The following is a 57,504-nucleotide window of genomic DNA, read 5'->3' on the forward strand; positions in this document are numbered from 1 at the left end:
TCCGATCGCCTGATCGAGCGTAACAACCGCGTTGCCGAAGGCGGTTCCGATCGCCTGATCGAGCGTAACAACCGCGTTGCCGAGGGTGGTTCCGATCGCCTGGTCGAACTCAGCCGCATGAGCTGATCGCCATGGCCAAGAACAATAACCCTTCCTGCGCTGGCTGTTCCCCTCCAAGCCCGGTCCATTGACCGGGCTTCGTTTTTTTATCTAGAGTGCCCAGCCGTATAGCCACAGAATCCGCCCCATGCTGCCGCGCGCTGAACAGAAGCTACAGACCCGCCAGGCCCTGCTGGATGCCGCCTGCCAGCTCATGGAGAGCGGCCGGGGCTTCGGCAGCATCAGCCTGCGCGAGGTGGCCAAGGCCGCCGGCATCGTGCCCACGGGCTTCTACCGCCACTTTCCCGACATGGACGCGCTGGGCCTGGCTCTGGTCGCCGAAGTCGATGCCACCTTCCGCCAGACCATCCGTCTGGTGCGGCACAACGAATTCGAGCTCGGTGGCATCACCGATGCCTCGGTGCGCATCTTCCTCGATGTGGTCGCCGCGCACCGCGCCCAGTTCCTGTTCCTGGCCCGCGAGCAGTACGGCGGCTCCCAGGCCGTGCGCCAGGCCATCGCCCGCCTGCGCCAGGACATCAGCGACGACCTGGCCACCGACCTTGCCCGCATGTCCCGCTGGCAGCACCTGGACAGCGCGGCCCTGGCGGTCATGGCCGACCTGGTGGTCAAGACCGTGTTCGCCACCTTGCCGGAACTGATCGATTGTCCCGACCCCGACAATCCGCAAACACTGACGCCCCAGGAAAAGATCACCCAGCAGCTGCGCTTCATCTTCGTCGGCGCACGACACTGGCAAGGGCTCGGCAACCCAGGCTGAACAGCGTCAGCCCAATCGCCGGCAAGCCGGCTCTCACAAGGGTCCGCAAAATCAAGTAGTTATGCGCTGTTCTATGGAAGCCAGCTTGCCGGCGATTGGGGCAGCGCAAGCAACCCGCAACCCCGTTCTGCTACCATGGCGCACTGCCCGATAGCGACGAGCGCCTTCATGCCCAACCCCTGCCAAACCCTGCCCGAACTGGCCCGCTTCAACCAGCATTTCGCCGAGCGCATCGTGCCGCTGTGGCAAGGCCCGGGCTGGAATGCCGAGCTGGCCCTGCCCTTCGAGGCGCTCGACAGTGCGCACCGGCCGATGCCGGTCCAACGCTACCGGGCCATGGCCTGCGCCCGCCAGCTGTACCTGTTCAGCAGCCGTATCGAGCAACCAGGTGCGGCCGAACGTGCTGCAGCGCTGTTCCGCTCCCTGCAACGGCATTTCCATGATGCCGAGCACGGCGGCTGGTTCTACAGCATCGACGCCGAAGGCCGGCCGCTGGACCGGCGCAAGGACCTCTACACCCATGCCTTCGTCGTTTTCGCCTGCGCCCATTACTGGGGCAAGGTGCGCGAAGGGTTGGTGGAATCGGCGCTGAACGCGGCCCTGGGCATCGTCGCCGAGCGCTTCGCCCGTGACGACGGGCTGTACGAGGCGAGCCTGGGCGAGGATTGGTCGGACCTGGGCAGCGGCCCGTTGCAGAACCCGCAAATGCACCTGGCCGAGGCCTTCCTGCAAACCTTGGCGGTACGCGACGATGACCCTACCCGCCAGGCCCTATTGCACCTGTGCGAGGCCCTGCAGGCCCACTTCATCGACCCGGTCCATGGCCTGATGCTGGAAAAACCCCGTGGGGCTGTGGATAACTGGTTCGAACCAGGCCACCAGTTCGAATGGTTCTATTTGCTCGATACTTCGCCGCTGTTGCGTGAAAGCGCGCTGCACGCCTCCATCACCCGGGCGTTCGACTATGCCGAGCGCCATGGGGTCAAGGATTCGGCGGTGCTGGCCATGCTGGATGTGGACGGCCGGGTGCTCGACCCGACCCAACGCATCTGGGCCCAGGCCGAATACCTGCGGGCACTGGCCCTGCGGCCGGGCAACGAGGGCAAGGTGCAGGCCCAGTTGCACGCGCTGGAAGAACGGTTCCTGCATGCAGGCGGCTGGCACGAATGCCGCGACGGCAACGGCGCGGTGAGCCGGCATGACATGCCCTCGACCACGCCCTACCACCTGGCGACCTGCCTGGAAGGCTTGCAGCGCCTGGCCTGAACGATTGCACGTTACCTGTGGGAGCACACCCCGAAGGGCTGGGTGATCTCCCACAGGTCTTGTGCCGGCCTACTGCTTGGCCGACCGATCGATCGAGAACCCTGCCCAGTCCTGGCTCACCGGCATCAACTCCAGGCTGTTGATATTGATGTGCGCCGGCTGGTTGAGGATCCAGAAGATGGTCTCGGCGATGTCCTGTGGCTGGATCGGCTCGGCACCCGCGTAGGTCGCGTCGTAGCGCGCCTGGTCCCCGCCGAAGCGCACCAGCGAAAACTCGCTTTCGCACAGCCCCGGCTCGATGTTGCTGACGCGCACGCCCGTGCCACGCAGGTCGCAGCGCAGGCTCAGGGAGAACTGCCCGACGAAGGCCTTGGTGCCGCCGTACACATGGCTGCCCGGATAGGGATAGTTACCCGCCACCGACCCCACATTGAGGATGCTCGCGCCACGGCCATGGGCGATCAGGCGCGGCAGCAATAGCCGGGTGGTGTACATCAGCCCCTTGATGTTGGTGTCGACCATGGTTTCCCAGTCGTCCAGGTCGCAGTTCTGTGCAGGCTCCGCGCCCAGGGCCAAGCCTGCGTTGTTGACCAGCCCGCGCAGCTTGTCGAACGCCGGCGGCAGGTTGCCGATGGCCTGCTCCATGGCCTTGCGGTCACGCACATCGAGCACCAGGCCATGCACTTCGGTCTGGGCCGACAGCTCGGCGCACAGGGCATCCAGGCGCTCCTTGCGCCGACCGGTGAGCACCAGCTTCCAGCCAGCCTCGGCGAAACGTCGGGCAGTGGCTTCACCGAACCCGGAAGTGGCGCCGGTAATGAATACGGTGGACGTCATGCTGATCTCCTTTCAGGTGGATAAGTTCGTAGGCAGGCTTGCAGCATGCCCGCCAGCGCGATTGCCAGCAAGCCAATCCAACAGCTGATCAAGAAATAGCCAGATCGCCGAAACCCTTGTGACAGAGGCCTCGAATACACCTATGCGCACGTTATCCACAAGGCTTTCCCCACGGATTGGGGGCAAGTTGTCCATGCAGCGGAACGTTTTTTCCCAGGCAGGCTGCCGAAAGCGCCTTGCCATGATGGCCCAAGGCTTTCAGCGGCGGCGCCTGCAGCGGTCTGTCCAAGGCTTTTGCACAGAGTTATCCACAGCTTTTCCCAGACAGCCGCACGTCGCCCCAGGTGCTTGAAAGCAAGGGGAAATCACCCACGGAATGCTTTTGGTCAAAAAACGTACAGATCACTACAACCCTTGATGCCAAAGGCTTTGCGCCACATGCCACCATGTTTTCCACAGCCGGTTCCACACGATCCGTGGACAAAGCGAAGCCTGTGGAAACAATGACTTGCGAAGCAGTTTTACGAAGCTTCAAGCAAGGTGTGCGACAAGTTGTCCACATACGAGAACCCAAGAGCCCAATCGCCGGCAAGCCGACTCCCACACGTGTAATGCTGCTCTACCCTGTGGGAGCCGGCTTGCCGGCATCAGGCCATTGGTCAGTGCCCGCCCAGGTAGGCGTTACGCACCTCCTCGTTGGCCAGCAGTTCCTTACCTGTCCCGCTCATGCGGATCTGCCCGTTGACCATCACATAGGCCCGGTCGGACAGCTTCAACGCATGGTTGGCGTTCTGCTCCACCAGGAAGATGGTCATCCCGCTCTGGGCCAGTTCGCGCAAGGTCGAGAAGATCTGCTTGACCACGATCGGCGCCAGCCCCAGCGATGGCTCGTCGAGCAGCAACAGCTTGGGCCGGCTCATCAACGCCCGGGCGATGGCGAGCATCTGCTGCTCGCCGCCGGACATGGTCATGGCCCGCTGATTGCGGCGTTCCTTTAACCGCGGAAACAGCTCGTACATGCGCTGCATGTCCGCATCGGCATGCTTGTCGCCGATGGGGATGGTCCCCATCATCAGGTTCTCCTCGACGGTCATGTCGGGGAACACCCGGCGCCCTTCCGGCGACTGGGCAATGCCGTTGGAGGCGATGTAGTGCGACGACTTGCGGGTGATATCGGTACCGCGGTAGACGATATGCCCCGACGCCGCCCGCGGCTGGCCGAAGATCGACATCAGCAGGGTCGACTTGCCGGCGCCATTGGCCCCGATCAGGCTCACCGTCTCGCCTTCGTTGATGTGCATGCTGACTTTCTTCAGGGCCTGGATCGGCCCGTAGAACACGTCCAGGTCCTTGAGCTCGAGAATGGGTGCACTCATACCAGTTCCTCTTCGTCGGCACCCAGGTAGGCGGCGATCACCGTCGGGTTGTTGCGGATGTCCTGCGGGGCGCCTTCGGCAATCACGTTGCCATGGTCGAGCACCACGATGTGGTCGGAAATGCTCATGACCATGCCCATGTCGTGCTCGATCAGCACCACGGTGATGTCATGCTCGTCGCGCAACACCCGGATCATGCGGCTGAGCGCCTCGGTTTCCTGGGGGTTGAGGCCAGCGGCCGGCTCGTCCAGGCAGATGATCTTCGGCCGGGTGCACATGGCCCGGGCGATTTCCAGACGGCGCTGCTGGCCGTAGGACAATTCGCCCGCCAAGCGGTTGGCACAATCGACCAGGTCGACCACTTCCAGCCAGTAGAACGCATGGTCCAGGGCATCGCTCTCGGCCTTGCGGTAGGCCTTGGTATTGAGCACACCGGCCAGCAGGTTGCGGTTGACCCACATGTGCTGGGCCACCAGCAGGTTTTCCACCACCGACATTTCCTTGAACAGCCGGATGTTCTGGAACGTGCGGGCCAACCCGGCGCGGTTGACCAGGTGGGTACCGCCGAACATCTTGTAGTACATGCGGTTGGCGAAACGCGCCGGCGACACGAAGTCGCCCGGCTGGAAGCGCTCGCCCAGCAGCTGGATGACGTTGGTCTTGCCGCCGCGCACATTCAGCTCGATGCGCCCGCCACTGGCCTTGTAGAAGCCGGTGAGGCAGTTGAACACAGTGGTCTTGCCGGCTCCGTTGGGGCCGATCAGGGCGAAGATCTGGTTGCGCCGGACCTTCAGGCTGACATCGCTGAGCGCCTTGATGCCGCCGAACTGCATCATCAGGTTGTCGACCGAGAGAATGATATCGTCGCTCATGGCGCCACTCCTTTACGCGGGACCACACCGGCGCGGCTGATACGGATCAACCCGCGAGGTCGCCAGATCATCATCAACACCATCAGTACGCCGAACAGCAGCACCCGGTATTCGGAGAAGCTGCGCAGAAGCTCCGGTGCCACGGTCAGCACGAACGCCGCGATCACCACGCCCACGGTCGAGCCCATGCCGCCCAGCACCACGATGGCCAGGATCAGCGCAGACTCGAAGAAGGTGAACGAGGACGGGTTGACGAAGCCTTGGTAGGTGGCGAAGAACACCCCGGCAAGGCCTGCGGTGGAGGCGCCGATGGTGAAAGCCGAGAGCTTGACCAGCACATGGTTCAGGCCCATGGAGCGGCAGGCGATCTCGTCTTCGCGCAAGGCTTCCCAGGCGCGGCCGACCGGCATGCGGGTCAGCCGGTGCTTGATGTACAACACCGCCAGCACCACCAGGAACAGCACCACGTAGATGAAGAGGAATTTCAGGTTGGGGTTGTAGTCGATGCCGAAGAACTCATGGAACGGCACCCCACCGTCCTTGGCCCGGCGCCCGAACTCCAGGCCCATGAAGGTCGGTGCAGGCGCCGGCATGCCGTTCGGGCCGCCGGTGAACGACAGCCAGTTGTTCAGCACCAGGCGGATGATCTCGCCGAAGCCCAGGGTCACGATCGCCAGGTAGTCGCCGTGCATGCGCAACACCGGGAAACCGAGGATACACCCTGCCAACGCTGCCGCGATCGCCGCCAGCGGCAGCACGCTCCAGAAGCCCAGGCCCAGGTACTGGTAGCCCAGGGCCAGGCCGTAGGCGCCGATGGCGTAGAACGCCACATAGCCCAGGTCGAGCAGGCCGGCCAGGCCCACCACGATGTTCAGGCCAAGGCCCAGCAGCACGTAGATCAAGCCGAGGATGACCACCGTGAGCAGGTACTTGTTGGCGAAGATCGGGAAGACCATGGCGATGACGATCAGCGCCGGGATGATGTAGCGCAGCCGCGACTTGTAGTCCGGCGCCAGCACATGCACCCCCGAGCCGCCGCTTTCGAAGCCCTGGAGCATGCGCTGCCCGCGGGCGGTCTGCAGGTACAGGCTGAGCAGGAAGCGCCCGAGCATCACGCCGCCGACCAGCCAAGCCACGCGGCGAGGCTCGGCGTTGAAGCTGTAGCCATCGAGCACCACGCCGACCACAGGGCCGAAGACGATCAGGGCGAGCAGGCCCGCGACGATGGTCTCCAGCAGGCTGCGCTTGATGTCGAAACCGGAAGAAACAGTATTGGGCGAAACAGGATTGGCAGCAGACATGTTCACACCTTAGCCACGAGCGGGCGACCCAGCAGGCCCTGGGGACGGAAGATCAGGATCATCACCAGCAGCGAGAAACTGAACACGTCCTTGTAGTCGGAGTTGATCAGGCCGGAGAACAGCGACTCGGAGATCCCCAGGATGATGCCGCCAAGCATGGCGCCGGGGAGCGAGCCGATCCCGCCGAGCACCGCGGCGGTGAACGCCTTGATGCCGATGATGAAGCCGGCATAGAAGTCGAAGGTGCCGTAGTTCATGGTGATCAGCACGCCAGCCAGGGCGGCCATCACCGCGCCGATGACGAACACGTAGGAGATCACCCGGTCGGTGTTGATCCCCAGGATCGAGGCCATCTTGCGGTCTTGCTGGGTGGCACGGCACATGCGGCCGAGCTTGGTGTACTTGATGACATAGGTGAGCAGGCCCATGCCGACGAAGGCCGCCACCAGGATGAAGATCTTGGTGTAGGTCAGCTGCACGAAACCGGTGCCCACTTCGACGCGTACAGCGCCTTCGAGCAGGGTCGGCACGCCTTGCTGGCGGGCGCCCTGGCTGATCTGCGCGTAGTTCTGCAGGATCAGCGAGATGCCGATGGCACTGATCAAGGGTGCCAGGCGGGTGGAGTTACGCAGGGGCTTGTAGGCGATGCGCTCGATGGTGAAGCCGTAGACGCCGGTCACGACGATGGTGAACAACAAGGTTCCCAACATCAGCAGCGGAAACGACTCGATACCGAAATAGGCCAGCAATGCCAGGCTGATCGCCGCGAGGTACGCGGAGATCATATACACCTCGCCGTGCGCGAAGTTGATCATGCCGATGATGCCATAGACCATTGTGTAGCCGATGGCGATCAGACCATAGACAGACCCGAGGGTCAGCCCATTGATCAGTTGCTGCAGGAAAATACCATCCATAACGCAATCTCACCTGATTGAGATTGCACGAGCGCCGACCACGGCGGACCACCGCTGAAGCGGCCCTCGCAGCGCAGAACTGTGCAGATCTACGGATAAAGACAGGTACCGCGGGGCTATGGCCCGGAGCACTGCGCATCCGGGCCGGTCGCCATTTTTATTTTTGTTTTTCCAGCTGGTGGTACTTGCCGTTGGCGTCCCACTGGTAGACCACGTAGTCGGAGACGGTCAGGTCGCCCTTGCTGTCCCACTTCTTCTCGCCCATGACGGTCTTGACCGGGTTGGCCTTGAGCCATTCGGCGGCGTCTTCGCCCTTGTTCGACTTGGCGCCGTTGAATGCGGCGGCCAGGGCCTGCAAGGAGGCATAGGCGTACAGGGTGTAGCCTTCAGGCTCGGTGCCGGCCTTGCGGAACTCCTCCACCACCGCCTTGCTGTCGGGCAGCAGGCGCGGGTCGGCGCCGAAGGTCATGTACACGCCATTGACGTACTGGGCGCCACCGGCAGTGGCTACCAGTTCGTCGGTGACGATGCCGTCGTCGGACATGAACTTGACGTCCTTCAGGCCCTGCTCGCGCAGCTGGCGTACCAGCGGGCCGGCTTCCGGGTGCAGGCCGCCGAAATAGACGACATCGGCACCGGCGGCGCGGATCTTGGTGACCACGGCGCTGAAATCCTTCTCGCCACGAGTCAGGCCTTCGTACAGCACCGGCTTCACGCCGCGTTTCTCGAGCTGTGCCTTGGTGGCGTCGGCCAGGCCCTGGCCATAGGTGTCCTTGTCATGCAGGACCACGACCTTCTTGCCCTTGAGCACATCGACGATGTAGTCGCCGGCGACGATGCCCTGCTGGTCGTCACGGCCGCACATGCGGAACATGGCGCTCAGGCCACGCTCGGTGACCTGCGGGTTGGTGGAGCCTGGGGTGATGGCGATCACGCCGGCTTCGTCGTAGACCTCGGAAGCGGGAATGGTGTTGGAGGAGCAGAAGTGGCCGACCACGCCGATCACCTTGTCCTGGTCGACCAGGCGGTTGGCCACGGCCACGGCCTGCTTCGGCTCGCAAGCATCGTCCCCTTTGACCAGGACGATCTTCTCGCCGTTCACCCCGCCGGCGGCGTTGATCTTGTCGGCGGCCGCCTGGGCACCTTTCATGTACTGTTCGCCAAACGCTGCGTTGGCTCCGGTCATCGGGCCCGCGACACCGATCTTGACGTCGGCTTGAACAAACGAAGAGACACCCAGTGCCGAAGCGACGGCGAGCGCCAGGAAACCTTTCTTGTAGAACGTCTGCGACATGAGGTGGTGCTCCTTAGAGTTTTTTTGGTTGGCACTACAACTTTCAGCATCAAGCTCAGAGCAAGCGGCGTGCCAGAGGTTTTGTCCTTGCGCAAAACGCACCCATGCGGCAGGCCAGAGGCGACCGACGGCCTTTTCTTTATTGAGCGTGCAACCGTCTGCCACAGGCACGGCGCCACCCTCTTCCCTAGACAAGGCGCAACCATGCAGCGCCATCATTGCAACCAGGGCAAGTGTTTACGTGCAACCACCCTGTAACAGCGAACGTCACCGAACTGCACACTGATAGTGCGCGACTGCTACAGGCGGCACCGTTTCAAGGCTGGGAAATGGGTCGATGTGTGCCGTGCCCTTTGTAGCAGGCTGGGCCCGCGATCGAGGGCCAAGCCCTTGCCATTAATCGTGATCGCAGGACCGGCCAATCGCGGGACACGTCGGACCGCCGCACCTCCTACAAGGCCGCCGACACAATGACAGCCAAAAGACTGGCACAATGGCCCGCATTCAGCGCGCTCGCCTTCATTACGCGAGCGCCGCCACCTGGAGCCTTTCAATGAGCGAGAGCGCATTTGCCGAGCGCATCGTGCACAACCTGCTCGACACCGACTTCTACAAGCTGACCATGATGCAGGCCGTCCTGCACAACTACCCGGATGCCGACGTGGAATGGGAATTCCGCTGCCGCAACGGCGAGGACCTGCGCCCCTACCTGGGCGAGATCCGCAATCAGATCGAACTGCTCAGCGACCTCACCCTCGACGATGGCCAGCTGGAGTTCCTCGAACGCATCAGCTTCCTCAAGCCTGATTTCCTGCGCTTTCTGCGCCTGTTCCGCTTCAACCTGCGCTACGTGCGCATCGGCATCGAGCACGACCAGCTGTGCTTACGCCTGCGCGGCCCCTGGCTGCATGTGATCCTCTTCGAAGTGCCCCTGCTGGCGATCGTCAGCGAAGTGCGCAACCGCCATCTGCACCCGCGCATGCGTCTGGCCGAAGCGCGCGACCAGCTCTATCGCAAGTTCGACTGGCTACGTGCCCATGCCACCGACGAGGAGCTGGCCGCACTGCAGGTCGCCGACTTCGGCACCCGCCGGCGTTTCTCCAGCCGCGTACAGGAAGAAGTGGTGAAGGTGCTGCGCGATGACTTCCCGGCGCGCTTCGTGGGCACCAGCAATGTCGACCTGGCCTGGAAATTGGACGTAAAACCCCTGGGCACCATGGCCCACGAATGGATCATGGCCCACCAGCAGCTCGGCCCGCGGCTGATCGACAGCCAGATCGCCGCCCTGGACTGCTGGGTACGCGAATACCGCGGGCTGTTGGGTATCGCCCTGACCGACTGCATCACCATGGATGCCTTCCTGAATGATTTCGACCTGTATTTCGCCAAGCTCTTCGACGGCCTGCGCCACGATTCCGGCGAGCCGGTGGCCTGGGCGGAAAAAGCCATTGCCCACTACCAGAAACTGGGCATCGACCCGATGACCAAGACCTTGGTGTTCTCCGACGGGCTGAACCTGACCCGCTCGCTGGAAATCTTCCGCGCCCTGCGCGGTCGCATCAATGTGAGTTTCGGCATCGGCACCAACCTGACATGCGACATCCCTGGGGTGGCGCCCATGAGCATCGTGCTTAAAATGACCGACTGCAATGGCTCGCCGGTGGCCAAGATTTCCGACGAAGCCGCCAAGACCCAATGCCGAGACGCAAACTTCGTCGCCTACCTGCGTCACGTATTCAAAGTCCCCAGCAAGGAGTAACCCATGCAAGCCGTTCAGCGAGAGATTGCCCAGCAGCTCAAGGTGCAGCCGCCGTTCGCCGATGCCGCTGCGCTCGAGGCCGAAGTCGCCCGGCGCGTGGCCTTCATCAAGCAGTGCCTGGCCAATGCCCGGCTCAAGACGCTGGTTCTGGGCATCAGCGGCGGGGTCGACTCGCTGACCGCCGCCCTGCTCGCCCAGCGCGCCATCAACGAGCTGCGTGCCGAGACCGGCGACGAGACCTACCGCTTCATCGCCGTGCGCCTGCCGTATCAGGTGCAGCACGACGAGCACGATGCCCAGGCCTGCCTGGAGGTCATCAAGGCCGACGAAGTCCACACCGTCGACATCGCCCCGGCGGTGCGCGCCCTGACAAACGAAACCAAGGCCCTGGAAGGCGGCTCGCCAACGTTGGTGGATTTCGTGGTGGGCAACGTCAAGGCACGCATGCGCATGGTGGCCCAGTACGCCATCGCCGGCGCCCGCGCAGGGCTGGTGATTGGTACCGACCACGCGGCTGAAGCGGTGATGGGCTTCTTTACCAAGTTTGGTGATGGTGCCTGCGACCTGGCGCCGCTGAGCGGGCTGGTGAAGAACCAGGTTCGCGATATCGCCCGCAGTTTCGGCGCACCCGAGGCGCTGGTGGAGAAGGTGCCGACCGCAGACCTGGAGGACCTTGCGCCGGGCAAGCCGGACGAAGCCTCCCACGGTGTGACCTATCAGGAAATCGATGCGTTCCTGCACGGCGAGCCGGTGCGCCAGGAAGCGTTCGACATCATCGTCGCCACCTACCGCAAGACCCAGCACAAGCGCGAGCTGCCGTTCGCGCCGTAATAAACGGTAGAACGAACGGTGGGAGCGGGTTTACCCGCGAATGCGATGATGAATCCACCGTCGCATTCGCGGGCAAGCCCGCCCCCACACGAGGCACTGCGTCAGGTTTTGCTTACTTGACGATGACCTTGCCCTTCATCATCGAGATGTGGCCCGGGAAGGTGCAGAAGAAGCTGTAGTCACCACCGGCTTCCAGCTTGGAAGTGTCGAACTTCACCTCGGTTTCCTTCTCCGGCGCGCCGATCATCTTGGTGTGGGCGATGATGTTGGCGTTATCGGCCTTCAGGTAGTCCTTGTCCAGGCCCTGGGACATGCCTTCGGTGGCGATGGCCTGCATGTCGGCAGTCTTGCTGATCACCAGGTTGTGGCCCATGACGTTCTTCGGCAGGTTGCCCGAGTGGGTCAGCTTGACGGTGAACTCCTTGCAGCTCTTGTCTACGGTGAATTCCTTGGTGGTGTAGGACATCTGGTCGGTGGACTCGACAGTCACCGAGCACTCGGCTGCGAAGACAGAGGCGCTGGCGAGGGTCAGCAGGGATACCGCTACAGCTTTCGCAAACATCGTGAATCTCCTTGGCAGGGTTTTATCAATTGCGAGACTGCCTGAAACCTGTTTCCCCCTCGCTGACGTGCGTCAAGGAGGATCGAGGGGCCAGCCAGTAGATTTGTTCAATGGATTGTATACAACCAATCTAAGTGCACATCATGCCCTCTTGAAGGACGATGGGACAACCTCTCATTACAGGAGCCATGACAATGTTTATTTCGAATTTCATGAACAGCCTGCTCGCCGCCTATGCCCACGGGGCCACCGGCGCGCTGTGCGAGTTCTCCCGCCCGGAGTGAGTCCGGCCTTGGGAGCGGATGGGATTGGAGATGAGCGGGTCGACAAGATGCCTGATTGATCTTGGGATTCGAGACCGCTTTGCGGTCCGTTCGCGGCACAAGGCCGCTCCTACAGGACAGCGCATACCCCTGTAGGAGCGGCCTTGTGCCGCGATGGGCTGCAAAGCAGCCCCAGAAATGGACCCGTCAGCGCGGAATGACTGGCTGGCGCGGCTTCTTCTTGCCCTTGCCACCCTTGGCCGCTTCCTTGCGCTCCTTGGCCGCCTGCTGGTTGCGGGCGAATGCCTCGGCCTTGGCCTTCTCGCGCTTGTCCCAGGGCTTGCTGCCATCGCTGGCCCGCGGCGGCAGGCCGGTGTGCTGGGTGAGGACTTTCTGGTCCTTGCCCACCTTGTGGCTGCCGGCCGGGGTCGAGTTCTTGCGCCGCGCGCTTTGGTAGCTGTCGGTCTGCGGCTGGTGCAATGGAATCAGCTGGTGCTTGCCCGGGCCAATCAGGTCGGCGCGGCCCATGCGCTGCAGGGCCTCACGCAGCATCGGCCAGCCCTTCGGGTCGTGGTAGCGCAGGAACGCCTTGTGCAGGCGGCGTTGCTCCTCGCTCTTGACGATCTCCACCCCCTCGCTCTTGTAGGTGACCTTACGCAGCGGGTTCTTGCCCGAGTGGTACATGGCCGTGGCCGAGGCCATGGGCGATGGGTAGAACGCCTGCACCTGGTCAGCGCGGAAGCCGTTGCCCTTGAGCCACAGGGCGAGGTTCATCATGTCCTCATCGGTGGTGCCGGGGTGGGCGGCGATGAAGTACGGGATCAGGTACTGCTCCTTGCCCGCCTCCTTCGAAAACTTCTCGAACATGCGCTTGAAGCGGTCATAGGTACCGATGCCCGGCTTCATCATCTTGTCCAGCGGGCCACGCTCGGTGTGCTCCGGAGCGATCTTCAGGTAGCCGCCCACGTGGTGGGTCACCAGCTCCTTGACGTACTCCGGCGACTCCACCGCCAGGTCGTAGCGCAGGCCCGAGGCGATCAGGATCTTCTTCACCCCCGGCAAGGCACGGGCCTTGCGGTACAGCTCGATCAACGAGCTGTGATCGGTATTGAGGTTCTCGCAGATCCCCGGGAATACGCACGACGGCTTGCGGCAGTGCTTCTCGATATCGTGGCTCTTGCAGGCGATGCGGTACATGTTGGCGGTCGGGCCACCCAGGTCGGAGACCACGCCGGTGAAGCCCGGTACCTTGTCGCGCATCTCTTCGATTTCGTTCAGGATCGACTCGTGCGAGCGGTTCTGGATGATGCGGCCTTCGTGCTCGGTGATCGAGCAGAAGGTGCAGCCACCGAAGCAGCCACGCATGATGTTCACCGAGAAACGGATCATCTCGTAGGCCGGGATACGCTCCTTGCCATAGGCCGGGTGCGGCACGCGCGCGTAGGGCATGCCGAACACGTAGTCCATTTCCTCGGTGCTCATGGGAATGGGTGGCGGGTTGAACCACACATCCACCTCACCATGTTTCTGCACCAGAGCACGGGCGTTGCCCGGGTTGGTCTCCAGGTGCAGCACACGGTTGGCGTGGGCATAGAGCACTGGGTCGTTGCGCACCTTCTCGAACGACGGCAGGCGGATCACCGATTTCTCCCGGGTCATGCGCGGGCTGTCGAGTATCTGCACCACCTTGGCTTCGTTCGGGTCCTCGACCTCGCCCTTGGCCTGCTCGATGGCGCAGGCCTGGGTATCCTGGGTGTTCACGTACGGGTTGATGATCTTGTCGACCCGGCCCGGGCGGTCGATGCGGGTGGAGTCGATCTCGTACCAGCCTTCTGGCGTGTCACGGCGTACGAACGCGGTACCACGCACATCGGTGATGCTCTCGATCTTCTCGCCGCTGGCCAGGCGCTGGGCCACCTCGACCACCGCGCGCTCGGCGTTGCCGAACAGCAGGATGTCGGCGCTGGCGTCGATCAGGATGGAGTGGCGGACCTTGTCCTGCCAGTAGTCGTAATGCGCGATACGGCGCAGGGAGGCTTCGATGCCGCCGAGCACGATCGGTACGTGCTTGTAGGCTTCCTTGCAGCGTTGGCTGTAGACCAGGCTGGCGCGGTCCGGACGCTTGCCGGCCATGCCACCTGGGGTATAGGCGTCGTCGGAGCGGATCTTCTTGTCCGCGGTGTAGCGGTTGATCATCGAGTCCATGTTGCCGGCCGCGACACCGAAGAACAGGTTCGGCTCGCCGAGCTTCATGAAGTCGTCCTTCGACTGCCAGTTCGGCTGGGCGATGATGCCAACACGGAAGCCCTGAGCCTCCAGCAGACGGCCAATGATGGCCATGCCGAACGACGGATGGTCGACGTACGCATCACCGGTCACGATGATGATGTCGCAGGAGTCCCAGCCGAGCAGATCCATCTCCTCCCTGCTCATCGGCAGGAAAGGCGCTGGCCCGAAGCATTCGGCCCAGTACTTGGGATAGTCGTAGAGTGGCTTGGCTGCTTGCATGTCAATGACCGGTGTGATGTGCAGGGAAATCGCGGGCGCGGAATATAGCACAAATTTTGATCAAATCCGACGACAAAGGTCGGATTCATCGAAAGCGAGGGACGGCTGGAATGCTGTAGGAGCGGCCTTGTGCCGCTCCTACAAGGGTCTATTCGTCGTCGTCGAAGTTGTACATGCCCGGTGCGAGGTTCTCGAAACGGGTGTACTTGCCGATGAACGCCAGACGGATGAAGCCGATGGGGCCGTTACGCTGCTTGCCGATAATGATCTCGGCTATGCCCTTGTGCTCGGTCTCGGGGTGATACACCTCGTCGCGGTAGACGAACATGATCACGTCGGCATCCTGCTCGATCGCACCGGATTCACGCAGGTCGGAGTTCACCGGGCGTTTGTTCGGGCGCTGCTCCAGGGAACGGTTGAGCTGGGACAGGGCGATGACCGGGCAGTTGAATTCCTTGGCCAGGGCCTTGAGGGAACGGGAGATCTCGGAAATCTCGTTGGTCCGGTTGTCACCACTGGAACCTGGGATCTGCATCAGCTGCAGGTAGTCGACCATGATCATGGCGATGTCGCCGTGCTCGCGCACCAGGCGACGGGTACGGGCACGCATCTCCGACGGGCTGATACCGGCGGTATCGTCGATGAACAGCTTGCGGTCGTTGAGCAGGTTGACCGCCGAGGTCAGGCGCGGCCAGTCATCGTCGTCCAGCTGGCCGGAACGCACCTTGGTCTGGTCGATACGCCCCAGCGACGAAAGCATACGCATGATCAGTGCATCGCCGGGCATCTCCAGGGAGAACACCAGCACGGCCTTGTCGCTGCGCAGCACAGCATTCTCCACCAGGTTCATGGCGAAGGTGGTCTTGCCCATCGATGGACGGCCCGCGACGATGATCAGGTCGGCTGGCTGCAGGCCGCTGGTCTTTTCGTCGAGGTCGGTATAGCCGGTGGACAGGCCCGTGATGTCGCTGTCGGAGTTGAACAGCGTGTCGATGCGATCGATGGCCTTGGTCAGCAGTTCGTTGACGCCCACCGGGCCACCCGTCTTGGGGCGGGCCTCGGCGATCTGGAAGATCTGCCGCTCGGCATCGTCGAGGATCTGCGCAGCGTTTCGGCCTTGGGGGTTGAAGGCGTTGTCGGCGATGTCGGTGCTGATGCTGATCAGCTGGCGTAGGGTGGCGCGCTCGCGAATGATCGCCGCATAGGCCTTGATGTTGGCTACCGAGGGGGTGTTCTTGGCCAGCTCGGCCAGGTAAGCCAGGCCGCCGATCTGCGACGACAGGCCTTCCTTGTCCAACTGCTCGTGCAGGGTGACTACGTCGAACGGCTGGTTCTGATCCACCAGCTTGTGAATGGCGCGGAAGATCAGGCGGTGGTCATGCCGGTAGAAATCCCCGTCCGACACCTGGTCCAGCACACGTTCCCAGGCGTTGTTGTCCAGCATCAGGCCACCGAGCACGGCCTGTTCGGCCTCGATGGAATGCGGCGGCACCTTGAGGGCGGCGGTCTGCAGGTCTAGCTGTTCGGGGTTGCTGATCTCGTTCATGTCCACGCGAAGAATCTGGGTGATGAAAAAGACAAAGGGCACGACCTGCTGGAAGCAGGACCGTGCCCGATGTTACCGGCTGGCCCGCAAGGAGCCAACCGATCGCTGCAGCTTAGGCTGCGACGACAACCACGCGTACGGTGGCTTCGACGTCGCTGTGCAGGTGCACGGCTACGTCGTATTCGCCAACCTGGCGGATGGTACCGTTCGGCAGACGAACTTCAGCCTTGGCCACTTCAACGCCGGAGGCGGTCAGGGCGTCAGCGATGTCGTGGGTGCCGATCGAACCGAACAGCTTGCCTTCGTCACCGGCGGTGGCAGTGATGGTCACTTCCAGCTCGGCCAGTTGGGCAGCACGGCTTTCAGCCGAAGCTTTACGGTCAGCAGCGGCCTTTTCCAGCTCGGCGCGACGCTCTTCGAACGCAGCCAGGTTGACGGCGTTGGCAACGACAGCCTTGCCGAAAGGCAGCAGGAAGTTACGGCCGTAACCACCTTTAACTTTTACTTTGTCGCCCAGGTTGCCCAGGTTGGCGACTTTTTCCAGCAGGATCAGTTCCATTTGGTAAAACCTCTTAACTTTTAACCTTCACCGTTCGCGGAGTCGTCACCCTGGTGAGGGGACTTGCGACCGCGAAAATCAATCAGGCTATCGACAATGGCCAGGACCACGAGCAACGGATAGGTCAGCTGCATGAACAGCACCAGCGTCACGTACAACCCCACCAGCCAGAACCTGGCCAGGCGTTTCTGGGCCACCAACCCATGCAGCAGGGCAATGCCCGCGAACATGAGCGGTACGCTGCACAGTGGCGTCAGCAATGCCAGCCCGGAACCGAGGTTCGGGCCGAACAGCATGCAGACCAACAGCACCAGCATCGGCACCAGGGGAATCCGCACCGCTTGAAACTCGCGGCCGAAACCTCCCGGGTTGTACAACACGGCTTGCCAGTAGCGCCCCAACATCAGGGCCAGCACACTGACAACTTGCAACAGGGCCGCGATCAGGCCGCCGAGCACCGGTACGATGAGGCTTCCAAGGTGTGCCTGTTCCTCTACCGATAACTGCTGGTAGAGGCCGTCGAGCATCTGCGGCAGGGCTTTTTCAAGCGCTCGCGCCAGAGCTTCGATCGGTTCGCGGAACACCGAACCAAGCACAACACCGTACAACAGGCCCAGAGCGATGCTGGACAACAGCACCCGGTTCCAGGAATGCCCGGCGCGCAACAGCGCAGCCAGCCCCAGCGTCCCCAGCAGCACCATCAAGGTGCGTGGCTCGCCGAAGACCCACCAGGCCAACGCCGGCAAGATGCCCCAGACGATGACCGAGGAAGCGTCCTTGAAACCGCGCCGCAGGAACACCAAGCTCCCGGCGGCGGCACTCAACCAGAACAACAGCGGCAATGCCGCACAACCGGCCACCACGATGGAGGCCTGCACACGACCGCGCATGATGAAATCAGCCAACGCTCGCATGCTTATCCCTTGCTACTTGTCGACGACCCGGTCTCAGCGGCCGTGGCTGTCGGTGTAGGGCAGCAGGGCCAGGAAGCGGGCGCGCTTGATAGCGGTAGCCAGCTGACGCTGATAACGAGCTTTGGTACCGGTGATACGGCTTGGAACGATTTTGCCGGTTTCGGATACGTAAGCTTTCAGGGTGTTGAGATCTTTGTAGTCGATCTCTTTCACGTCTTCGGCAGTGAAGCGGCAGAATTTACGACGACGGAAGAAACGTGCCATGTAATAGGCTCCTCAAAAAGGTCCGTGGATTACTCGTCAGCGTTATCGCTGTTGTCGCTGTCGTTGCTGTCGTCGCCTTCGGCGCCATCAGCAGCTTCAGGACGCTCACGACGCTCACGGCGCTCGCTGCGGTTCTCTTCGGCCTTCAGCATCTCGGACGGGCCGGTGACGGCTTCGTCGCGACGGATGATCAGGTTACGGATCACGGCATCGTTGTAGCGGAAGTTGTCTTCCAGCTCGGCCAGGGCCTTGCCGGTGCACTCAACGTTCAGCATCACGTAGTGAGCCTTGTGAACGTTGTTGATGGCGTAGGCCAGCTGACGACGGCCCCAGTCTTCCAGGCGGTGGATCTTGCCGCCGTCTTCTTCGATCAGCTTGGTGTAACGCTCAACCATGCCGCCGACTTGCTCGCTCTGGTCCGGGTGAACCAGGAAGATGATTTCGTAATGACGCATGAATGCTCCTTACGGGTTAGTAGTCTGCCAGCACCCTGGTCAGACAAGGAGTGAATGACACTGTATGTCTTGCCTTGAAAAGAAGGCACATGCGCGCCTGCCTGCTTGGCAAGGGGCGCAATTGTAGAGAAGGCGGGGGGCACAAGCAAGGCTGTTGGCGATTATTTGAACAGTCTGAAACCATTCCGGCTGCGATACCGCTATCGCCGGCAAGCGGGCTCCCATAGAACCACGCATAACTATTTGATTTTGCGAGGCCTTATGGGAGCAGGTGGGCTGGGTGATCTCCTATAGGGATCTCTGTGGGAGCCGGCCTGCCGGCGATGGGGCCCTCACACTCAGCGCTTGCCCTGACGCTGGCGCACGGCCTCGAACAAGCACACGCCGGTGGCCACCGACACGTTCAGGCTGCTCACGCTACCGGCCATCGGCAGCTTGACCAGGAAATCGCAATGCTCGCGGGTGAGACGGCGCATGCCCTTGCCTTCAGCCCCCATGACGATGGCGATCGGCCCGGTCAGGTCCTGCTGGTACAGCTCCTGCTCGGCCTCGCCGGCGGTGCCGACGATCCACAGGCCTCGCTGCTGGAGTTTTTCCAGGGTACGGGCGAGGTTGGTCACGGCCACCAGCGGGATCACCTCGGCGGCGCCGCAGGCAACCTTACGCACCACGGCGGTCAAGGTCGCCGACTTGTCCTTGGGGATGACTACCGCAGTCGCGCCGGCGGCATCCGCGGTACGTAGGCAGGCACCGAGGTTGTGCGGGTCGGTGACGCCATCGAGCACCAGGATCAGCGGCGGCTGCTCGGCGCGCTCGAGCATCTCGTCGAGCATGGCCTCGCCCCAGACCTGACTGGGGCTGACCTCGGCGACCACGCCCTGGTGCACGCCCTCGACCCAGGCGTCCAGCTCACGGCGTTCGGCCTGGCCGACCGGCACGCGGTTTTCCGCGGCCAGCTCCAGCAGGGCCTGGACACGCGGCTCGCTGCGCCCTTCCGACAACCAGATCTGCTTGACCCGCTTGGGATGATGCTGCAGCAGCCCTTGCACGGCATGTACGCCGTAGATTTTTTCCAGCTGGCTCATGACTTCTTGCCTTTACGCGGCGCGCCGGACTTCGACGGCCCCTTGCGATGCTTGGTCGGCTTGCCAGACGCCTTGGCGCCCTTCTCCGACTTGCCGCTGGCGTGACTGTGGCGGGCCTCGCTCATCAGCGCCTTCTTCATTTCGCGGCTCTTGCGCACTTCGGCGTTGCGCTGCACGGCGTCCTTGGGGAAGTACGCCTCGGACGCCTCGCTCTTGCGGCTGCGCGGCTTGGGCGAAATCTTCGGCTCCGGGGCAGGCTCGACGGTGGCAGTAGCGGCTTGCGGGGCGGCAGCACGCGACTTGCGGCCGACCGGGGCGGCGACGGCCTGCTCGGACATTTCGAAGTCGATCTTGCGCTGCTCCAGGTCGACGCGCATGACCTTGACCTCGACCGTATCGCCCAGGCGGAAGCTGCGCCCGCTGCGTTCGCCGGACAGGCGGTGATGCACCGGGTCGAAGTGGTAGTAGTCGCCCGGCAGGGCGCTGACATGCACCAAGCCTTCGACATAGATGTCGGTCAGCTCGACGAACAGGCCAAAGCCGGTCACCGCGGTGATCACCCCTGGGAAGGTCTCGCCGACGCGGTCACGCATGTATTCGCACTTGAGCCAGTTGACCACGTCGCGGGTGGCCTCATCGGCGCGCCGCTCGGTCATCGAGCACTGCTCGCCCATCTGCTCGAGGGCATTCTCGTCGTACGGGTAGATCCGCGCCTTCGGGATGCTCATGGCGCCGGCACGCTTGACGTGCGGAGTGTCGACCTTCGAGCGGATGACGCTGCGGATGGCGCGGTGGACCAGCAAGTCCGGGTAACGGCGGATCGGCGAAGTGAAGTGGGTGTAGGCCTCGTAGTTCAGGCCGAAGTGGCCGTTGTTCTCGACGCTGTACACCGCCTGGCTCAGCGAGCGCAGCATGACGGTCTGGATCAGGTGGAAGTCCGGGCGCTCGGCGATGCTCGCCAGCAGGGCCTGGTAGTCCTTCGGCGAAGGCTCCTTGCCCTTGTGCAGTGACAGGCCCAGCTCGCCCAGGAAGGCGCGCAGTTTTTCCAGGCGCTCCGGCGGCGGACCGTCGTGCACGCGGTACAGGGCCGGGACGCCATGCTTTTGCAGGAATTCGGCAGTCGCGACGTTGGCCGCCAGCATGCATTCCTCGATCAGCTTGTGGGCGTCGTTGCGCACGGTCGGGCGGATTTCATCGATCTTGCGGTCTTCACCGAAGATGATGCGGGTTTCCTGGGTCTCGAAGTCGATGGCGCCACGGGTATGGCGAGCAGCCACCAGCGCCTTGTACAGCGCGTAGAGGTGCTTGAGGTCCGGCAGGACGGCGCTGTACTCCTCGCGCAGGGCCTTGCCTTCGCGGGTGCGGGCATGCTCGAGCATGCTGCTGACCTTGTTGTAGGTCAGGCGCGCATGGGAGTGGATGACGCCTTCATAGAACTGGTAGTCGACCATTTGGCCGGCCTTGTTGATGGTCATTTCACAGACCATGGCCAGGCGATCGACGTGCGGGTTCAGCGAGCACAGGCCGTTGGAAAGCTCCTCGGGCAGCATGGGCACGACGCGCTCGGGGAAGTACACCGAGTTGCCGCGCTGCTGCGCCTCGACGTCCAGGGCCGAACCCAGGCGCACGTAGCTTGAGACATCGGCGATCGCCACGTACAGGCGCCAGCCACCGGAGAACAGGCGCAGCTTGCCCAGCGGTTCGCAATAGACCGCATCGTCGAAGTCGCGGGCGTCCTCGCCGTCGATGGTGACGAACGGCAGGTGGCGCAGGTCGACACGCTTCTCCTTGTCCTTCTCCTCGACCTCGGAGCGGAACTTGCGCGCCTCCTTGATCACGTCCTTGGGCCAGACATGCGGGATGTCGTAGCTGCGCAGAGCGACATCGATCTCCATGCCCGGCGCCATGTAGTTGCCGATGACCTCGACCACGTCGCCCTGGGGCTGGAAGCGCGGCGTCGGCCAGTGGGTGATCTTGATCTCGACGAACTGGCCGATCTTGGCCCCCCCGTTACGCCCGGCGGTGACCAGCACTTCTTGCTGGATCTTCGGGTTGTCAGGGGTCACGTAGCCGATGCCGCCTTCCTCGAAGTATCGGCCGACCACGCTCTCGTGGGCGCGGGAGATGATTTCAACCAACACGCCTTCGCGGCGGCCACGGCGGTCGACCCCCGAGACGCGGGCAAGGCCGCGATCGCCGTCGAACACCAGGCGCATCTGCGCGGGGCTGAGGAACAGGTCCTCGCTGCCATCGTCGGGAATAAGGAAGCCGAAGCCGTCACGGTGGCCGGAGACGCGGCCGCAGATCAGGTCCAGCTTGTCCACCGGGGCATAGGTGCCGCGCCGGGTATAGATCAGCTGGCCGTCACGCTCCATGGCGCGCAGGCGACGGCGCAGGGCTTCGATCTGGTCTTCGTCGTGCAGGCCGAACTCTGCGGCCAGCTCTTCGCGGGCGGCGGGCTCGCCACGGTCGGCAAGGCGCTGCAGGATCAGCTCACGGCTGGGAATGGGATTCTCGTATTTTTCCGCTTCGCGAGCGGCCTCGGGATCGAGGGATTGCCAATCGGCCATCAGAAGGGGTTCACCTTGGGGTATATAGATAGGAATTCTGGCATAGGCGTATTGAAACCGGAAATGTCAGCCTTGGACAGCCCCAGCGGCATGCCCGGTGTGCGGGAATAGGCCTGCGGAATCAACAAGTTGAATTTTTTGAAATTTTTTTGAGCTGGGGGCTTTACAGCCCTCAGGAGCGTCCGTATAGTGCGCACCACAACGACGGACAACCCCGAAGTTGTAGTAGAGATGAGCGGCGCTGTAAAGCATCTTTTATCTCGAATGTGTGCCCAGGTGGCGGAATTGGTAGACGCGCTGGTTTCAGGTATCAGTGGCTTAACGGCCGTGGAAGTTCGAGTCTTCTCCTGGGCACCAATGATTTTCAAGTAACAGATGACCAAGGATCTGTTACTACTGTGTGAAAGCGAACGATTGTCGCCTCACCAGACGATGTAAAGCTTTGCCCAGGTGGCGGAATTGGTAGACGCGCTGGTTTCAGGTATCAGTGACTTAACGGTCGTGGAAGTTCGAGTCTTCTCCTGGGCACCATACAAAAACCCACTAGCTTGCTAGTGGGTTTTTTCTTGCATGCGTTTTTTACCTCCCCAGGTCCCCCTTGTAGAAGCGGCCAGGCCGCCCTCACCCTTTGGTCTGCCCCTGAATTTTCCTTCATACGGCCACTTGAGAAACGATTTCGTTTACCATTGTTTCCAAATATGTAGCCGTAAGCGAGGAAGTACCCGCATGACGATCCGCCCGCAATTGCTGATGCGCAGCCTGGCCACCGTTGTTCTCGGCCTGGTGATCGGCGCACCGGCCGCCCTGGCTGACGACCCGGTCACCTTGACCCTGTACAACGGCCAGCACAAGGAAATCGGTGAAGCCATCGCCAAGGCCTACGAGGCCAAGACCGGTATCCACATCAATATCCGCAAGGGCAGCAGCAACCAGCTGGCCAGCCAGATCATCGAGGAAGGCGACCGCTCCCCGGCCGACGTCATCTATACCGAGGAATCCCCGCCCCTGAACAACCTGGGCGAGCTGGGCCTGCTGGCCAAGATCGACGACGCCACCCTGAACATGCTGCCCAAGGAATATGTCGGCGCCAACGGCACCTGGATGGGCGTCACCGCACGCACCCGCGTGGTGGTGTACAACCCCAAGAAGGTCGACGAAAAAGACCTGCCGACCACCGTGATGGATTTTGCCAACCCCGAGTGGGACCGCCGGGTCGGCTACGTGCCCACCAGCGGCGCCTTCCAGGAGCAGGCCGTGGCCATCCTCAAGCTGCACGGCCGTGAAGCCACCGAGGAATGGCTGACCGGCCTCAAGGCCTTCGGCAAGACCTACACCAACAACATGGTTGCCCTCAAGGCCGTGGAGAAAGGTGAAGTCGATGCCGTGCTGGTGAACAACTACTACTGGTATGCCCTCAAGCGCGAGCGCGGCCAGCTGGACACCCGCCTGTACTACCTGGCCGATGGTGACGCCGGCAACCTGGTGACCATCTCCGGCGCAGGCGCGGTCAAGGCCAGCAAGCACCCCAAGGAAGCCCAGGCCCTGCTCAACTGGATGGCCAGCGAAGAAGGCCAGCGCGTGATCACCCAGACCACCGCCGAGTACCCGCTGCACAAGGGCATGGTTTCCGACCAGGGCCTGAAGCCGTTCGAGGACCTGCGCCCGCCGAAGATCACCCCGGCCGACCTGGGTAATGCCGAGGAAGCCCTGGAGCTCGAGCGCGAGGTCGGCCTGCTCTGATGACCGCCGCCCTGCCCCAAGCGGCCTTGCCGCGCTTCGTGCCACGCCGCAAACGCCCCTCCATCTGGGTCGTACTGCCGGTCCTGTTCCTGGTGGCGATGAGCGTGCTGCCATTGCTGTATGTCGGTACCAAGGCCTGGGAGGCCGGCTGGCATGAAGCCTTGCGCCTGCTCTGGCGGCCATTCGTCTGGGGCCTGCTGCGCAACACCCTGATGCTGATGGCCGGGGTGACAGCACTGTGCATGGTCGTCGGCCTGGCCCTGGCCTGGCTGCTCGAGCGCAGCGACCTGCCGGGTCGCCGTCTCTGGGGCGTGGTGCTGTGCCTGCCGTTCGCCGTGCCGTCGTTCGTCAGCAGCTTCACCTGGGTATCGCTGAGCTCGGACTTCGAAGGCCTGGGCGGGGCGATCCTGGTCATGGCGCTGTCCAAGTACCCACTGGTATTCCTGCCGGTGGCGGCGACCCTGCGTAACCTGGATACCTCCCTGGAAGAGTCGGCACGCACCCTGGGCTGCAGCCGCTGGGGGGTATTCCTGAAAGTCACCCTGCCGCTGTTGTGGCCTTCGATGCTGGGCGGCGCACTGCTGATCGCCCTCCACATGCTGGTGGAGTTCGGCGCACTGTCGATTCTCGGCCTACAGACCTTCACCACGGCGATCTACCAGCAGTTCGAACTCGAGTTCAGCAACGCCAACGCGGCCATGCTTTCGGCAGTGCTGCTGGCGCTGTGCCTGGCGATGCTCTGGCTCGAACTGCGGGTACGCGGCAAGGCGCGCCATGTGCGCATCGGCCAGGGCGTGGCACGCCGCGCCCAAGCGGTGAAACTGCGCGGCTGGATGCCGGCGGCCCAGCTGTTCTGCCTGGCCTTGGCGGTACTGGGCAGCGGCATTCCGTTGGCGATGCTTGGCTACTGGTTGAGCGTTGGCGCCTCGGCCGCCTTCCCGGTGGCCGAGATCGGCAGAGCATTGCTGACCTCGCTGTCGGTGTCCCTGGGTGGCGCCGGTTTCTGCGTCCTCTTGGCATTGCCGATCAGCTTCCTGGTGGTGCGCTACAAAGGCCGCCTGGCGATCTGGGCCGAACGCCTGCCCTACCTGTTGCATGCCCTGCCAGGCCTGGTTATCGCCCTGACCCTGGTGTTCTTCGCCCTGCACTACGTGCCGGCGCTGTACCAGACCACCGCGCTGCTGATCCTGGCCTATGCACTGTTGTTCCTGCCCCTGGCCCAGGCGCCAGTGCGCACGGCACTGAACAAGGCCTCGCCAACCCTGGAAGAAGCCGCCCGCACCTTGGGCTCGAGCAGCTTCGGCGCCTTCTGCCGGGTCACCCTGCCGATCATCTTCCCTGCCCTGGCGGCGGCCTTCGCCCTGGTATTCCTCGATGCCATGAAAGAGCTGACCGCGACGCTACTGCTGAGCCCAACTGGCATGACCACCCTGGCCACCGAGGTGTGGGCGCATACCGCCAACGTCGAGTTCGCGGCGGCGGCGCCTTATGCGGCGTTGCTGATTGTGGTGTCTGGGTTGCCGGTGTATCTGCTGACTACGCGGATGTATTTGAACAAGGCTTGAGAGCTTGCCCAGGCTGCCATGCGGCTTGGGTTTCACCATCACAGCTAACTTCTACCGCTCAAGACATTGTCCAAAGATGAGCAATCATACCGACAAGACAAGCTATATGCATAGTCAAATAGTGGCTTATCCAGAATACCCAGTGAACTTACGAAAAGTATCGAGAGCCGTTTACTTCAGCCTCGTATTTTCTCGATAGATTTTCAAGAACCGATAGATGAGATATAACATTAAAATAAAAACACAAAAATTTAGAGCAATAAAAACTGACTTTACACTCGCCTCATAGAAATAAATGAGAAGCCACGTTAGAAACAGCCCTACCCCATTAAGGCAGACCATTGTGGCAATGGTAGGGGCCCAAGAATCACCAAGACTTCGCAACGTCATCCTGAGCACAACGTACACAAACTCAAAAATCAGAAATGGCACTGAAATCTTTATATTATGGCCAATTAATTCCGCCACCGCCAAATCTGACGTGTAGAGCCTAGCCACATACCCAGACAGAAAGAAACAGACGATTAGGCATGGGATCATCAAGCACCCACCAAACTTAAGCCCTTCCAGCAGATTTTCTTTTGCCGCCAAACTATTTCTACCGGGAGCAACTCCCGCAACGCGTATGGCAACGGCATTCCCCACGCCAATTGATATCATATAAATCAAACTCAAAAAATGCAAAGATGCCTGATAGGCTGAAAGCCCAAGACTTCCTAGGCCGCTTGAGATTAATGACAATGCAAAATACAAAAAACTCTCACCGGCAAAACACAACGCTAGTGGAGCCCCCTTAACCATGAAGGGAATGACTTTCGTATTTCGAAAATAAAATAAAATTGACCTTTTGCTTCCTCTTCTCGCAGCGCTAGAAACATACACCAACAGTAAAAATACCATTATCCAGCGCATTAAAATATATATAAAAACAAACAAACTGAACGACACTGACAAATTAGCGTATGCGTAACCTAATCCAGCCAGCATGAATATAGCATTCGACAGCCAGACAAACTTAACCTCATATCCCGGACGACCGATTGCATTTAAATAGCTAAAGGCGACAATTTGGCAGTAGATTGCGGGAAGCGATAGCGACATTATCAAGAGCCCTAGATTTATAGGCGTTAACAATCCTGCCAACCCATGCCACATCATTGAAAAAACCAGAATACCTCCAAAGATAGAAAAGGCTACTGTTAAAGCTACCCTCAAGCCCGTTGCAAGCAAGATACTAGCTTGCTCTTTGGCATTTCCTTTAAGGCCCGCAGCATCAATCATAAGTGTAGAGAATAAACCAATTCCAACTACGGTAGAGAACGAAATGAACGCCCATGCGAAAGACGCTTGACTTAACGATTTAGGTAAGAAATGTCCCACGAATGACAAGAACAGAAATGAGGACGTCATGTCTCCCAGCCTTGATATTATAAGAGGGCCGGCCAATGTTGCGACTGTCATGATGACTGTATCTCTGAAAGTAAGTCTGCGTATACTTCTGCTTCCCAATCTGATATTCGGTTGAACCCAAGCACCCCCAAAAAGCTGGAAAATATTCGTCCAAATAGAAAATGCAAAGACAAATTTCTAGCGTCAAATGCGGCAAACTTGGACAAATTGATCGGCCGCCCCTTATTAATGATATTTATTGTCTTATTATTCCATTTTACTGTCTCGCGATCTCCAGATTCGAACAAGCCTCTGACGGATGACTCAAACTCATCATCGTATGATGTAACCACGGATATATATGAATTATCTTTTAGCGCCGCGAGCACCATCGGAGTAACTCCGTGTTGACCAGACATAGCAAAACAATAATCAAACTTATCAACAGTCGTGCTTAGCTGCGAGCGTGTAAATGCCTTAAACCCTTCTGTCGCTGCCATAAACAATCGGGCGTTGTCGATATCAACCACGCCTATATTCTTAACGCCTTTAGCGCGCAACCCGAAGCACAGCGAGCGTCCGATGCGTCCATACCCGACGACTAATATAGATCGATATGCAGACCAGTCGGGTATAAACGACCCCACATGCCCTACGGTAATGTTGGCGACCATGACATTTTCTGCCATTTTATAGGAGTCGTATGCTACAGACTTGAATCCCATTGACGTCAAATAGTAATTTGTATTTTTATACTTGATATGTCCATTGGCGGTATCTTCAAGAACCAGGCGAAGGCGACCACCCAACAACACTGACAGGTCATCTATATAGGGTGCAAAATAACCGCCTATATCAAACAAAATAACAGGAAGATCCGATTGAGATAAAATACCTTTAATCTCATCGACTGTATTCTTGAAATCCGACCTATCCCTAGCCCGCAATATACGTGTCGGATTCGCAACATGACGAAGCAACGCAGTATTTAAAGAAGACTTTTTCGGTATCAAATAAATGTTTTCAAAAATGGAAATCCAGTGGTTACAGATGCTCAAATTGACAGTAGAGGACAGATGCGAAAAACAAAAAATAACGCACTTACCTAACGCATCACCGCTTGTTGCATCATGTGAAGCCAGTATTCGGGCATAAAATAAACCAGCCATTTTATGCGCACTTAGATATGTCAACCGACTATCAACTTCCGCACTCTGCAAAATACGTTCTACATTACTCATTTGACATCCTGTCTCAATAATAAAATTTTAAAAATCTTTGAGCGCCAAATTAATAAGACAACCGTAGGCTTTGGAGAGAATGCGCAGTGGGAGAACACGCTCATGATCTCTCCTACCGGGTAGGTTTCGTGGACACGCTTCGAAAGTGCTATTGATTGCGGAAAGTAACGCAGCGACATCTTCGCTCAGATCCTGCCGATGGACAGCGTCGTTACGTTTCATAAAAGCTAACCCGTTCGAGCACTCACCAGGCAGTTTCAGCGCTATTGCCAGATCGATCTCCATCGGGTTTGTAGTGTCTCTTATCCTGGTTTGCTCACAGGCATCTATAATCCTCTCCGTTATGTAGAGAACTCCCAACAAGGCTCGTGCTCTCGCCTCAGTAAATAGCCCCTGCCTCAATGACTGATCCATCTCTGATATAAGTACGCCTAGCTCACCGTCGGAAACAATTTCTCTATTTTTTGTTATGGTTTCCCATTCATTGCTGGACAATATGCCCTTAAAGGGCAACATCAACTTTAGCTCTGCAATATAGTTGGAGAAACTACTATTCATAGTATCACCACCTTTTGGGTTGGCGTATCCATGTAAATATTTTTACCCAAGAGGGAGCAAGGGCCTTGCGATGAACGCTCTATGAAAACTGCTGGAATCCCACTATTTCTAGCAAGCGCAGCTCTCAGAAAAAAATCACCGCGTGACTTACCATAAAAAATAAAACCTTCCGGCAATGTCGAACAATCAAATGGAAGTTCGGTATCACTCAAGCACAAGCAGATACTACCGCGCCTCCAGCCATTTCTACCTTCTTCTACAATTCCGACGGATGTCCCTGGCACCTCGCAAGCACCACTTGTAATTTCAAAGTCATCGGCGGCTGAAGAAAAATCCTCGCACGCGTCCAGGATGCAGGCTTGTTCATCAACATCAATTAGATAGAGCGCAGTATCTCCTGCCGTCGCATAGCGAGCCCCCGGCGTATTCAAATCAGCGACAAAGGAATCTTTTATTTCTGGGGTGATGGCTTTAGCACTCAGTAGCAATTCCGGCCCAAGCCAGCGGTGTTTCGTAGCCAGTCCCCCGGAAAAAATAAATCCGTTGACACTTTCAAGTGCTGTGATCGCTCTAAAAAGTTCGACGCCGTTAGCCTTTAGATACGCGTTTTTGGCCTGAGTATATTGGGGCTGGCTTAGAATATCCTCAACAGTGATCGAACTGTCTGCCGACAAATTAGCTAAGCCGTAAATACCGCTTAATCGACTATACACATTTGACAAATCACCTGATTTCAACCCATATTTCAAGAAACGTAATGCGATGCCTATGGGCTGTGTGCCTGAACGGTTATGCATAACTGCCCCATCACACGCCGCATATTGCATTGTATTAAAAACCACCTTTCCACTTGAGACAGCAGTAAAGCTAACCCCTGAACCCACGTGGCATATAACGCCATTAAAATCACTCGTATTGAAGTCTTTGCGCATCTGCGCTAAGCACGCTTTCACTGCAAGGCCATGGTAACCATGCGCGTAAAGTCCATAGCGCCGTATCGTGGGATGATCGAAAGGGATTTTACTTTCATTGTGAAGTGACAGATCGTCATTAATCTGATCGCGCACCATTAGTTGCTCTGCGTCTGGAAATGCCTGCTTCGCTTCACGAAGCACCTCCAAGCACAGCCTATTGTGGCGAGAGCTTAAATAGTCATTGAATATCATTCTTACTTCATTTTTTTCGGTAAATCTTTCGACCCTCTTGCCAAACCCGGCAAACTTGACTCGGTGACCAATGAGCTCTGGCATGGGCCATTTTAGCTCTCGCAGCACCCTGATGGCTTCGCTCAGAATCACGGATGCAGCCATCCCAAGGTTGTCACCGATTGATACTTGATAGAGCCGATCAGGATAACTGTTTAGGCGATTATATTTGACCTTTACCACTTGGCGCTCCAAGCCTATAAAGTTTATATTTATATCGACCCGCCCTCTATCGAAGAACGTTGACGTCTTGACCGAAGAGCTTCCGACGTTAATTGCCATTTTGCAGCGAGCATCCAACCTATCAGCGCCCATTTATTTTAATCCCAATCTTTCAAGAGGCTACTTAGCGAGGGCGTATCCTCCGCTGCAAAAAATTTCTTCCTAAAATAATATTCACACGTGGAAATTTTGTGCTCGGTATGTTGTCTGCTATTAAATTCATGATTCAACGCAACCAGTGACTTTTCAGCAGAGGGGTACACTGGGTTTTGCGCCAGCAGTCCCTCAATGGCAACAAACACCTTATCCATATAAACCAATGCATCCTCAATGTATTGCCTGCACGCGTCTTCCGTCGCGGCGCCGCGTCGAGCGAGCTCAAAAAAACCACTTTTAATCTCATCATAGCCTTCAACTCGGAATACATTTGAATAGACCCATTTCGGGTGTTTGTTAGTAATGCCTGTTAAATAAGTGAAGCTCATCGTGGTTTTCAGCAGCATGTCACGAGTGATTTCGCATCCCATCCACCAATTTCCCGATTGCCAGCATCCTTGAACGTCTTGAAACGCGTAGAAGACCGGTAGCTTTTCACGGTGAGCAATGTATATATGCTTATCGCGAGGTATCCGACCTTTAAGATCCTCGAACTTTTTTTCTTCCGCTAATGCGAAGCCCGTCAAAGAGCGGTGGATAACGTTGTTTTCTCGCTCAAGTAAAACGGGGGAATACAAAAACCGCTGGTCGGACTGAACGTCTTCGAACGCCACCTCAACCTTCGAGATAATATCTGCGACCTCGGAGAACGTAATATAGTCAGTATCGATATGAAGTCCGCTCTCACCATAAAAATCAGTGGTATTATGGACTTCCTCATTTTTCGTTAGAAAGTGATAATTGATGTCCGTCACGAGCGCATGCCCGCTGGACTTAACATCTTCGGCTTTAGGCCTTTCTTCACATAACACAATGCAGTCTATATCAGAGTGCGCGGTACCAATTCCCTCGATAAGGGTTCCAGAAACAATGAGAATGCTCCCCTCTTCGAGACGTACTCGTTCACGCAGGTAACGTTTAGGAATTACAACAGCCCCATTCAATATAGATATTTCATTCTCACCGACCTCTGAACTTGCCAGTTTTATTAGCGTATCGTGCATATTAACCTCGATCTCTTCCTGCGATAGACATGCGATAGCGACGCACTAAGGCTGAAGCCCTAGAACAGAGAGTTGTACTAGATTATCGAAGGCGCGCAGTTCCAGGCCCCGTACGCAAACAGATGTTCGCTCATGCGGAACTGTCCCCAGCTATGAGTTGCGATGAATGAGAAAGCTCTAAACTTCGAGCCTCGCCCGAACGTCCATACGTTTTACCATCACAGCGTTCCTTTCCGTTGATAACAGGCTGACAAAACAAATGTTAGAAGACGATGACTCTAGAGATTACGTTCAGAGCCTAGCTCTCTATGTATAGAGCTGCAATGGTGGTCAGCTGAACAAAGCCAACTTGGGAACTTTCCTACAACTTTTCGTCTAGAAGTGGCTTGACCGCGTAAATGAATATTTCGCGCTCTACTTGAGGATCGCGCAGACGGCTTTATCTGTGAATACTGGCGCAAGGGCTTCGCCCTTGATTGCGGGGCAAGCCCACTTCCACAAGCCCCCGCAAAATCAAATAGTTATGCGTTGCGCTATGGAGCGAGCTCGCCCAGCTATCTAGCTCAGGCCTTGAACTGCCCCAGGCTCGCCCGCAGCTGCGCCGCCAGGTCGTCCAGTACCTTGCTGCTGGCGGTGGTCTGCATCACCACCTCAGCTGAGCGTTCGGCCTGAGCATGGATGTTCTCGACCCGCCCGCGCACTGCCTGCGCTCCATACGCCTGCTGCTCGGCAGCGCGGGTGGCCAGGCCGATGGCCGCGTGCACCTGCTCCACCGCCGCCTGCACCGACTGCTGGCGGCGTTCGTTGTCGCGCAGCACCAACAGGCCCTCGCTGGCCTGGCGCCCGGCCTGGCCAATAGTGTCTACCGCCTCTTTGGCGCCCTTTTGCAACGCTGCGATGTGCGCCTGAATGTCGCCCGTCGAACTCTGCGTCTTGCTGGCCAAAGCGCGCACCTCATCGGCGACTACCGCGAAACCACGTCCGGTCTCACCGGCCCGCGCCGCCTCGATGGCGGCATTGAGGGCCAACAGGTTGGTCTGCTCCGCAATGCCGTGGATCACGGTCAGCACCACCTCGATCTGCTCACTTTGCTTGGCCAGACGCTCGATCACCTGGGAGCCGGTTTCCACTTCACCGGCCAGGTTCTCGATCAGCCGTGCCAACTGGGTCGAGGCGCGGCTGTTTTCATCGGCAGCGCGGCGAATGTCCACCACCTGCTGTAATGCGGCCTGCATGGCCTGGCTTTCGGCCTGGGCTTCGTCGGCCATGCTGGAAAGGTCGCGCAGGCTGGCAGCTACCTCGTCGCGCTGCAGCGCAGCAGCGGCATCGGCGCCGGCATTGCGCTGGGCCATGCTGCCGATCTCCAGGCCCGTGCGCTGAGCCACCTCACCCGCTTCGCGGACGATGGGCTGCAACTTGTCGACGAAACGGTTGACCGCCGAGGCCATGTCGCCGATCTCGTCGCGACTGTCGAGGGTTACCCGCTTGGTCAGGTCGCCCTCGCCTGCGGCGAGATCGTCCAGCGCCCTGATCAACAGACGCAGCTTGCTGACCACACGCCGGCCCAACACCACGGCCACAACCAGCAGCACACCCAAACCTACCAGCACCAAGCCCAGGCCGATGCGCCAGCGCAGGTCGGCAGCAGCGTCGCGCACGGTCTGCGCGGTGTTGGCCTGCATGGCGGCAGCGCTACCCTGAGCAGCTTCCAAGCGCGAACGCAGGGCCTTGCCGCTGTCGGCCGCCGCCGCCACCAGGCTCTCACCGACCAGTTGCTCGCCGCTGGCGATCAGGGCGGCAAAACGCTCATCCAAGGCGTTAAGCTGCTGCTCCACCCCAGCCGTGGACACCCCCATCACCACCTTGCCGATCTCGGCACCGTTGGGGTTGATGGAGGCCTCGACGAAGTACACCGAGGGGTCTTTGCGCACTGCATCGAGCACCTTGTCCAACGCCCGCTCGCCCTGGCCCTTCTCGAGCAACGCCTTGTTGATGGGGTTCTGCCGATTCAGGTAGCGGGTCAGGTGCTGACCCTGAGCGTCGTCGTAGATGACGAACAGCACGTTGGGGTTGCGCTGGGCGCGGCGGGCGAAGTCGGAAAGCGTGGGGACATCGTTGTCCCAGATGGCTCGCGGCGCCACCGAGGCCAGCAGTTCGGCCATGTCGTTGGCCGAGTCCTTGAGGTTCTTTTCAAGGGTGCTGCGCAATTGTTGCTGTTCGCTTTCCAGGCGCGCCGACAGGCCTGCGCTCAGGCGCTGACGGGTGCTGGCAGACAAGCTGTCCAGGCCCGTGCGCACGTCCTGGCCGGCTTGCTCGAGCTCCGTGGCGAGCTTGCGGCTGTCGTCGCCCAGACGCTCGCCCAGTTCCGCCTCCAGGGCAGTGACCGTGCCTCGGGTCAGTGCGACGGCGACCAGGACCTGCACCAAAAGAGCGATACCGAGGGCAACAAACACAGGCCGCAAGAGGCGGCTTCGTAACAGTGAAAGGATGGCAGACACGTTGTAACTCCCGTGTTCTTGGCGCCATTACTTTGATGGCACCTACGGGCGTTTCATGCAGCAAGGGTTGTGCCGGGAGAGGCGGAGGATAGTGCCAAGGTTCAGCAAGGAAGTGCTCTGTACTGGCCCAATCGCCGGCAAGCCGGCTCCCACCAAGCCCTGTAGGGCCACCGCTCCCACCTGGATGGGCTGACGTCGTACTGTGGGAGCAGGCTTGCCAGCGATTGGGCCCGGTGCCGGCGAACCTGCAAATAAAAACGCCGCAGCCCCTTTCGAGGCCGCGGCGTCGGATCAGCCGAAGGGCAGATCAGGCAAACGGATGACGCAGGACGATGGTCTCGTTGCGGTCCGGGCCAGTCGAGATGATGTCGATCGGTGCGCCGATCAGCTCCTCGATGCGCTTGATGTAGGCGCGAGCGTTGGCCGGCAGCGCTTCCAGGGTCTTGGCACCCAGGGTCGACTCGCTCCAGCCCGGCAGCTCTTCGTACACCGGCTGCAGGCCGATGTAGCTGTCGGCGTCGGTCGGTGCTTCGATGACAGCGCCGTTCTCGTCCTTGTAGCCTACGCAGATGTTGATGGTCTCCAGGCCGTCCAGCACGTCCAGCTTGGTCAGGCAGATGCCCGAAATGCTGTTGACGTCGATGGCGCGACGCAGGATCACGGCATCGAACCAGCCGCAACGACGGGCGCGACCGGTGGTGGAGCCGAACTCATGGCCGCGCTTGGCCAGGGTGGCGCCGGTTTCGTCGAACAGTTCGGTCGGGAACGGGCCGGAACCGACACGGGTGGTGTAGGCCTTGGTGATACCCAGGATGTAGTCCAGGTACATCGGGCCGACGCCGGAACCAGTGGAGATACCGCCGGCGGTGGTGTTCGAGCTGGTGACGTACGGGTAGGTACCGTGGTCGATATCCAGCAGCGAGCCCTGGGCGCCTTCGAACATGATGTCCTTGCCGGCGCGGCGCAGGTTGTGCAGCTCGGCGGTGACATCGAGCATCATCGGCTTGAGCTGTTCGGCGTAGGCCATGCACTCGTCCAGGGTCTGCTGGAAGTCGATGGCCGGCTCTTTGTAGTAGTTCACCAGCTGGAAGTTGTGGTAGTCCAGCAGCTCGCCGAGCTTGGCGGCGAAACGCTCGCGGTGGAACAGATCGCCCACGCGCAGGCCGCGACGAGCCACCTTGTCTTCGTAGGCTGGGCCGATACCGCGGCCGGTGGTGCCGATCTTGGCTTCGCCACGGGCCTTCTCACGCGCCTGGTCCAGGGCCACGTGGTAGGAGAGGATCAGCGGCGCTGCCGGGCTGATGCGCAGGCGCTCGCGTACCGGTACGCCCTTCTCTTCCAGCTTGGTGATTTCACGCATCAGGGCGTCCGGGGCAACGACCACGCCGTTGCCGATCAGGCACTGGACGCCTTCACGCAGGATGCCGGAAGGAATCAGGTGCAGAACGGTCTTCTCACCATTGATCACCAGGGTGTGACCCGCGTTGTGGCCACCCTGGTAGCGCACTACGGCGGCAGCATGTTCGGTCAGCAGATCGACGATCTTGCCTTTGCCCTCATCACCCCACTGGGTGCCCAGGACGACGACATTCTTACCCATAACACTTGTCCTCATTCACGCAAACTTGGTTGCCGGCCTTTTGCCGGCGGAGAAACTCAATGGGTCAGCGGCAGTACCTGCCAGCGCCCGTCTTGCTGAATCAATTGCCGATCACAATCCGCCTCGAGAGCAGCACTCAACGGCTGGCCAGGCAGAGCCTGGACCACACGCTGGCCCTCGTTGCGCAACTGGCAGACCATCTGCCAGAGGGCCGCGTCGCCACTGTCGGGCATCCAGATGCCGCCAGAAGGCAATACGACCTCCGCTCGCCCCAGTGTGACCAGGGTCTTCAAATCCGTGGAGAAACCGGTGGCCGGGCGCGCCCGGCCGAAGTCGGCGCCGATGTCGTCATAGCGCCCGCCCTGGGCGATCGACTGACCGACACCTGGCACGAACACGGCGAACACCACGCCGGTGTGATAGTGGTAGCCGCGCAGCTCGCCCAGGTCGAAATACAGCGGCAGATCCGGATAGCGCGCGGCCAGACGGTCGGCGATCGCCAGCAGGTCGTCCAGCGCCGCCAGCACACTGGCAGGGGCACGGCCCAGACGCACGCGGGCCTCGGCGAGCACTTCGCGGCCACCGCACAGCTCGGTCAGGGCACGTAGCATGTTGCCCAGGTCCTTTGGCAGGTCAGCGGTCAGCGCCTGCACTTCATCGACGGATTTGCGCTGCAGGGCGTCGAACAACTGCTGCTCGACCGCGCCGGACAGGCCCGCGGCACGGGCCAGGCCGCGGTAGATACCGACATGGCCGAGGTCCATGTGCACATCGGCGACATCGGTCAGCTGCAGCGTGGCGAGCATCAGGCTGATGACCTCGACATCGCTGGTAGGGCTGGCATCGCCGTACAGCTCGGCACCGAGCTGGATCGGGCTGCGCGAGGTGGACAGGGCGCGGGGCTGGGCATGCAGCACGCTGCCGGCATAGCACAGGCGGCTCGGGCCTTCACGGCGCAAGGTGTGGGCGTCGATGCGCGCCACCTGCGGGGTGAAGTCGGCACGAAAGCCCATCAGGCGACCGGACTGGGGGTCGACCACCTTGAAGGTACGCTGGTCCAGGTCCTGGCCGGCACCGGTAAGCAGCGATTCCAGGTACTCGATATGCGGGGTGACGACCAGTTCGTAACCCCAACTCTGGAACAGGTCCAACACCTGGCGCCGCGCGATCTCGATACGCGCAGCCTCAGGCGGCAGTACTTCCTCGATGCCATCTGGCAGCAGCCAGCGGTCTACCGTTGCCATTACGCCATTTCCCCTCTGGTCCGGGCGGCCTGCCCACAGGCGAGCCGTAAGTGAAGCAGGCATTGGCGCACAGCAGCAGGCAGCACTGATCCCAGCGCCACCACCGTACCCAATACCCTCGAATTGCCTTGCGACCTGGCCAAGCCGTCAACTGGCGGCTTGCCAATCAACCTTGCAGACGCAAAAAAGCCGGGAATTTCCCGGCTGACTGATCATACACCGCTTTTCCTTCAGGATGCACCCCGCTTGGCATTTTAGCTGCCGGGCGGGGTGTCTTCAGGCCTGCTTGGTAAAGAAAAGGGGCCGCTTTGCAGCCCTTTCGCGGCACAAGGCCGCTCCTACAGGATTATGCAAGGAGCGGCCTTGTGTCGCGAAAGGGCCGTGCAGCGGCCCCTCCTATTCAAGCCAACCCGATCAAGGCTTGCTCTTGTCCAGGAAGCGGAAGAACTCGTTCTTCGGATCCAGGACCAGTACGTCGCTCTTGCTCGAGAAGCTCTGGCGATACGCCTGCAGGCTACGGTAGAACGCATAGAACTCTGCATCCTGGGTGTAGGCCTTGGCATAGATGGCAGCCGCCTGGGCATCGCCATCACCGCGGGTCTCCTCCGCTTCGCGATAGGCTTCGGCCAGCAGTACGCGACGCTGGCGGTCAGCATCGGCGCGGATACCCTCGGCCAGCTCGTTACCCTTGGCACGGTGCTCGCGCGCTTCACGCTCGCGTTCGGTGCTCATGCGGTCGAATACGCTGCGGTTCACTTCCTTCGGCAGGTCGATGGCCTTGACGCGCACGTCGATGACTTCGATACCCAGCTCCTTGCTGGCCATACGGTTCAGCGAAGCGGTGATGTCGGCCATCAACGCGTCACGTTCACCGGAGACCACCTCGTGCAGGGTGCGCTTGCCGAACTGGTCACGCAGGCCGCTTTCCAGACGACGGGACAGGCGCTCGTCGGCGATCTGCTTGAGACCCGAGGTCGCGGTATAGAAGCGCTCGGCATCCTTGACCCGCCACTTGGCGTAGGCATCGACCATCACCGCTTTCTTCTCCAGGGTCAGGAAGCGCTGGGTCGGGGCGTCCAGGGTCATCAGGCGGGCGTCGAACTTGCGCACCTGGTTGACGTAGGGAACCTTCACATGCAGGCCTGGCTGGACATCCGCCTGGACCACACGGCCGAATTGCAGCAATACCGCACGCTCGGTCTGGGCCACGATGTAGAAGCTGTTCCAGGCCACGATGGCCAGTACGACAGCGGCGATCAGGGCGATCAGCGATTTATTGCTCATCAACGGCTCTCCCTAGAACGCAGCGACTGTTGCTGCTGTTGCATTTCCTGCGCCGCGCGGGCGGCCGCATCGTTGACCGAGGCCGGTACGCTGCTGACCGGAGCGGCCGTGTTGCGGCTGCCTTCAACCATCTTGTCCAGGGGCAGGTAGAGCAGGTTGTTCTGCCCGTCCTTGGCTGTCACCAGGACCTTGCTCGAGTTGCTGTAGACCTCTTGCATGGTCTCCAGGTACAGGCGCTGACGGGTCACGTCCGGTGCCTTGCGGTACTCGGCAACCAGCTTGCTGAAGCGGTCGGCCTCACCCTTGGCGCGGGCGATGACTTCATCACGGTAACCGTTGGCGTCCTCGATGATGCGCTGGGCCTGACCACGGGCTTCCGGCACCACGCCGTTGGCGTAGGACTCAGCCTGGTTGCGCGCACGCTGCTCGTCTTCCCGGGCACGGATCACGTCGTCGAAGGCTTCCTGCACTTCACGCGGGGCTGCCGCGCTCTGTACGTTGACCTGGGTGACGGTGATACCGGTGCGGTAGGTGTCGAGGAAGCGTTGCAGGCGCTCGCGGATATCCACGGCCATCTGCTCACGGCCTTCGGTCAGCACCTGGTCCATCGAGGTGGAGCCCACCACGTGGCGCAGGGCGCTTTCGGTCGCATGCTGGAGGCTGACCTCCGGCTGGTCGACGTTGAGCACGAAGTCCTGCAGGTTGGTGATCTTGTACTGCACGGTCAGCGGCACCTCGACGATGTTCTCGTCCTCGGTGAGCATCTGGCCCTGCTTGCTGTAGGCCCGCTCGCGAGTCACGTTCTCGAGGTATTTGCGATCGATCGGCGGGAAGTAGATGTTCAGGCCCGGCCCAACCGTCTCGTAGTACTTGCCGAAGCGCAGCACCACGGCCTGCTCCTGCTCGTCAACCACGTAAACGGCGTTATAAAGCCAGATAGCCGCCAGCACGGCCAGGCCAATGCCCAGCAGGCCCAGGCCGCCACCCTTGCCGATATTGCGGTCGCCACCGCCACCGCGTTTCTTGCCGCTGCCGAACATGCCGTTCAGGCTGTCCTGCAGCTTGCGGAAGGCCTCGTCCAGATCCGGTGGACCTTTCTTGTCGCCACCACCGCCGCCGCCACGGCGGCCGCCCCAGGGATCCTGATTGTTCGAGTTGCCACCCGGCTCGTTCCAAGCCATAGCGCTCTCCATCTGATAAAGCAAAGACGCGCCCACGGCGCGCCGTCCAATGCTACAGAATGCCTGTCTCGGCCGCCCGACGACCTCGACGGGCATTTATTGCAAAGTGTGTTGCTCGATGAACAGTTCAGGCTCCATGCCTTCGCGACTGACCAGGCGATTGAGCTCTACCCGGGGCAGTCGCACGCTCAGCAGGCTGCGACCTTCTTCATCGTGCTCTTCGCCTTGCACCGCGCCCAGAGCGAAGAATTGCGCGCGCAGGCGGGCAAGTCGCTGTTCCAGGCACAGGGTTCCGACATACAGATCATCCCCCAGCAACTCGGCAATCGCCTGGCCAACCAGTTCCAGGCCACGCCCATCACGTGCCGATACCCAGACCCGTTGCGGCTTGCCGTCGGCATCTCGCTGGATCTGCGGCTCGACATCTTCGAGCAGGTCGAGTTTGTTATAGACCTCGAGGATCAGCAAGCCTTCGGCCCCGATCTCGCCCAACACCGCCAACACCTGCTCGATCTGCTCCATGCGCTCGGGCTCATGGGCGTCGATCACGTGCAGCAGCAGGTCGGAGTTGCTCGACTCCTCGAGCGTAGCCCGAAATGCCTCGACCAGCTTGTGTGGAAGGTGGCGGATGAAGCCCACGGTGTCGGCCAACACGATCGGCCCCAAGTCGTCCAGCTCGAGCCGGCGCAGGGTCGGGTCGAGGGTGGCGAACAGCTGGTCCGCGGCGTACACCTCGGAGGCGGTCAGTGCGTTGAACAAGGTGGACTTGCCGGCGTTGGTATAGCCCACCAGCGACACCGACGGGATGTCCGCGCGCTTGCGCCCGCGACGGGCCTGCTCGCGCTGGCTGCGGACCTTCTCCAGGCGCGCCTTGATCTGCCGCAGACGTACCCGCAACAGGCGGCGGTCGGTTTCCAGCTGGGTTTCGCCAGGGCCGCGCAGGCCGATACCCCCCTTCTGGCGCTCCAGGTGGGTCCAGCCGCGCACCAGCCGCGTGCTCATGTGCTCGAGCTGGGCCAGTTCGACCTGCAGCTTGCCTTCATGGGTACGCGCCCGCTGGGCGAAAATGTCGAGGATCAGCCCGGTACGGTCGAGCACGCGACACTCGAAGACACGTTCGAGGTTACGTTCCTGACTGGGCGTGAGGGTGTGATTGAAAATCACCAGGTCTACCTGCTCGGCATGGACCAGGTCGCGCAGTTCCTCGACCTTGCCGCTGCCAATCAGGTATTTGGCTGTAGGCTGGTGCCGGGCCACCGTGGCCAGCGAAACGATGTCCGCTCCGGCCGACAGCGCCAGCTCCTGAAACTCCTGCGGGTCTTCGCGCGCCTCAGGGTTCTGACCTTCCAAGTGAACGAGCAGCGCCCGCTCACCACCACCGTGGCGCTCAAAGAACAATGCAGGCTCCTATCAGGCGTTGCCTGGCTCGCTGTCGCCGTGTTCGGAATCGGACGGGCTTGGCAGGCGAACCGGACGGGCAGGAACCACGGTCGAAATGGCGTGCTTGTAGACCATCTGGCTGACGGTGTTCTTCAGCAATACCACGAACTGGTCGAAGGATTCGATCGAGCCCTGCAGCTTGATCCCGTTTACCAGGTAGATGGAAACCGGGACCTTTTCTTTTCTCAAGGTGTTCAAGTAAGGGTCTTGTAGCGAATGCCCTTTTGACATATGCCGCACTCCTGTAAGGATCAATAGTAAAAAAATAATAAAAATCGGTAATTCATGCCGCCCTTTCGCAAGAATAGACGGCAATTGCAGGGACTCAGCTCAATATGGAGACGGCTCCCAGGTATTTCAAGGTGCGGGACAGATTGTCGCAGGCCAGGCTGTCGAGCCATTCCACGCCGGACCAGCCGCGCAACCAGGTGAACTGCCGCTTGGCCAACTGCCGTGTGGCAATGATACCGCGCTCACGCATCTCGTCGGCGGTGAGCTTGCCATCCAGGTGATCCCAGACCTGCCGATACCCCACTGCTCGTATAGACGGCAACCCGGCGTGCAAGTCACTTCTGGCACGCAACGCTCGGACCTCGTCGACGAATCCCTGTTCCAGCATTTGCGAGAATCGTAGCGCAATTCGTTGATGCAAAATGTGACGATCTGTAGGAGCAATCGCCAAACTGGCGACAGTATAGGGCAAATGCCCGCCCGCGCCTGCGTCTGCCGCGCGACTTTCCGCGAATTGACGTTGCCGATGGGCCGTCATGCTCTGGCCGCTCACCCGATAAACCTCCAGGGCGCGGATCAGCCGCTGGGGGTCGTTGGGGTGGATACGCGCCGCCGATTCGGGGTCGACCTCGGCCAACTGCCGGTGCAGTTCGGCCAGGCCCAGCTCGCGCGCCTGGGTCTCGAGCTCGGCGCGCACTGCGGCATCCGCCGCGGGCATGTCCGCCAGGCCATCGACCAGCGCTTTGTAGTAGAGCATGGTCCCGCCCACCAGCAGCGGGATCTTGCCGCGGGCAGTGATCTCGGCCATCGCCTCCAGGGCGTCGGTGCAGAACTGCGCCGCCGAGTAGCTCTCGGCTGGGTCGAGGATGTCGATCAGACGATGCGGATGGACAGCCAGCACCTCTTTCGAGGGCTTGGCCGTGCCGATGTCCATGCCGCGATAGACCAGCGCCGAGTCGACACTGATCAGCTCGCAGGGCAGCACCTTGGTCAGCTCGATGGCCAGGTCCGTCTTGCCGGCCGCCGTTGGGCCCATGAGGAATATCGCAGGGGGCTTGCCGCTCATGTCATCGACCGCGCAGGAATAGTTTGTCCAGGTCGTCCAGCCCAAGCTGGGTCCAGGTCGGGCGGCCGTGGTTGCACTGACCGCTGCGCTCGGTGTTTTCCATGTCCCGAAGCAGCGCGTTCATCTCGGGAATGGCCAGGCGCCGGTTGGCACGCACGGCGCCATGGCAAGCCATGGTGCCGAGCAGTTCGTTCAAGTGCGCCTGGATGCGGTCGCTGGTGCCGTATTCCATGAGGTCGGCCAGCACATCCTGCACCAGGCGATTGGCCTCGGCCTGCTTGAGCAAGGCGGGGATCTGCCGGATCGCCAGGGTTTCCGGCCCTAGACGCTGCAGCTCGAAGCCCAGGCGCTGGAACCACTGGGCGTGCTCCTCGGCACAATCGGCTTCGCGCTGGCTCAGCGCGAGCGACTCGGGCACCAGCAGCGGCTGGCCGCTCAGGCCTTCGCTGGCCATGGCCACCTTGAGCCGTTCGTACATGATCCGCTCGTGGGCGGCGTGCATGTCGACCAGCACCAGGCCAACGGCGTTCTCGGAAAGGATATAGATGCCCTTGAGCTGGGCCAGGGCATAGCCAAGGGGCGGCACATCGCCCTGGCTTTGCGGCAACGCCACCGGGGCGGCGGCGCCGTTTTCCAGCGGGGCGAAGAACTCGCGGTAGACCGCCTGGGCCTCGGCGACGGGCACCGGCTGCGACGGCCGGGGTGTGTACTGGTATTGGTAGCCCGAGCCGCTACCGCCCGCGAATGCCTGACGCGGCTCGGCCTGGGGCTGCTCGAGCACCGGCGAGGCCAGGCGCATTTCGCCCTGGGGGCCGAACTCGCCAACCTGCAGGCCACTGGGGCGTACGATTTCGCTGGCCGCGGCCGGCGCGGCCAACTGGTCTTCTGGGCGCACGTCCGCCAGGGCACGGTGCAGCGTGCCATAGAGGAAGTCATGGACCATGCGCCCTTCACGGAAACGCACTTCGTGCTTGGTCGGGTGCACGTTGACGTCTACGCCGTTGGGTTCGAGCTCCAGGAACAGCACGAAGGTCGGGTGCCGGCCATTGAACAGCACGTCGCGATACGCCTGGCGTACCGCGTGGGCCACGAGCTTGTCGCGCACGGCACGGCCGTTGACGAAGAAATACTGCAGGTCCGCCTGGCTGCGCGAGAAAGTCGGCAGGCCAACCCAGCCCCACAGGCGCAAGCCATTGCGTTCGACATCGATCGGCAGCGCCTGTTCGAGGAAGCCCGGACCGCAGATGGCGCCCACCCGGCGCGCCCGGGTGATTTCGTCGGGCGCCTCGTGCAAGCTGAGGATGCTCTTGCCGTTGTGGCGCAGGTGAAAGCCCACATCGAAACGCGCCAGAGCCAGGCGACGGATGACTTCCTGCAGGTGATCGAACTCGGTCTTCTCAGACTTCAGGAACTTGCGCCGCGCCGGGGTGTTGAAGAACAGGTCGCGCACTTCCACCGAGGTACCGACGGGGTGTGCCGCCGGTTGCACCCGCGGGGTCATGTCCCGGCCTTCGGTCTCCACCTGCCAGGCCTCGCCGGCACTGGCCGTGCGCGAGGTCAGGGTCAGGCGCGCCACCGAGCTGATCGAAGCCAGGGCCTCGCCACGAAAGCCCAGGCTGAGCACTCCTTCGAGGTCTTCAAGCTCACGGATCTTGCTGGTGGCGTGGCGAGCCAGGGCCAACGGCAGGTCGTCGGCGGCGATACCACCACCGTCGTCACGCACGCGCAGCAGCTTCACCCCGCCCTGCTCGACCTCCACATCGATACGCCGGGCACCGGAGTCGAGGCTGTTCTCCAGCAGCTCCTTGGCCACCGAGGCGGGGCGCTCGACCACCTCGCCGGCGGCGATCTGGTTGGCCAGCCGCGGGCTGAGCAGCTGGATGCGCGAACCACCACTCATTGCTGGGACGCCAGGGTAGTGCCAGGAATGTCGAGGTGCTGGCCAACCTTCAGCTCATCGCTCTTGAGGCTGTTGGTGCTGCGCAGGCTGGCCACGCTGACCTGGTAGCGCACGGCGATCATGGCCAGGGTTTCGCCCGGGCGCACGGTATGCTCGCGCGGCCCCTGGGCGATCTTGCCGCTGTCACGCAGCCAGGCGATGTAGGTGCCGGGTGGCGGGCTCTGTTGGAAGTACTGGCGCACACCGGTATGGATCGAGCGGGCCAGGGCCTGCTGGTGGCTTCGGGTGGCCAGCTTGGCCGCTTCGTTGGCGTTGGAGATGAACCCGGTTTCAACGAGGATCGACGGGATGTCCGGCGACTTCAACACCATGAACCCAGCCTGCTCAACGCGCCGCTTGTGCAGCGGAGTGATGCGACCCATGTTGCCCAGCACCTTCTGCCCCACATCGAGGCTGGAACTCAAGGTGGCGGTCATCGACAGGTCCAGCAGCACACCGGCGAGCATGCGGTCCTTGTCGTCCAGGCTGACGTTGCCGGCGCCACCGATCAGGTCGGAGCGGTTTTCCGTGTCGGCCAGCCAGCGTGCAGTCTCGGAGGTCGCGCCACGGTCGGACAGGGCGAACACCGAAGCGCCGAAGGCGGCCCGCGACGGCGCGGCGTCGGCGTGGATCGAGATGAACAGGTCGGCACCCTTCTTGCGCGCGATCTCGGTGCGCTTGCGCAGCGGGATGAAATAGTCGCCGGTACGGGTCAGCTCGGCGCGGTAGCCTTTCTCGGTGTTGATCTGGCGCTGCAGCTCGCGGGCGATCTGCAGCACGATGTCTTTTTCGTGCTGGCCGCGCGAACCGGAGGCGCCGGGGTCTTCCCCGCCGTGGCCTGCGTCGATGGCGACGACGATGTCACGCTTGCCGCTCGGTGCCGGCGGCAGCTTGATCGCTGGTTGCGCCGGGGTCACCGGCACGGCCGGGGTGCTGGCAGGAGTGCGCGTGGTCGGCGCTGGAGGCGGTGCGCTGGCGGCGATGGCGTCGGCTTCCTGGTCGTACAGGTCGACCACCAGCCGGTTGCCGTACTGGGCGTTGGGCGCCAGGGTGAAGCTCTTGGGTGTGACAGCCTTCTTCAGGTCGACCACCACACGCAGGTCGGTGGGGGTGCGCTGGGCCGAGCGCACGCTGCTGATCGGCGTATTGGAAGTGGCCACATTGAGGGCACCGCCCAGGGTGGCGCCATTGATATCGATGACCAGCCGGTCTGGCGCGGTCAGGGTGAAGACACTGTGCTGCACGGGGCCAGACAGGTCGAAGACCAGCCGCGTGTTGTCCGGTGCGCGCCACAGACGCATGCTCTTGACTTGTGTGACGGCCAGAGCGTCAACGGTCACCGCTGTCAGCAGCAGCCCCACGACGGCGACCAGTGCGCGTATGCGCATACCTAACCCCATTTACTGTTTGAATTCTGTGGCCAGGGCGGCGCACCAGGCCTCACCGCGCTCCCCCTGCGGCGAAAGGGTCAGCGAACGTCCGCTCGCTTGCGGGCTTATGGTAATGGTCAGGTCGGGCTTTGGCAAAACGCCCGCGCCCTTCTCTGGCCATTCGAACAGGCACAACGGGTCCCCTTCGAAGTAATCGCGGATGCCCATGAACTCCAGTTCTTCTGGATCGACCAGGCGATACAGGTCGAAATGATAGGCCCGCACCTCGCCGATTTCGTAGGGTTCGACCACGGTGAAGGTCGGGCTCTTGACCGCCCCGGCGTGGCCCAGGCCACGGATCAGCCCACGCGAGAGCGTGGTCTTGCCGGCGCCCAGGTCGCCTTCGAGAAAGATCACGCCATGACCGCCGGTCACCTGGGCCAGACGTGCGCCGAACGCCACGGTGGCCGGTTCGTCGGCCAGAAACAAAGTTATGCCTGACACGCTGAATGCTCCTCCAACAACTCACGAATGACCGGAACCAGATCGCTGGCCGCCATGCCCCTGCCCTTGCCCCCCAGGCGCTCGCCGGCGCAGGCATGCAGCCAAACCCCCAGGCACGCGGCCGCCCAGGCATCCATCCCCTGGGCCAGCAGGGCCGCCAGCACGCCGGTCAGCACATCGCCCAGCCCCGCGCCGGCCATTGCCGGGTGGCCACGCCCGCATAAGGCGAGCTCACCGCTGGGGGCGGCAATTAGGGTTCCGGCGCCCTTGAGCACGCAGATGCTGGCATGCTTGCGCGCAAGCTTGCGGGCAGCGCCCGGCCGGTCGGCCTGCACCGCCTCGGTGGAAATACCCAGCAGGCGCGCCGCCTCGCCCGGGTGCGGAGTGAGGATGCTGCCACTGGGCAGGGCCAGGGGCCGGTGCGCCAGCAGGTTCAAGGCGTCGGCATCCCAGACCTGCGGCAGGTGCGCATTGGCCGCCGCCGACAACAGGCTACGCCCCCAGGCAGCCTGGCCCAGCCCGGGACCGACCACCAGCACCGAGGCACGCTCGAGCACGCCCATCAGCTGGTTGGCCGACTCCACGCCTCGCCACATGGTTTCCGGCAGGCGAGTCAGGCCGGCGGCTACGTGCTCGGGACGCGTGGCCACACTTACCAGGCCGGCGCCGCAACGCAAGGCGGCCTCGGCGCTGAGCATCACCGCCCCGCCGGTGCCCAGGTCACCGCCGACCACCAGCACATGGCCGAAGTCGCCCTTGTGGGCGTCGGCGCGACGTGGCGGCAGGTGGGCAGTGTTCACACTGCTGAGCAGTTGTGGGGCATTACCAGGGTGTTTGGTCTGGGGCATGGGGTCAAAGGCTCCGATGTCTGGCAGAATTATACGCACCTCTGCCTGTATTGCCTTGTCCATCCATGTCCGCTTGCCTTCCTGACCTTCCCACGCTGGCCCGATCGATCAAGGATTGGGGCCGCGAACTCGGATTCGCCCACGTCGGCATCGCCGGCGTGGCGCTTGGCGAGCACGAGCAGCACCTGCAACGCTGGCTTGCGGCCGGCTACCAGGGCGAGATGGACTACATGGCCGCCCATGGCAGCAAGCGCGCCCACCCCGACGAGCTGATACCCGGCACCTTGCGGGTGATATCGCTGCGCATGGACTACCTGCCCGGCGACACCCTCATGGCCCAACGGCTGGCGCAGCCTGAAAAAGCCTATATCTCCCGCTACGCCTTGGGCCGCGACTACCACAAGCTGGTGCGCAAGCGCGTGCAGCACCTGGCCGAACGCATCCAGCAGGCGATCGGCCCCTTTGGCTTTCGTGCCTTCGTCGACAGCGCCCCGGTGCTGGAAAAAGCCATCGCCGAGCAGGCCGGCCTGGGCTGGATCGGCAAGAACACCCTGCTGCTCAACCGCAAGGCGGGCAGCTATTTCTTCCTCGCCGAGCTGTTCGTCGACCTGCCGCTGCCGGTCGACGAGGCCCAGGTGACCGAGCATTGCGGGCGCTGCCAGGCATGCCTGGATATCTGCCCGACCCAGGCCTTCGTTGGGCCTTATGTACTCGACGCCCGGCGCTGCATTTCCTACCTCACCATCGAGCTCAAGCAAGCGATCCCGGTGGAGTTGCGCCCGATGATCGGCAACCGGGTGTTCGGTTGCGACGATTGCCAGATCGTCTGCCCCTGGAACCGCTTCGCCCGGCCCACCCAGGAAAACGACTTCAAGCCGCGCCATGGCCTGGACAACGCCGAGCTGGCCGAGCTGTTTCTGTGGGATGAAGCCACCTTCCTGAACCGCACGGAAGGCTCGCCCCTACGCCGCGCCGGCTATGAGCGCTGGCTGCGCAACCTGGCGGTAGGGCTTGGGAATGCGCCGACCAGCATCCCCGTGGTGGAAGCCTTGCGCGCGCGGCGCGAGCACCCGTCGGAGCTGGTACGCGAACATGTGGAGTGGGCGTTGGCGCAGCATGAAAAACACCCGCGTAGCTGAGCCGCCCCAATCGCCGGCAAGCCGGCTCCCATAGAACACCGCACAACTATTTGATTTTGCAGGTCTTGTGGGACCGCCGCCCCCCCCTGTGGGAGCCGGCTTGCCGGCGATAGGGCCCGAAGGCCGTACTCATTGCTGGTCGTTGTAGTGGAACTTGGGCATTTCCCAATGGAAGCGGATCGCCAGCAGGCGCACCAGGAACCCGCCGAACAAGGTCAACAGCGTGGCCTGCTCGGCCGGTACCTTGAAGTACACGCACCCCAGGTAGAACCAGGCCGCGGCGAACGACACGCTGGCATACAGCTCGCGGCGGAACACCAGGGGAATATCGTTGCAGAAGATATCCCGCAGAATGCCGCCGAATACTCCGGTGATCACCCCACTGATCGACGCCACCAGCATACCCTGCCCCATCTCCAGGGCCGTCATGCAGCCGATCAGGGTGAAGGCCACCAGCCCCAGGGCGTCGAGCACCAGGAACAACGAACGCAGATGGCGCATCAGCGGCGCGATGAAGATGGTCAGCAGCGCCGCGAAGCTGGTCAGCACCAGGTACTCGGGGTGCTTCACCCAGGTCAGCGGGTAATGCCCCAGCAGCACGTCACGCACCGACCCGCCGCCCAGGGCGGTGACGCAGGCGATCAGCACAACGCCGAACCAGTCCATGCCACGACGCCCCGCAGAGAGCGCACCGGTCATGGCTTCAGCCGTGATGGCGACAAGGTAGAGCATCAACAACATGGTGCGTGTCCGTGCGGAAAAAGGCGCGCAGTCTACCCACTCCCAAGGCTTCTAGCCATGTACCTCGAGCGCCAACCTGGGCCTACGCCTTGATGAAGTGCTCGCGGTAGTGGCGCAGCTCAGCGATCGACTCACGGATATCGTCCAGGGCCAGGTGGGTACCACCCTTCTTGAAGCTGTCGCGCACGTGCGGCGCCCAACGCGCGGCCAGTTCCTTGAGGGTGGAAACGTCCAAGTTGCGGTAGTGGAAGAAGCCTTCGAGGCGGGGCATGTGCCGATAGAGGAAACGGCGGTCCTGGCAGATGCTGTTGCCGCAGATCGGCGACTTGCCCTTGGGTACCCACTGCTCGAGGAAGGCCAGGGTCTGCGCCTCGGCTTCGGCCATGTCGATGCGGCTCTCGCGCACGCGCTGGGTCAGGCCCGAGGCGCCGTGGGTGCGGGTGTTCCACTCGTCCATGCGCGCCAGCACTTCGTCGCTGTGGTGGATGGCGATAACCGGGCCCTCGGCCAGGGTGTTCAGCTCACTGTCGGTGACGATGGTCGCCATCTCGATGATGACGTCGTTGTCCGGATCCAGGCCGGTCATTTCCAGATCGATCCAGATCAGGTTCTGTGGGTTCTGCATGAAGGGACTCCTCGAATAGGCCGTCATATTAGCCTAGTGTCCTGTCTCGGAAATACGTTCTCTTTTGGCGAGTGGCTTGGGTGTTCGGCCAAGGCGCCGCGACGAGTCATAGCAGGGCTATGGCGAGGAGTGGCAACGCCGGCCGAGCGCCCAAGACGCCGCCCAAAGTGAACAGCTTATTTCCGAGACAGGACACTAGGCGCGGGCCTTCGTGCCGCAAACGCCAGCCGAAGTGTCCGAGCCGGGCCGTGCTAAACTGCCAGCCGTTTTCTTCCTGCCCCGCCGATACGGAACATTCATGGCCAAACGCCAGCTCAACCGCCGCCAGAACTGGCGCATCGAAAAAATCCAGGGCGAGCGCGCCGCTCGCGCCGCCAAACGCGAACAACATGCCCTGCAGGAACTGGAGGGTGGCGACCTTGGCCCTGAACAGCTGGGGTTGGTGATCGCCCATTTCGGCGTGCAGGTGGAGGTCGAGGCCCAGGATGGCGAAGCGGCGGGCCAGGTGTTCCGGTGCCATTTGCGGGCCAACCTGCCGGCACTGGTCACCGGTGACCGCGTGGTGTGGCGTGCTGGCAACCAAGGCAACGGCGTGATCGTCGCGCAGATGCCACGCACCGCCGAGCTGTGCCGCCCGAACAACCATGGCCAGCTCAAGCCAGTGGCGGCCAACGTCGATTTGATCGTCATCGTCTTCGCCCCGGCGCCCGAGCCCCAGGCCAACCTGATCGACCGCTACCTGGTGGCCGCCGAGCACGCGGGCATCCGCCCGTTGCTGCTGTTGAACAAGGCCGACCTGATCAACGAGCACAACGGCCCGACCATCGAGGCCCTGCTGGCGGTGTACCGCGACCTCGGCTACCCACTGCTGGAGGTTTCGGCCCACCAAGGCGATGGCATGCAACGCCTTCAGCAGATGCTCGATACGCATATCAGCGTGTTCGTCGGCCAGTCGGGCGTGGGCAAGTCGTCGCTGGTCAACAGCCTGCTGCCCGAGGTACAGACTCGCGTAGGCGACCTGTCCGAGTGGTCCGGCCAGGGCACGCACACCACCACCACCGCGCGCCTCTATCACTTCCCCAATGGCGGCGACCTGATCGACTCGCCGGGCATCCGCGAATTCGGCCTGGGCCATGTCAGCCGTGATGACGTCGAAGCCGGGTTCATCGAGTTTCGCGACCTGATCGGCCACTGCCGCTTCCGCGATTGCAAGCATGCCCGGGAGCCTGGGTGTGCCTTGCTCCAGGCCTTGGAAGACGGGCGCGTCACGCCACAGCGGATGAACAGCTACCGCTCGATCATCGCCAGCTTGCCGCAGGACAGCTATTGATCCAGTGAACGGGGCCGCTTTGCGGCCCATCGCGGCGCAAGGCAGCTCAAGGTGTTGCGCGGCCATCCGGGGCCTTGTGGGAGATAACCCAGCCCTTTTGGCTGCGCTGTCGCACAGAGAACAAGCGGCCAGTGCTGTCTCTGTGGGAGCGGGCTTGCCCGCGATGGGCCGCCACGGACATCACTCCTGGGCGTCGTCCATCTTCAGCACGCCATCCTCGAAGATGTTCAGCTTCTGGCGCAGCTCCCGCGGCTGCATCGGCGCCTGGGCACTGTCGCCCTCGGCAGGCGCTGCCGGTGCCGCGGCGCCCGGCGGGGCCGGCTCGGCGGGTGTCGGCGCCGGGGGCGCGCTCTGCTCGCCCTCGATGTCACGCTGTGCCTTCTTGGTCAGGACGATGATATCGATGCGGCGGTTGACCGGGTTGAACGGGTCCTTGCGGTCGAACAGCGACGACGAGGCATAACCGACCACCCGCGCCACCTGGTCGTCCGGGTACCCGCCGGCCACCAACGCCCGGCGCGCTGCGTTAGCGCGGCTGGCGGACAGCTCCCAGTTGCCGAACTCGCCGGTACCGGCGTAAGGCTTGGCATCGGTATGGCCACTGATGCTGATCTTGTTCGGTACTGCCTTGATGGTGTCGGCCATGGCCAACAGGATGTCTTCGAAATAAGGCTGCAGGCGCGCGCTGCCCAGGTCGAACATCGGCCGGTTCTCGGCATCCATGATCTGGATACGCAGGCCGTCCTGGGTGATCTCGAACAGGATCTGGTCCTTGAACTTCTGCAGCTGGGGGTTTTCCTCGACCTTGTTCTGCAGTTCCTGCAGCAACAGCTCCAGGCGCTCCCGCTCGACCTGGTCGGCCAAAGTCTCGACTTGGTCCTTGTCCAGCTGGATGCTGGTGTTCGGCGTCGGCTCGGACTTTTCCTCGGGGTTGATGGTCTTCTCCGGCGCCAGCTGCGGCGAGCCGCCCAGGTCGATGACGTAGGGTGTGCCGCTCTCTGAGAAGCCGATCGGGTCCTTGAAGTAGCCGGCGATGGCGATCTTCTGCTCGGGCGTTGCCGTGGACAGCAGCCAGAGCACCAGGAAGAACGCCATCATCGCCGTGGCGAAGTCGGCGAAGGCGATCTTCCAGGCACCGCCATGGTGGCCGTCGCCAAAGCGTTTGACGCGCTTGACGATGATGGGCTGGTTGTTTTCCATGGCTTAGCGACCGCGGACCGCTTGTTCCAGCTCGGCGAAGCTGGGGCGGTGCTTGGGGTACAACACCTTGCGACCAAATTCCACCGCCAGCGATGGCGGCATACCGGAAGCTGAGGCCACCAACGAAGCCTTGATGGCTTCGTACACATTGAGCTCTTCCTTGGCATCATGACGCAGGGCATTGGCCAGCGGGCCGAAGAAACCATAGGCAGCGAGAATACCGAAGAAGGTCCCCACCAGTGCCGCACCTACGTGCAGGCCGATGGATTTCTGGTCACCGTCGCCCAGCGAAGCCATCGTGACCACGATCCCCAGTACCGCCGCAACGATACCGAACCCTGGCATACCGTCGGCAATGCCGGTCACCGCATGGGAAGGGTGCTCGAGCTCTTCCTTCATGTTCAGCAGCTCCATGTCGAACAGCCCTTCGAGCTCATGGGGCGCCATGTTGCCGGTGGACATGATGCGCAGGTAGTCGCAGATGAACGCCGTCATGCGCTCGTCGCCCAGCACGGCTGGGTACTTGGCGAAGATCGGGCTGGCTGCAGGCTCTTCGATGTCGCCCTCGATGGCCATCATGCCTTCGCGACGGCTCTTGTTGAGGATCTCGTAGACCAGGCCCAGCACCTCCAGGTAGAAGGTGTGGGTGAAACGGGTGCCGAACATCTTCAGCGACTTCTTGATCACATGCATGGTCATGTGACCGGGGTTGGCCTGAAGGAACGCCCCGAAGGCCGCACCGCCGATGATCAGCACTTCGAACGGCTGGATCAATGCCGCGATCTTGCCGTGGGAAAGTACGTATCCGCCGAGCACGCTCGCGAATACGACGATGATGCCGATAATTTTAGCCATAGGTTTAGGGCACTTGCTGTCGTGGTCGGGATGAAGGACGGGAGCTTTGAAACTCTTCTTCTACTTATCGGCAGAACTGCGCCAGACTATAGCCACAAATAACGAAAAGCCAGTTTGGACTGATGTCAAAATGCCAATGGACGCTAAGGTGCAAAGCCAGATTCCGCGTACGCTCGATGCCTGGGTTAAGCTGCTCGACGGCATTCGCCTACCGGTGCCCAAGGAGAGCCATGACCGGGTGTTGTCGGCCATCAACGACAGCCGCCGCTCGTTGCGGGACATCGCCGAACTGATGCAAGACAGCCCCGCCTTGGTGCTGTCGGTGATGCGCGAAGCCAACCACCCGGCCAACGCCAGCCAGGCCGAGCCCGCCGAAAGCCTGGAAATCGCCCTCAACCGTCTGGGCCTGGCGCGCAGCGCCAGCCTGCTGGCACGCCTGCCCGCGGTGCCGGGCCAGGACATCCCCCCGGTACTGCGCCAGTTCCTGCTGATCAGCCAGCACGCCGCGCAACAGGCCAGCGGCCTGTTCGCCAGCCGCCTGGCGCGGCTGTGGCAGGAGATCCACTGGGGCAGCCTGCTGTTCCTGTCGCCGCTGTGGCCCATGGCCCAGGCCTTTCCCAAGCTGCTCGATACCTGGGAGCTGCGGGTCATCCACAAAAGTGAGGACGCCGCCGAAGTCGAGCACGCACTGTTCGGCGTGCGCATCATGCAGCTGTGCCAGGCCGTTGCCGAACACTGGCGCCTGCCGGAATGGGTGACCCAGGGCTATCGCCTGCTGCTCGACGAACGCGAGCAACTGGCCCAGGTGCTGGCTATCGCCCGTGAGCAGGACAGCCTCACCCAGCAGCAACGCCTGGACGACGAACCCGGATTACGCCGCTGGTTCAACCAGCCGGCCAATACCGTGCTGCTGGCCAACGGCCTGGCGCTGGCCGCCCAGGTGGGCTGGGACAACCCGCACCTGCTGCGCTGGCAACTGCTGACCGCCCTGTACCTGCAGACATCACTCGACGATGTGCAACAACAGGTCCACCAGCAAGCCGCCGCCAGCGCCCGCCACCATGCCCGTCATGCCCTGTTCCACCCTGCCGAGGCGCTGATCTGGCCCTGGCAGCAACGCCGGCCGCACCCGGACATGCTCGAGCCGCCACCGCCCACCAGCCAGGACCTGGCGCATTGGCGCACGCTCTGTGGCGAACTGCTGGCCCAGCCCAGCCCGTTCGGCACAAGCCTGCACCTGAGCACCCTGGCCCGCGACGCCCTGCTGGCCTGCGGCATGCAACGGGTGATCCTGCTGACCCTGGACAAAGGCACCGAATCCCTGCGCGTGCAACAGACCGCCGGCCTGCCGAAGGAAGCCGCAGCCCTGGTGCTGCCACTGGCGGGCAGCAAGTTGCTGCAGCGCCTGATGACCCAGACGGCGCAACTGCGCCTGACTCCAGACAACCACGCCCGGTTCTCGGCCTTGCTGCCAGCCCCGCTGTGGGCGGCTATCGGCAGCGAGCATGTGCTGTTGCGTTCGCTGGCGGTCAATGGCCAAGTGGTGATGCTGGTGATCGCCGACCAGGGCGGCAAACCCCTTGCCGACGTCAGCGTGCAAGCCTTCGGCAAGACCGCGCAATGCACCGAGCGCGCCCTGGCCGCCTTTGCCAACCGCAACGCCTGAGCCTTGCGCTACAATCGCTCACTCAATTCCACCCTGGAGACCGTGGATGACTGACTTTTCCGGCTTGCCCCTGGTGATCGAACCGGCCGACCTGCTGCCGCGCCTGGGTTCGCCACAGCTGATCCTGGTCGACCTGACCAGCGCCAACCGCTATGGCAGTGGGCACGTCCCCGGAGCGCGTTTCGTCGACCCCAAGCGCACCCAGCTGGGCCAGCCCCCCGCGCCAGGCCTGCTGCCGGCCCGCGCCGATCTGGAAAAGCTCTTCGGCGAGCTCGGCCACCGCGACGATGCGGTCTACGTGGTGTACGACGATGAGGGCGGTGGCTGGGCCGGGCGCTTCATCTGGCTGCTCGATGTCATCGGGCACAAGGGCTACCACTACCTCAACGGTGGCATCCAGGCCTGGCCGGCAGACAAGCTCTCCACCGATGTACCCGCCAACGTCGGCGGCCCGGTCAGCCTGCAAGTGCACCCGGAGCCCACCGCCACCCGCGAATACGTGCAAAGCCGCCTGGGCGCTGCCGACCTGGCCATCTGGGACGCCCGCAGCCCAGGCGAGTACCGCGGCGAGAAGGTGCTGGCGGCCAAGGGTGGGCATATCCCTGGCGCGGTCAACTTCGAGTGGACCGCCGGCATGGATCTGAACGACCACCTACGCATCCGCCAGGACATGCCAGAGATCCTCCAGCAATTGGGCATCACCCCGGACAAGGAAGTGATCACCCACTGCCAGACCCACCACCGTTCCGGCTTCACCTACCTGGTGGCCAAGGCCCTGGGCTACCCGCGGGTCAAGGCCTACGCCGGCTCCTGGGGCGAATGGGGCAACCACCCGGACACGCCTGTAGAAGTTTGAATTTCCAAGGAAACCCAATGAAATCCCGCTTGTTCATCATCAGCCAGTACCTGCTGCCGCACCACCTGCTGTCGCGGCTGGCCGGCTGCGTCGCCGAATGCCGCGCGCGCTGGTTCAAGAATGCCTTCACCGCCTGGTTCGCCAAGCGCTACCAGGTGAACATGTCCGAGGCGCTGGTCGAGGACCTGACCGCCTACGAGCACTTCAACGCCTTCTTCACTCGCGCCCTCAAGCCAGGCGCACGCCCGCTGGACGAAACCCCGGGGGCCATCCTCTGCCCGGCCGACGGTGCAGTCAGCCAGCTCGGCCCGATCGAGCATGGCCGCATCTTCCAGGCCAAGGGCCACAGCTTCAGCGCCCTGGAGCTGCTGGGCGGCGACCCGCTGATGGCTGCGCCGTTCATGGGCGGGGAGTTCGCTACCATCTACCTGTCGCCCAAGGACTACCACCGCGTGCACATGCCGCTGGCCGGTACCCTGCGCGAAATGGTCTATGTGCCGGGGCGGTTGTTCTCGGTCAACCAGACCACCGCCGAGAACGTGCCCGAGCTGTTCGCTCGTAACGAGCGGGTGGTGTGCCTGTTCGATACCGAACGCGGGCCGATGGCTGTGGTGCTGGTCGGGGCGATGATCGTCGCGTCGATCGAAACGGTGTGGGCCGGCCTGGTCACACCACCCAAGCGTGAAGTGAAGACCTTCCGCTACGACGAAGGCAGCCGTGCACCGATCCACCTGGAAAAAGGCGCGGAACTGGGCCGCTTCAAGCTGGGATCGACTGCCATCGTCCTGTTCGGGCCCGAGCAGGTGAAGTGGGCCGAGAGCCTGGGCGCAGGTTCGGCGGTGCGCATGGGTGAGTTGCTGGCGCAGCCTGCCCAGGGCTAAGTGCTTGGTGCGAGGGTTTCGGCGCCCGTGAAATCGAGCGCCGCGCGCGGCGCTCGATTTCAAATCGCCGAAGTCCTCCCGCCGAACCTTCAGCTACGGGCGTCGCGATCGCGCATGCCCAGCAGATACAGCACACCGTCCAGCCCCAGGGTCGAAATCGCCTGCTTGGCCGACTGGCGCACCAGCGGCTTGGCACGGAACGCCACGCCCAGGCCGGCCAGGGACAGCATCGGCAGGTCGTTGGCGCCATCGCCCACGGCGATGGTCTGCTCCAGCTGCAAGCCCTCTTCGCCAGCCAACTGCTGCAGCAGCTCGGCCTTGCGTTGGGCATCGACGATCGGCTCGACCGCAACGCCGGTCACCTTGCCGTCGACCACTTCCAGCTCGTTGGCGAATACATAGTCGATGCCCAGGCGCGCCTGCACCTGCTTGGCGAAATAAGAGAAACCACCGGAGAGGATGGCCGTCTTGTAGCCCAGGCGCTTGAGTTCGGCGAACAGGTGCTCGGCCCCCTCGGTCAGGCGCAGGGAAGCGCCGATCTCGTCCAGCACACCAACGTCCAACCCCTTGAGCAGGGCCATGCGCTCCTTGAAGCTGGCACGGAAATCCAGCTCGCCACGCATGGCGCGCTCGGTGATCGCTGCCACCTGCTCGCCCACCCCGGCAGCCTTGGCCAGCTCATCGATCACCTCGGCCTCGATCAGCGTCGAATCCATGTCGAATACCGCCAGGCGGCGATTGCGGCGGAACAGGTCGTCTTTCTGGAAAGCGATGTCGATGTCCAGCGCCTCGGCCAAGGCGAAGAAGTCGGCGCGCAGGGCCTGGGCGTCGCTCGGTTCGCCACGCACGGAAATCTCGAGGCTGGCCTTGCTCTTCTCGACCGGAGCATCCAGCGCCACACGCGAGGACAGGCGCTCGATGCGCTCGATGGTCAGGCCGTACTGGCTGATCACCGCGCTCACCCGCTGCAGCTGCTCGGGCGTCACCTTGCGGCTGAGCAGGGTGACGATATGGCGCGCCTCGCCCTGGCTGTCGGCCCAATGTTGGTAGTCGGCCTCGGAGATCGGCGTGTAGCGGGCCTGCAGGTTCAGCTCGTGGGCCTTGGCCTGCACGCTCTGCAGCAGGTTGGTGGCCACTTCGTTGTCCGGAATGTCGACCAGGATGCCGAAAGACAAGGTACCGTGCATCACTGCCAGGCCGATGTCGAGAATGTTCACACCGCCCTGGACCAGGACGCCGGTAAGGGCCGCGGTAAGACCTGGACGGTCTTCACCAGTGATGTTGATCAGGACGATTTCGCGCAAGACCGGGCTCCGACTTCGATGAAAAATGCGCATTCTACCGATTTTCCGTGATGATCGGGCACCATCGATACTTTGCCGACAAAACACGGCTCGCTATACTGCGCAACACCTTTTTCGCCATAAAGAGCCGCGCTCTGTGAACCGGCCCACGCCCGTCAAACCTGATAATTTCTTCGTGATGATCTTCCGAGCCCTCAGCCAGCGTCGCGTTCCCCTGGCCCTGCGCATCGCCAGCACCAATATATTCCTGGTGGCCCTGGCGCTGGTGATCTATGCCTGCGTCATGGGCCTGCAGTTCCGGCAGGCCATGCACGAACAGGCAGACGCCCTCGGCCAGAGCCTGACCATCCAGACCGCCACTTCGGCGACCGAGCTGCTGGTGTCCAACGACATCCTCAGCCTCAACGTGCTGCTGGGCAACCTGGTGAAGAACCCGCTGGTGGCCCATGCGGCAATCTACAGCGTGGACAACCGCATCCTCGCCGAGGCCGGCCAGCGGCCGAAGAACAGCCTGCTGGGCGAGGCCGAAGGGCTCTACCAGACCAAGATCACTTTCCAGGACG

General features: G+C 61.8%; 49 protein-coding genes, 2 tRNA genes and 2 pseudogenes (1 of these 53 only partly in view). 15 read left to right on the top strand and 38 right to left on the bottom strand.

The annotated features are described in order from the left end of the window. From IRZ56_RS11395 to IRZ56_RS11405, 3 genes and pseudogenes are all read left to right on the top strand, one after another. Positions 1 to 126: pseudogene (locus IRZ56_RS11395) on the top strand (phage infection protein); the annotation flags it as partial. A 121-nt stretch (positions 127 to 247) separates the two neighbouring features. Further along, a complete protein-coding gene (locus IRZ56_RS11400) occupies positions 248 to 880 on the top strand; it encodes a TetR family transcriptional regulator (RefSeq protein ID WP_196145027.1) in 633 nt (210 codons plus the stop codon). A 168-nt stretch (positions 881 to 1,048) separates the two neighbouring features. Next, entirely contained in the window at positions 1,049 to 2,146 is a 1,098-nt protein-coding gene (locus IRZ56_RS11405; RefSeq protein ID WP_196145028.1) for an AGE family epimerase/isomerase, read from the top strand. Positions 2,147 to 2,215: 69 nt separating this feature from the next. Here the strand turns inward: IRZ56_RS11405 and IRZ56_RS11410 are convergent, their stop codons facing one another. From IRZ56_RS11410 to IRZ56_RS11435, 6 genes are all read right to left on the bottom strand, one after another. Continuing rightward, positions 2,216 to 2,983, bottom strand: coding sequence for an SDR family oxidoreductase (locus IRZ56_RS11410; RefSeq protein ID WP_196145029.1), 768 nt, complete (start codon positions 2,981 to 2,983; stop codon positions 2,216 to 2,218). 659 nt (positions 2,984 to 3,642) lie between these two features. Next, a complete protein-coding gene (locus IRZ56_RS11415; RefSeq protein ID WP_084854241.1) occupies positions 3,643 to 4,359 on the bottom strand; it encodes an ABC transporter ATP-binding protein in 717 nt (238 codons plus the stop codon). Continuing rightward, on the bottom strand, positions 4,356 to 5,231 hold the full coding sequence (locus IRZ56_RS11420) for an ATP-binding cassette domain-containing protein (protein WP_084854238.1): 876 nt from the start codon (positions 5,229 to 5,231) through the stop codon (positions 4,356 to 4,358). Before IRZ56_RS11420 ends, IRZ56_RS11415 begins: the two co-directional genes overlap by 4 nt. Continuing rightward, positions 5,228 to 6,532 (bottom strand): high-affinity branched-chain amino acid ABC transporter permease LivM, encoded by a 1,305-nt coding sequence (livM, locus tag IRZ56_RS11425; protein WP_196145030.1) that lies wholly within the window; start codon positions 6,530 to 6,532, stop codon positions 5,228 to 5,230. The genes IRZ56_RS11420 and livM overlap by 4 nt, the downstream gene beginning before the upstream one ends. A 2-nt stretch (positions 6,533 to 6,534) precedes the next feature. Continuing rightward, on the bottom strand, positions 6,535 to 7,449 hold the full coding sequence (locus tag IRZ56_RS11430) for an ABC transporter permease subunit (RefSeq protein WP_196145031.1): 915 nt from the start codon (positions 7,447 to 7,449) through the stop codon (positions 6,535 to 6,537). 157 nt (positions 7,450 to 7,606) lie between these two features. After that, complete coding sequence (locus tag IRZ56_RS11435; protein ID WP_196145032.1) at positions 7,607 to 8,743, bottom strand: branched-chain amino acid ABC transporter substrate-binding protein; 1,137 nt, start codon at positions 8,741 to 8,743, stop codon at positions 7,607 to 7,609. Between the two features lie 553 nt (positions 8,744 to 9,296). Between IRZ56_RS11435 and pncB the strand changes: the two genes are divergently transcribed. Beyond that, complete coding sequence (gene pncB, locus IRZ56_RS11440) at positions 9,297 to 10,502, top strand: nicotinate phosphoribosyltransferase (protein WP_196145033.1); 1,206 nt, start codon at positions 9,297 to 9,299, stop codon at positions 10,500 to 10,502. Positions 10,503 to 10,505: 3 nt separating this feature from the next. Continuing rightward, the gene (gene nadE / locus IRZ56_RS11445; protein ID WP_196145034.1) at positions 10,506 to 11,333 is read left to right on the top strand and encodes an ammonia-dependent NAD(+) synthetase; all 828 of its coding nucleotides are present in this window, start codon (positions 10,506 to 10,508) and stop codon (positions 11,331 to 11,333) included. Positions 11,334 to 11,445: 112 nt separating this feature from the next. Here nadE and azu read toward each other — a convergent pair whose 3' ends face one another. The 9 genes from azu to rnr all read right to left on the bottom strand — a co-directional run bounded on the left by azu (position 11,446) and on the right by rnr (position 22,059). Continuing rightward, positions 11,446 to 11,895: an azurin gene (gene azu, locus IRZ56_RS11450; protein ID WP_196145035.1), complete on the bottom strand. Its 450-nt coding sequence runs from the start codon at positions 11,893 to 11,895 to the stop codon at positions 11,446 to 11,448. 470 nt (positions 11,896 to 12,365) lie between these two features. Then, positions 12,366 to 14,666 carry a YgiQ family radical SAM protein gene (locus tag IRZ56_RS11455; protein ID WP_196145036.1) on the bottom strand — a complete coding sequence of 767 codons (2,301 nt, stop codon included), beginning with the start codon at positions 14,664 to 14,666 and terminating at the stop codon, positions 12,366 to 12,368. Between the two features lie 148 nt (positions 14,667 to 14,814). After that, on the bottom strand, positions 14,815 to 16,212 hold the full coding sequence (gene dnaB / locus IRZ56_RS11460; RefSeq protein WP_196145037.1) for a replicative DNA helicase: 1,398 nt from the start codon (positions 16,210 to 16,212) through the stop codon (positions 14,815 to 14,817). 112 nt (positions 16,213 to 16,324) lie between these two features. Then, entirely contained in the window at positions 16,325 to 16,771 is a 447-nt protein-coding gene (rplI, locus tag IRZ56_RS11465) for a 50S ribosomal protein L9 (protein WP_196145038.1), read from the bottom strand. Between the two features lie 20 nt (positions 16,772 to 16,791). After that, entirely contained in the window at positions 16,792 to 17,685 is an 894-nt protein-coding gene (locus tag IRZ56_RS11470) for a hypothetical protein (protein ID WP_196145039.1), read from the bottom strand. A gap of 33 nt (positions 17,686 to 17,718) precedes the next feature. Then, positions 17,719 to 17,949 carry a 30S ribosomal protein S18 gene (rpsR, locus tag IRZ56_RS11475; RefSeq protein WP_009403887.1) on the bottom strand — a complete coding sequence of 77 codons (231 nt, stop codon included), beginning with the start codon at positions 17,947 to 17,949 and terminating at the stop codon, positions 17,719 to 17,721. Positions 17,950 to 17,978: 29 nt separating this feature from the next. Next, the gene (gene rpsF / locus IRZ56_RS11480) at positions 17,979 to 18,404 is read right to left on the bottom strand and encodes a 30S ribosomal protein S6 (RefSeq protein WP_084854204.1); all 426 of its coding nucleotides are present in this window, start codon (positions 18,402 to 18,404) and stop codon (positions 17,979 to 17,981) included. A 338-nt stretch (positions 18,405 to 18,742) separates the two neighbouring features. After that, positions 18,743 to 19,489, bottom strand: coding sequence for a 23S rRNA (guanosine(2251)-2'-O)-methyltransferase RlmB (gene rlmB, locus IRZ56_RS11485; RefSeq protein ID WP_196145040.1), 747 nt, complete (start codon positions 19,487 to 19,489; stop codon positions 18,743 to 18,745). Next, positions 19,486 to 22,059 (bottom strand): ribonuclease R, encoded by a 2,574-nt coding sequence (gene rnr / locus IRZ56_RS11490; RefSeq protein ID WP_196145041.1) that lies wholly within the window; start codon positions 22,057 to 22,059, stop codon positions 19,486 to 19,488. The genes rlmB and rnr overlap by 4 nt, the downstream gene beginning before the upstream one ends. A 270-nt stretch (positions 22,060 to 22,329) precedes the next feature. Between rnr and IRZ56_RS11495 the strand changes: the two genes are divergently transcribed. The 4 genes from IRZ56_RS11495 (at position 22,330) to IRZ56_RS11510 (ending at position 25,364) form a co-directional block, all read left to right on the top strand. Further along, a tRNA-Leu gene (locus IRZ56_RS11495) sits at positions 22,330 to 22,416 on the top strand. Between the two features lie 87 nt (positions 22,417 to 22,503). Beyond that, positions 22,504 to 22,590, top strand: a tRNA-Leu gene (locus tag IRZ56_RS11500). Between the two features lie 195 nt (positions 22,591 to 22,785). Continuing rightward, on the top strand, positions 22,786 to 23,799 hold the full coding sequence (locus IRZ56_RS11505; RefSeq protein ID WP_196145042.1) for an extracellular solute-binding protein: 1,014 nt from the start codon (positions 22,786 to 22,788) through the stop codon (positions 23,797 to 23,799). After that, positions 23,799 to 25,364, top strand: coding sequence for an ABC transporter permease (locus IRZ56_RS11510; protein WP_196145043.1), 1,566 nt, complete (start codon positions 23,799 to 23,801; stop codon positions 25,362 to 25,364). The genes IRZ56_RS11505 and IRZ56_RS11510 overlap by 1 nt, the downstream gene beginning before the upstream one ends. A gap of 171 nt (positions 25,365 to 25,535) precedes the next feature. Here IRZ56_RS11510 and IRZ56_RS11515 read toward each other — a convergent pair whose 3' ends face one another. From IRZ56_RS11515 to IRZ56_RS11595, 18 genes and pseudogenes are all read right to left on the bottom strand, one after another. After that, positions 25,536 to 26,774: an MATE family efflux transporter gene (locus tag IRZ56_RS11515; RefSeq protein ID WP_196145044.1), complete on the bottom strand. Its 1,239-nt coding sequence runs from the start codon at positions 26,772 to 26,774 to the stop codon at positions 25,536 to 25,538. A 47-nt stretch (positions 26,775 to 26,821) separates the two neighbouring features. After that, the gene (locus tag IRZ56_RS11520; protein ID WP_196145045.1) at positions 26,822 to 27,994 is read right to left on the bottom strand and encodes an NAD-binding protein; all 1,173 of its coding nucleotides are present in this window, start codon (positions 27,992 to 27,994) and stop codon (positions 26,822 to 26,824) included. A 27-nt stretch (positions 27,995 to 28,021) separates the two neighbouring features. Beyond that, the gene (locus IRZ56_RS11525) at positions 28,022 to 28,552 is read right to left on the bottom strand and encodes a hypothetical protein (protein ID WP_196145046.1); all 531 of its coding nucleotides are present in this window, start codon (positions 28,550 to 28,552) and stop codon (positions 28,022 to 28,024) included. After that, positions 28,549 to 30,072, bottom strand: a complete 1,524-nt coding sequence (locus tag IRZ56_RS11530) for a hypothetical protein (RefSeq protein ID WP_328311435.1) — start codon at positions 30,070 to 30,072, stop codon at positions 28,549 to 28,551. The genes IRZ56_RS11525 and IRZ56_RS11530 overlap by 4 nt, the downstream gene beginning before the upstream one ends. A 5-nt stretch (positions 30,073 to 30,077) precedes the next feature. Further along, positions 30,078 to 31,139, bottom strand: coding sequence for a hypothetical protein (locus IRZ56_RS11535; protein WP_196145048.1), 1,062 nt, complete (start codon positions 31,137 to 31,139; stop codon positions 30,078 to 30,080). 563 nt (positions 31,140 to 31,702) lie between these two features. Then, positions 31,703 to 32,587 carry a methyl-accepting chemotaxis protein gene (locus IRZ56_RS23490; RefSeq protein ID WP_419183258.1) on the bottom strand — a complete coding sequence of 295 codons (885 nt, stop codon included), beginning with the start codon at positions 32,585 to 32,587 and terminating at the stop codon, positions 31,703 to 31,705. Positions 32,588 to 32,608: 21 nt separating this feature from the next. Continuing rightward, positions 32,609 to 33,301: pseudogene (locus IRZ56_RS23495) on the bottom strand (methyl-accepting chemotaxis protein); the annotation flags it as partial. 643 nt (positions 33,302 to 33,944) lie between these two features. Further along, on the bottom strand, positions 33,945 to 35,237 hold the full coding sequence (locus IRZ56_RS11545) for an adenylosuccinate synthase (RefSeq protein WP_196145050.1): 1,293 nt from the start codon (positions 35,235 to 35,237) through the stop codon (positions 33,945 to 33,947). Positions 35,238 to 35,293: 56 nt separating this feature from the next. Next, on the bottom strand, positions 35,294 to 36,481 hold the full coding sequence (locus tag IRZ56_RS11550; RefSeq protein ID WP_196145051.1) for an ATP phosphoribosyltransferase regulatory subunit: 1,188 nt from the start codon (positions 36,479 to 36,481) through the stop codon (positions 35,294 to 35,296). Positions 36,482 to 36,895: 414 nt separating this feature from the next. Continuing rightward, complete coding sequence (gene hflC / locus IRZ56_RS11555; RefSeq protein ID WP_196145052.1) at positions 36,896 to 37,765, bottom strand: protease modulator HflC; 870 nt, start codon at positions 37,763 to 37,765, stop codon at positions 36,896 to 36,898. Beyond that, positions 37,765 to 38,946, bottom strand: a complete 1,182-nt coding sequence (gene hflK, locus IRZ56_RS11560; RefSeq protein WP_196145053.1) for an FtsH protease activity modulator HflK — start codon at positions 38,944 to 38,946, stop codon at positions 37,765 to 37,767. The genes hflC and hflK overlap by 1 nt, the downstream gene beginning before the upstream one ends. Positions 38,947 to 39,042: 96 nt before the next feature. Continuing rightward, on the bottom strand, positions 39,043 to 40,344 hold the full coding sequence (gene hflX / locus IRZ56_RS11565) for a ribosome rescue GTPase HflX (protein WP_196145054.1): 1,302 nt from the start codon (positions 40,342 to 40,344) through the stop codon (positions 39,043 to 39,045). A 12-nt stretch (positions 40,345 to 40,356) separates the two neighbouring features. Continuing rightward, complete coding sequence (gene hfq / locus IRZ56_RS11570; RefSeq protein WP_003258160.1) at positions 40,357 to 40,617, bottom strand: RNA chaperone Hfq; 261 nt, start codon at positions 40,615 to 40,617, stop codon at positions 40,357 to 40,359. Between the two features lie 94 nt (positions 40,618 to 40,711). After that, positions 40,712 to 41,683 carry a tRNA (adenosine(37)-N6)-dimethylallyltransferase MiaA gene (gene miaA, locus IRZ56_RS11575; RefSeq protein WP_196145055.1) on the bottom strand — a complete coding sequence of 324 codons (972 nt, stop codon included), beginning with the start codon at positions 41,681 to 41,683 and terminating at the stop codon, positions 40,712 to 40,714. Between the two features lies 1 nt (position 41,684). Then, on the bottom strand, positions 41,685 to 43,583 hold the full coding sequence (gene mutL / locus IRZ56_RS11580; protein WP_196145056.1) for a DNA mismatch repair endonuclease MutL: 1,899 nt from the start codon (positions 43,581 to 43,583) through the stop codon (positions 41,685 to 41,687). Next, on the bottom strand, positions 43,580 to 45,022 hold the full coding sequence (locus tag IRZ56_RS11585) for an N-acetylmuramoyl-L-alanine amidase (RefSeq protein WP_196145057.1): 1,443 nt from the start codon (positions 45,020 to 45,022) through the stop codon (positions 43,580 to 43,582). Before IRZ56_RS11585 ends, mutL begins: the two co-directional genes overlap by 4 nt. Further along, positions 45,023 to 45,496 (bottom strand): tRNA (adenosine(37)-N6)-threonylcarbamoyltransferase complex ATPase subunit type 1 TsaE, encoded by a 474-nt coding sequence (gene tsaE, locus IRZ56_RS11590; RefSeq protein WP_196145058.1) that lies wholly within the window; start codon positions 45,494 to 45,496, stop codon positions 45,023 to 45,025. It abuts the gene before it with no gap. Then, complete coding sequence (locus IRZ56_RS11595) at positions 45,484 to 46,344, bottom strand: NAD(P)H-hydrate dehydratase (RefSeq protein WP_230381216.1); 861 nt, start codon at positions 46,342 to 46,344, stop codon at positions 45,484 to 45,486. Before IRZ56_RS11595 ends, tsaE begins: the two co-directional genes overlap by 13 nt. A gap of 65 nt (positions 46,345 to 46,409) precedes the next feature. On the opposite strand from IRZ56_RS11595, the gene queG reads away from it, so the two are divergent. Next, positions 46,410 to 47,483, top strand: coding sequence for a tRNA epoxyqueuosine(34) reductase QueG (queG, locus tag IRZ56_RS11600; protein WP_196145060.1), 1,074 nt, complete (start codon positions 46,410 to 46,412; stop codon positions 47,481 to 47,483). A 129-nt stretch (positions 47,484 to 47,612) separates the two neighbouring features. On the opposite strand, the gene IRZ56_RS11605 is transcribed toward queG, so the two are convergent. Together IRZ56_RS11605 and orn are read right to left on the bottom strand one after the other, a co-directional pair. Beyond that, positions 47,613 to 48,224 (bottom strand): trimeric intracellular cation channel family protein, encoded by a 612-nt coding sequence (locus tag IRZ56_RS11605; RefSeq protein WP_196145061.1) that lies wholly within the window; start codon positions 48,222 to 48,224, stop codon positions 47,613 to 47,615. Between the two features lie 82 nt (positions 48,225 to 48,306). Next, positions 48,307 to 48,849: an oligoribonuclease gene (gene orn, locus IRZ56_RS11610; protein ID WP_196145062.1), complete on the bottom strand. Its 543-nt coding sequence runs from the start codon at positions 48,847 to 48,849 to the stop codon at positions 48,307 to 48,309. A gap of 298 nt (positions 48,850 to 49,147) precedes the next feature. On the opposite strand from orn, the gene rsgA reads away from it, so the two are divergent. Next, positions 49,148 to 50,179: a small ribosomal subunit biogenesis GTPase RsgA gene (gene rsgA, locus IRZ56_RS11615; protein ID WP_196145063.1), complete on the top strand. Its 1,032-nt coding sequence runs from the start codon at positions 49,148 to 49,150 to the stop codon at positions 50,177 to 50,179. A gap of 180 nt (positions 50,180 to 50,359) precedes the next feature. Here rsgA and motB read toward each other — a convergent pair whose 3' ends face one another. Next, complete coding sequence (motB, locus tag IRZ56_RS11620) at positions 50,360 to 51,379, bottom strand: flagellar motor protein MotB (RefSeq protein ID WP_196145064.1); 1,020 nt, start codon at positions 51,377 to 51,379, stop codon at positions 50,360 to 50,362. A gap of 3 nt (positions 51,380 to 51,382) precedes the next feature. Beyond that, positions 51,383 to 52,234 carry a flagellar motor stator protein MotA gene (motA, locus tag IRZ56_RS11625; protein ID WP_196145065.1) on the bottom strand — a complete coding sequence of 284 codons (852 nt, stop codon included), beginning with the start codon at positions 52,232 to 52,234 and terminating at the stop codon, positions 51,383 to 51,385. 130 nt (positions 52,235 to 52,364) lie between these two features. Between motA and IRZ56_RS11630 the strand changes: the two genes are divergently transcribed. The 3 genes from IRZ56_RS11630 to asd are packed head-to-tail and all read left to right on the top strand — an operon-like array spanning position 52,365 to position 55,637. After that, positions 52,365 to 53,900, top strand: coding sequence for an HDOD domain-containing protein (locus IRZ56_RS11630; RefSeq protein WP_196145066.1), 1,536 nt, complete (start codon positions 52,365 to 52,367; stop codon positions 53,898 to 53,900). A gap of 46 nt (positions 53,901 to 53,946) precedes the next feature. After that, positions 53,947 to 54,756, top strand: a complete 810-nt coding sequence (locus tag IRZ56_RS11635) for a rhodanese-like domain-containing protein (protein ID WP_196145067.1) — start codon at positions 53,947 to 53,949, stop codon at positions 54,754 to 54,756. 17 nt (positions 54,757 to 54,773) lie between these two features. After that, positions 54,774 to 55,637 carry an archaetidylserine decarboxylase gene (asd, locus tag IRZ56_RS11640; protein WP_196145068.1) on the top strand — a complete coding sequence of 288 codons (864 nt, stop codon included), beginning with the start codon at positions 54,774 to 54,776 and terminating at the stop codon, positions 55,635 to 55,637. An 89-nt stretch (positions 55,638 to 55,726) separates the two neighbouring features. Here the strand turns inward: asd and serB are convergent, their stop codons facing one another. Continuing rightward, entirely contained in the window at positions 55,727 to 56,941 is a 1,215-nt protein-coding gene (gene serB, locus IRZ56_RS11645; RefSeq protein WP_196145069.1) for a phosphoserine phosphatase SerB, read from the bottom strand. 136 nt (positions 56,942 to 57,077) lie between these two features. On the opposite strand from serB, the gene IRZ56_RS11650 reads away from it, so the two are divergent. Beyond that, positions 57,078 to 57,504, top strand: the start of a protein-coding gene (locus tag IRZ56_RS11650) for a histidine kinase (RefSeq protein ID WP_196145070.1). 1,028 nt of this gene lie beyond the right edge of the window; 427 of the gene's 1,455 nt are visible here — the first part of the coding sequence; its start codon is at positions 57,078 to 57,080; the stop codon falls past the right edge of the window.

The sequence above is a fragment of the Pseudomonas guariconensis genome, assembly GCF_015680235.1.
GTDB lineage: Bacteria > Pseudomonadota > Gammaproteobacteria > Pseudomonadales > Pseudomonadaceae > Aquipseudomonas > Aquipseudomonas guariconensis_A.

Coding starts and splice junctions, on each gene's coding strand:
- orn (WP_196145062.1), bottom strand. CDS start 48,849: ATGCAGAACCCACAGAACCTGATCTGGATCGATCTGGAAATGACCGGC.
- IRZ56_RS11405 (WP_196145028.1), top strand. CDS start 1,049: ATGCCCAACCCCTGCCAAACCCTGCCCGAACTGGCCCGCTTCAACCAG.
- rlmB (WP_196145040.1), bottom strand. CDS start 19,489: ATGAGCCAGCTGGAAAAAATCTACGGCGTACATGCCGTGCAAGGGCTG.
- IRZ56_RS11515 (WP_196145044.1), bottom strand. CDS start 26,774: ATGACGTCCTCATTTCTGTTCTTGTCATTCGTGGGACATTTCTTACCT.
- IRZ56_RS11400 (WP_196145027.1), top strand. CDS start 248: ATGCTGCCGCGCGCTGAACAGAAGCTACAGACCCGCCAGGCCCTGCTG.
- IRZ56_RS11585 (WP_196145057.1), bottom strand. CDS start 45,022: ATGGGGTTAGGTATGCGCATACGCGCACTGGTCGCCGTCGTGGGGCTG.
- IRZ56_RS11525 (WP_196145046.1), bottom strand. CDS start 28,552: ATGAATAGTAGTTTCTCCAACTATATTGCAGAGCTAAAGTTGATGTTG.
- rnr (WP_196145041.1), bottom strand. CDS start 22,059: ATGGCCGATTGGCAATCCCTCGATCCCGAGGCCGCTCGCGAAGCGGAA.
- azu (WP_196145035.1), bottom strand. CDS start 11,895: ATGTTTGCGAAAGCTGTAGCGGTATCCCTGCTGACCCTCGCCAGCGCC.
- IRZ56_RS11635 (WP_196145067.1), top strand. CDS start 53,947: ATGACTGACTTTTCCGGCTTGCCCCTGGTGATCGAACCGGCCGACCTG.
- IRZ56_RS11535 (WP_196145048.1), bottom strand. CDS start 31,139: ATGCACGATACGCTAATAAAACTGGCAAGTTCAGAGGTCGGTGAGAAT.
- motB (WP_196145064.1), bottom strand. CDS start 51,379: ATGGAAAACAACCAGCCCATCATCGTCAAGCGCGTCAAACGCTTTGGC.
- hflK (WP_196145053.1), bottom strand. CDS start 38,946: ATGGCTTGGAACGAGCCGGGTGGCAACTCGAACAATCAGGATCCCTGG.
- IRZ56_RS11410 (WP_196145029.1), bottom strand. CDS start 2,983: ATGACGTCCACCGTATTCATTACCGGCGCCACTTCCGGGTTCGGTGAA.
- IRZ56_RS11545 (WP_196145050.1), bottom strand. CDS start 35,237: ATGGGTAAGAATGTCGTCGTCCTGGGCACCCAGTGGGGTGATGAGGGC.
- IRZ56_RS11430 (WP_196145031.1), bottom strand. CDS start 7,449: ATGGATGGTATTTTCCTGCAGCAACTGATCAATGGGCTGACCCTCGGG.
- livM (WP_196145030.1), bottom strand. CDS start 6,532: ATGTCTGCTGCCAATCCTGTTTCGCCCAATACTGTTTCTTCCGGTTTC.
- IRZ56_RS11420 (WP_084854238.1), bottom strand. CDS start 5,231: ATGAGCGACGATATCATTCTCTCGGTCGACAACCTGATGATGCAGTTC.
- rpsR (WP_009403887.1), bottom strand. CDS start 17,949: ATGGCACGTTTCTTCCGTCGTCGTAAATTCTGCCGCTTCACTGCCGAA.
- dnaB (WP_196145037.1), bottom strand. CDS start 16,212: ATGAACGAGATCAGCAACCCCGAACAGCTAGACCTGCAGACCGCCGCC.
- IRZ56_RS23490 (WP_419183258.1), bottom strand. CDS start 32,587: ATGGCCTCGGCGGTCAACCGTTTCGTCGACAAGTTGCAGCCCATCGTC.
- rpsF (WP_084854204.1), bottom strand. CDS start 18,404: ATGCGTCATTACGAAATCATCTTCCTGGTTCACCCGGACCAGAGCGAG.
- rsgA (WP_196145063.1), top strand. CDS start 49,148: ATGGCCAAACGCCAGCTCAACCGCCGCCAGAACTGGCGCATCGAAAAA.
- IRZ56_RS11550 (WP_196145051.1), bottom strand. CDS start 36,481: ATGGCAACGGTAGACCGCTGGCTGCTGCCAGATGGCATCGAGGAAGTA.
- nadE (WP_196145034.1), top strand. CDS start 10,506: ATGCAAGCCGTTCAGCGAGAGATTGCCCAGCAGCTCAAGGTGCAGCCG.
- mutL (WP_196145056.1), bottom strand. CDS start 43,583: ATGAGTGGTGGTTCGCGCATCCAGCTGCTCAGCCCGCGGCTGGCCAAC.
- IRZ56_RS11470 (WP_196145039.1), bottom strand. CDS start 17,685: ATGCGAGCGTTGGCTGATTTCATCATGCGCGGTCGTGTGCAGGCCTCC.
- pncB (WP_196145033.1), top strand. CDS start 9,297: ATGAGCGAGAGCGCATTTGCCGAGCGCATCGTGCACAACCTGCTCGAC.
- IRZ56_RS11510 (WP_196145043.1), top strand. CDS start 23,799: ATGACCGCCGCCCTGCCCCAAGCGGCCTTGCCGCGCTTCGTGCCACGC.
- IRZ56_RS11595 (WP_230381216.1), bottom strand. CDS start 46,344: ATGCCCCAGACCAAACACCCTGGTAATGCCCCACAACTGCTCAGCAGT.
- IRZ56_RS11435 (WP_196145032.1), bottom strand. CDS start 8,743: ATGTCGCAGACGTTCTACAAGAAAGGTTTCCTGGCGCTCGCCGTCGCT.
- rplI (WP_196145038.1), bottom strand. CDS start 16,771: ATGGAACTGATCCTGCTGGAAAAAGTCGCCAACCTGGGCAACCTGGGC.
- asd (WP_196145068.1), top strand. CDS start 54,774: ATGAAATCCCGCTTGTTCATCATCAGCCAGTACCTGCTGCCGCACCAC.
- motA (WP_196145065.1), bottom strand. CDS start 52,234: ATGGCTAAAATTATCGGCATCATCGTCGTATTCGCGAGCGTGCTCGGC.
- hflC (WP_196145052.1), bottom strand. CDS start 37,765: ATGAGCAATAAATCGCTGATCGCCCTGATCGCCGCTGTCGTACTGGCC.
- IRZ56_RS11505 (WP_196145042.1), top strand. CDS start 22,786: ATGACGATCCGCCCGCAATTGCTGATGCGCAGCCTGGCCACCGTTGTT.
- IRZ56_RS11630 (WP_196145066.1), top strand. CDS start 52,365: ATGCCAATGGACGCTAAGGTGCAAAGCCAGATTCCGCGTACGCTCGAT.
- IRZ56_RS11520 (WP_196145045.1), bottom strand. CDS start 27,994: ATGAGTAATGTAGAACGTATTTTGCAGAGTGCGGAAGTTGATAGTCGG.
- miaA (WP_196145055.1), bottom strand. CDS start 41,683: ATGAGCGGCAAGCCCCCTGCGATATTCCTCATGGGCCCAACGGCGGCC.
- IRZ56_RS11605 (WP_196145061.1), bottom strand. CDS start 48,224: ATGTTGTTGATGCTCTACCTTGTCGCCATCACGGCTGAAGCCATGACC.
- queG (WP_196145060.1), top strand. CDS start 46,410: ATGTCCGCTTGCCTTCCTGACCTTCCCACGCTGGCCCGATCGATCAAG.
- IRZ56_RS11530 (WP_328311435.1), bottom strand. CDS start 30,072: ATGGGCGCTGATAGGTTGGATGCTCGCTGCAAAATGGCAATTAACGTC.
- IRZ56_RS11415 (WP_084854241.1), bottom strand. CDS start 4,359: ATGAGTGCACCCATTCTCGAGCTCAAGGACCTGGACGTGTTCTACGGG.
- hfq (WP_003258160.1), bottom strand. CDS start 40,617: ATGTCAAAAGGGCATTCGCTACAAGACCCTTACTTGAACACCTTGAGA.
- IRZ56_RS11455 (WP_196145036.1), bottom strand. CDS start 14,666: ATGCAAGCAGCCAAGCCACTCTACGACTATCCCAAGTACTGGGCCGAA.